This is a genomic window from Marinimicrobium locisalis (assembly GCF_039822625.1).
Classification (GTDB): domain Bacteria; phylum Pseudomonadota; class Gammaproteobacteria; order Pseudomonadales; family Cellvibrionaceae; genus Marinimicrobium; species Marinimicrobium locisalis.
Map to the genome: position 1 here is coordinate 114,714 of NZ_JBDLLG010000003.1, position 57,418 is coordinate 172,131.

The 57,418-nt window shown below is 58.7% G+C and carries 52 protein-coding genes and 1 tRNA gene (1 of these 53 running past the window's edge); 17 read left to right on the top strand and 36 right to left on the bottom strand.

Going from position 1 to position 57,418, the window contains the following annotated elements; all coding sequences use genetic code 11:
- Window positions 1–7 precede the first annotated feature (7 nt).
- On the top strand, window positions 8–1,147 hold the full coding sequence (locus tag AAE514_RS03485) for a glycosyltransferase family 2 protein (RefSeq protein WP_347330116.1): 1,140 nt from the start codon (window positions 8–10) through the stop codon (window positions 1,145–1,147).
- Complete coding sequence (locus tag AAE514_RS03490; protein WP_347330117.1) at window positions 1,126–2,271, top strand: DegT/DnrJ/EryC1/StrS family aminotransferase; 1,146 nt, start codon at window positions 1,126–1,128, stop codon at window positions 2,269–2,271. The genes AAE514_RS03485 and AAE514_RS03490 overlap by 22 nt, the downstream gene beginning before the upstream one ends.
- Window position 2,272: 1 nt before the next feature.
- On the opposite strand, the gene AAE514_RS03495 is transcribed toward AAE514_RS03490, so the two are convergent.
- The 10 genes from AAE514_RS03495 to AAE514_RS03540 form a co-directional block, all read right to left on the bottom strand.
- A complete protein-coding gene (locus AAE514_RS03495; protein ID WP_347330118.1) occupies window positions 2,273–3,019 on the bottom strand; it encodes a sulfotransferase family protein in 747 nt (248 codons plus the stop codon).
- 9 nt (window positions 3,020–3,028) lie between these two features.
- Window positions 3,029–4,483 (bottom strand): exosortase/archaeosortase family protein, encoded by a 1,455-nt coding sequence (locus tag AAE514_RS03500; protein ID WP_347330119.1) that lies wholly within the window; start codon window positions 4,481–4,483, stop codon window positions 3,029–3,031.
- A gap of 147 nt (window positions 4,484–4,630) precedes the next feature.
- Window positions 4,631–5,422 (bottom strand): PEP-CTERM sorting domain-containing protein, encoded by a 792-nt coding sequence (locus AAE514_RS03505; protein ID WP_347330120.1) that lies wholly within the window; start codon window positions 5,420–5,422, stop codon window positions 4,631–4,633.
- A 328-nt stretch (window positions 5,423–5,750) separates the two neighbouring features.
- Window positions 5,751–8,369 carry a tetratricopeptide repeat protein gene (locus tag AAE514_RS03510; protein WP_347330121.1) on the bottom strand — a complete coding sequence of 873 codons (2,619 nt, stop codon included), beginning with the start codon at window positions 8,367–8,369 and terminating at the stop codon, window positions 5,751–5,753.
- A gap of 140 nt (window positions 8,370–8,509) precedes the next feature.
- On the bottom strand, window positions 8,510–9,208 hold the full coding sequence (locus AAE514_RS03515; protein ID WP_347330122.1) for a fibronectin type III domain-containing protein: 699 nt from the start codon (window positions 9,206–9,208) through the stop codon (window positions 8,510–8,512).
- Between the two features lie 354 nt (window positions 9,209–9,562).
- On the bottom strand, window positions 9,563–10,885 hold the full coding sequence (locus tag AAE514_RS03520) for a hypothetical protein (RefSeq protein ID WP_347330123.1): 1,323 nt from the start codon (window positions 10,883–10,885) through the stop codon (window positions 9,563–9,565).
- Window positions 10,886–10,943: 58 nt separating this feature from the next.
- Window positions 10,944–11,681, bottom strand: coding sequence for a CpsD/CapB family tyrosine-protein kinase (locus AAE514_RS03525; protein WP_347330124.1), 738 nt, complete (start codon window positions 11,679–11,681; stop codon window positions 10,944–10,946).
- An 86-nt stretch (window positions 11,682–11,767) separates the two neighbouring features.
- Window positions 11,768–13,282 (bottom strand): XrtA system polysaccharide chain length determinant, encoded by a 1,515-nt coding sequence (locus AAE514_RS03530; RefSeq protein WP_347330125.1) that lies wholly within the window; start codon window positions 13,280–13,282, stop codon window positions 11,768–11,770.
- Window positions 13,283–13,296: 14 nt separating this feature from the next.
- The gene (locus AAE514_RS03535; protein WP_347330126.1) at window positions 13,297–13,917 is read right to left on the bottom strand and encodes an XrtA/PEP-CTERM system exopolysaccharide export protein; all 621 of its coding nucleotides are present in this window, start codon (window positions 13,915–13,917) and stop codon (window positions 13,297–13,299) included.
- Window positions 13,918–13,984: 67 nt separating this feature from the next.
- Window positions 13,985–15,403 (bottom strand): TIGR03013 family XrtA/PEP-CTERM system glycosyltransferase, encoded by a 1,419-nt coding sequence (locus AAE514_RS03540; protein ID WP_347330127.1) that lies wholly within the window; start codon window positions 15,401–15,403, stop codon window positions 13,985–13,987.
- Window positions 15,404–15,640: 237 nt separating this feature from the next.
- Here AAE514_RS03540 and tviB point away from each other — a divergent pair, with 237 nt between their 5' ends.
- The 4 genes from tviB (at window position 15,641) to AAE514_RS03560 (ending at window position 19,146) form a co-directional block, all read left to right on the top strand.
- Window positions 15,641–16,915: a Vi polysaccharide biosynthesis UDP-N-acetylglucosamine C-6 dehydrogenase TviB gene (gene tviB / locus AAE514_RS03545; RefSeq protein ID WP_347330128.1), complete on the top strand. Its 1,275-nt coding sequence runs from the start codon at window positions 15,641–15,643 to the stop codon at window positions 16,913–16,915.
- A 32-nt stretch (window positions 16,916–16,947) separates the two neighbouring features.
- Window positions 16,948–17,955: an NAD-dependent epimerase gene (locus tag AAE514_RS03550; protein ID WP_347330129.1), complete on the top strand. Its 1,008-nt coding sequence runs from the start codon at window positions 16,948–16,950 to the stop codon at window positions 17,953–17,955.
- Window positions 17,956–18,084: 129 nt separating this feature from the next.
- Window positions 18,085–18,987, top strand: coding sequence for an XrtA system polysaccharide deacetylase (locus tag AAE514_RS03555; protein WP_347330130.1), 903 nt, complete (start codon window positions 18,085–18,087; stop codon window positions 18,985–18,987).
- Window positions 18,988–19,069: 82 nt separating this feature from the next.
- Window positions 19,070–19,146, top strand: a tRNA-Arg gene (locus tag AAE514_RS03560).
- Window positions 19,147–19,327: 181 nt separating this feature from the next.
- Here the strand turns inward: AAE514_RS03560 and AAE514_RS03565 are convergent.
- From AAE514_RS03565 to AAE514_RS03575, 3 genes are all read right to left on the bottom strand, one after another.
- Window positions 19,328–21,742, bottom strand: a complete 2,415-nt coding sequence (locus AAE514_RS03565) for an acyl-CoA dehydrogenase (protein WP_347330131.1) — start codon at window positions 21,740–21,742, stop codon at window positions 19,328–19,330.
- Window positions 21,743–21,891: 149 nt separating this feature from the next.
- The gene (locus AAE514_RS03570; protein WP_347330132.1) at window positions 21,892–23,247 is read right to left on the bottom strand and encodes an ABC transporter permease; all 1,356 of its coding nucleotides are present in this window, start codon (window positions 23,245–23,247) and stop codon (window positions 21,892–21,894) included.
- A gap of 2 nt (window positions 23,248–23,249) precedes the next feature.
- Window positions 23,250–23,963, bottom strand: coding sequence for an ABC transporter ATP-binding protein (locus AAE514_RS03575; protein WP_347330133.1), 714 nt, complete (start codon window positions 23,961–23,963; stop codon window positions 23,250–23,252).
- 32 nt (window positions 23,964–23,995) lie between these two features.
- Between AAE514_RS03575 and AAE514_RS03580 the strand changes: the two genes are divergently transcribed.
- A complete protein-coding gene (locus tag AAE514_RS03580; RefSeq protein WP_347330134.1) occupies window positions 23,996–24,607 on the top strand; it encodes a DUF3299 domain-containing protein in 612 nt (203 codons plus the stop codon).
- Between the two features lie 7 nt (window positions 24,608–24,614).
- Here the strand turns inward: AAE514_RS03580 and AAE514_RS03585 are convergent, their stop codons facing one another.
- From AAE514_RS03585 to AAE514_RS03600, 4 genes are all read right to left on the bottom strand, one after another.
- Window positions 24,615–25,610 carry a CobW family GTP-binding protein gene (locus AAE514_RS03585; protein WP_347330135.1) on the bottom strand — a complete coding sequence of 332 codons (996 nt, stop codon included), beginning with the start codon at window positions 25,608–25,610 and terminating at the stop codon, window positions 24,615–24,617.
- 133 nt (window positions 25,611–25,743) lie between these two features.
- On the bottom strand, window positions 25,744–27,324 hold the full coding sequence (locus AAE514_RS03590; RefSeq protein WP_347330136.1) for a diguanylate cyclase: 1,581 nt from the start codon (window positions 27,322–27,324) through the stop codon (window positions 25,744–25,746).
- A gap of 130 nt (window positions 27,325–27,454) precedes the next feature.
- Complete coding sequence (locus AAE514_RS03595) at window positions 27,455–28,093, bottom strand: thiol:disulfide interchange protein DsbA/DsbL (protein WP_347330137.1); 639 nt, start codon at window positions 28,091–28,093, stop codon at window positions 27,455–27,457.
- Window positions 28,094–28,189: 96 nt separating this feature from the next.
- On the bottom strand, window positions 28,190–28,879 hold the full coding sequence (locus AAE514_RS03600) for a c-type cytochrome (RefSeq protein ID WP_347330138.1): 690 nt from the start codon (window positions 28,877–28,879) through the stop codon (window positions 28,190–28,192).
- Between the two features lie 179 nt (window positions 28,880–29,058).
- Between AAE514_RS03600 and yihA the strand changes: the two genes are divergently transcribed.
- Window positions 29,059–29,670: a ribosome biogenesis GTP-binding protein YihA/YsxC gene (yihA, locus tag AAE514_RS03605; RefSeq protein WP_347330189.1), complete on the top strand. Its 612-nt coding sequence runs from the start codon at window positions 29,059–29,061 to the stop codon at window positions 29,668–29,670.
- Between the two features lie 423 nt (window positions 29,671–30,093).
- On the opposite strand, the gene polA is transcribed toward yihA, so the two are convergent.
- Window positions 30,094–32,820, bottom strand: coding sequence for a DNA polymerase I (gene polA / locus AAE514_RS03610; protein WP_347330139.1), 2,727 nt, complete (start codon window positions 32,818–32,820; stop codon window positions 30,094–30,096).
- Window positions 32,821–33,169: 349 nt separating this feature from the next.
- Between polA and AAE514_RS03615 the strand changes: the two genes are divergently transcribed.
- Complete coding sequence (locus AAE514_RS03615) at window positions 33,170–33,448, top strand: hypothetical protein (RefSeq protein ID WP_347330140.1); 279 nt, start codon at window positions 33,170–33,172, stop codon at window positions 33,446–33,448.
- Window positions 33,449–33,587: 139 nt separating this feature from the next.
- Here AAE514_RS03615 and AAE514_RS03620 read toward each other — a convergent pair whose 3' ends face one another.
- Window positions 33,588–34,451: a zinc ABC transporter substrate-binding protein gene (locus tag AAE514_RS03620; protein WP_347330141.1), complete on the bottom strand. Its 864-nt coding sequence runs from the start codon at window positions 34,449–34,451 to the stop codon at window positions 33,588–33,590.
- Window positions 34,452–34,585: 134 nt separating this feature from the next.
- Between AAE514_RS03620 and AAE514_RS03625 the strand changes: the two genes are divergently transcribed.
- From AAE514_RS03625 to AAE514_RS03640, 4 genes are all read left to right on the top strand, one after another.
- Window positions 34,586–35,077, top strand: a complete 492-nt coding sequence (locus AAE514_RS03625) for a Fur family transcriptional regulator (protein WP_347330142.1) — start codon at window positions 34,586–34,588, stop codon at window positions 35,075–35,077.
- A complete protein-coding gene (gene znuC, locus AAE514_RS03630; RefSeq protein ID WP_347330143.1) occupies window positions 35,070–35,834 on the top strand; it encodes a zinc ABC transporter ATP-binding protein ZnuC in 765 nt (254 codons plus the stop codon). Before AAE514_RS03625 ends, znuC begins: the two co-directional genes overlap by 8 nt.
- Complete coding sequence (znuB, locus tag AAE514_RS03635) at window positions 35,827–36,612, top strand: zinc ABC transporter permease subunit ZnuB (protein WP_347330144.1); 786 nt, start codon at window positions 35,827–35,829, stop codon at window positions 36,610–36,612. Before znuC ends, znuB begins: the two co-directional genes overlap by 8 nt.
- Window positions 36,613–36,781: 169 nt before the next feature.
- Window positions 36,782–37,000 carry a hypothetical protein gene (locus AAE514_RS03640; RefSeq protein ID WP_347330145.1) on the top strand — a complete coding sequence of 73 codons (219 nt, stop codon included), beginning with the start codon at window positions 36,782–36,784 and terminating at the stop codon, window positions 36,998–37,000.
- 96 nt (window positions 37,001–37,096) lie between these two features.
- Here AAE514_RS03640 and AAE514_RS03645 read toward each other — a convergent pair whose 3' ends face one another.
- From AAE514_RS03645 to AAE514_RS03690, 10 genes are all read right to left on the bottom strand, one after another.
- The gene (locus AAE514_RS03645) at window positions 37,097–38,332 is read right to left on the bottom strand and encodes a UxaA family hydrolase (protein ID WP_347330146.1); all 1,236 of its coding nucleotides are present in this window, start codon (window positions 38,330–38,332) and stop codon (window positions 37,097–37,099) included.
- A complete protein-coding gene (locus tag AAE514_RS03650) occupies window positions 38,329–38,670 on the bottom strand; it encodes a UxaA family hydrolase (RefSeq protein ID WP_347330147.1) in 342 nt (113 codons plus the stop codon). Before AAE514_RS03650 ends, AAE514_RS03645 begins: the two co-directional genes overlap by 4 nt.
- 14 nt (window positions 38,671–38,684) lie before the next feature.
- On the bottom strand, window positions 38,685–39,710 hold the full coding sequence (locus AAE514_RS03655; protein WP_347330148.1) for an aldo/keto reductase: 1,026 nt from the start codon (window positions 39,708–39,710) through the stop codon (window positions 38,685–38,687).
- A gap of 200 nt (window positions 39,711–39,910) precedes the next feature.
- Window positions 39,911–40,753 (bottom strand): amidohydrolase family protein, encoded by an 843-nt coding sequence (locus AAE514_RS03660; protein ID WP_347330149.1) that lies wholly within the window; start codon window positions 40,751–40,753, stop codon window positions 39,911–39,913.
- 10 nt (window positions 40,754–40,763) lie between these two features.
- Entirely contained in the window at window positions 40,764–42,083 is a 1,320-nt protein-coding gene (gene fucP, locus AAE514_RS03665; protein WP_347330150.1) for an L-fucose:H+ symporter permease, read from the bottom strand.
- Between the two features lie 345 nt (window positions 42,084–42,428).
- Window positions 42,429–43,094 carry an SCO family protein gene (locus tag AAE514_RS03670; RefSeq protein WP_347330151.1) on the bottom strand — a complete coding sequence of 222 codons (666 nt, stop codon included), beginning with the start codon at window positions 43,092–43,094 and terminating at the stop codon, window positions 42,429–42,431.
- A gap of 6 nt (window positions 43,095–43,100) precedes the next feature.
- A complete protein-coding gene (gene cyoE / locus AAE514_RS03675) occupies window positions 43,101–44,036 on the bottom strand; it encodes a heme o synthase (protein ID WP_347330152.1) in 936 nt (311 codons plus the stop codon).
- Window positions 44,037–44,080: 44 nt separating this feature from the next.
- A complete protein-coding gene (locus AAE514_RS03680; protein WP_347330153.1) occupies window positions 44,081–45,118 on the bottom strand; it encodes a COX15/CtaA family protein in 1,038 nt (345 codons plus the stop codon).
- Between the two features lie 21 nt (window positions 45,119–45,139).
- Complete coding sequence (locus AAE514_RS03685; RefSeq protein ID WP_347330154.1) at window positions 45,140–45,775, bottom strand: hypothetical protein; 636 nt, start codon at window positions 45,773–45,775, stop codon at window positions 45,140–45,142.
- A gap of 43 nt (window positions 45,776–45,818) precedes the next feature.
- Window positions 45,819–46,577 (bottom strand): SURF1 family protein, encoded by a 759-nt coding sequence (locus tag AAE514_RS03690; protein ID WP_347330155.1) that lies wholly within the window; start codon window positions 46,575–46,577, stop codon window positions 45,819–45,821.
- Window positions 46,578–46,610: 33 nt separating this feature from the next.
- Between AAE514_RS03690 and AAE514_RS03695 the strand changes: the two genes are divergently transcribed.
- Window positions 46,611–46,835, top strand: coding sequence for a DUF2909 domain-containing protein (locus AAE514_RS03695; RefSeq protein ID WP_347330156.1), 225 nt, complete (start codon window positions 46,611–46,613; stop codon window positions 46,833–46,835).
- A 19-nt stretch (window positions 46,836–46,854) separates the two neighbouring features.
- Here the strand turns inward: AAE514_RS03695 and AAE514_RS03700 are convergent, their stop codons facing one another.
- From AAE514_RS03700 to coxB, 4 genes are read right to left on the bottom strand one after another with little or no spacing between them, the layout of a single operon-like run.
- Window positions 46,855–47,775: a cytochrome c oxidase subunit 3 gene (locus AAE514_RS03700; protein ID WP_347330157.1), complete on the bottom strand. Its 921-nt coding sequence runs from the start codon at window positions 47,773–47,775 to the stop codon at window positions 46,855–46,857.
- 22 nt (window positions 47,776–47,797) lie between these two features.
- Complete coding sequence (locus AAE514_RS03705) at window positions 47,798–48,373, bottom strand: cytochrome c oxidase assembly protein (RefSeq protein WP_347330158.1); 576 nt, start codon at window positions 48,371–48,373, stop codon at window positions 47,798–47,800.
- A gap of 21 nt (window positions 48,374–48,394) precedes the next feature.
- Window positions 48,395–49,945 carry a cytochrome c oxidase subunit I gene (ctaD, locus tag AAE514_RS03710; protein WP_347330159.1) on the bottom strand — a complete coding sequence of 517 codons (1,551 nt, stop codon included), beginning with the start codon at window positions 49,943–49,945 and terminating at the stop codon, window positions 48,395–48,397.
- 11 nt (window positions 49,946–49,956) lie between these two features.
- Window positions 49,957–51,099 carry a cytochrome c oxidase subunit II gene (gene coxB, locus AAE514_RS03715; RefSeq protein WP_347330160.1) on the bottom strand — a complete coding sequence of 381 codons (1,143 nt, stop codon included), beginning with the start codon at window positions 51,097–51,099 and terminating at the stop codon, window positions 49,957–49,959.
- 432 nt (window positions 51,100–51,531) lie between these two features.
- Between coxB and AAE514_RS03720 the strand changes: the two genes are divergently transcribed.
- Both AAE514_RS03720 and AAE514_RS03725 read left to right on the top strand, forming a co-directional pair.
- Window positions 51,532–52,872, top strand: coding sequence for an MATE family efflux transporter (locus AAE514_RS03720; protein ID WP_347330161.1), 1,341 nt, complete (start codon window positions 51,532–51,534; stop codon window positions 52,870–52,872).
- Window positions 52,873–53,057: 185 nt separating this feature from the next.
- The gene (locus tag AAE514_RS03725; RefSeq protein ID WP_347330162.1) at window positions 53,058–53,747 is read left to right on the top strand and encodes a hypothetical protein; all 690 of its coding nucleotides are present in this window, start codon (window positions 53,058–53,060) and stop codon (window positions 53,745–53,747) included.
- On the opposite strand, the gene AAE514_RS03730 is transcribed toward AAE514_RS03725, so the two are convergent.
- From AAE514_RS03730 to modB, 3 genes are all read right to left on the bottom strand, one after another.
- Complete coding sequence (locus AAE514_RS03730; RefSeq protein WP_347330163.1) at window positions 53,737–54,291, bottom strand: peroxiredoxin; 555 nt, start codon at window positions 54,289–54,291, stop codon at window positions 53,737–53,739. The two genes, AAE514_RS03725 and AAE514_RS03730, sit on opposite strands and share 11 nt — an antisense overlap.
- A gap of 382 nt (window positions 54,292–54,673) precedes the next feature.
- Window positions 54,674–55,765 (bottom strand): molybdenum ABC transporter ATP-binding protein, encoded by a 1,092-nt coding sequence (modC, locus tag AAE514_RS03735; protein WP_347330164.1) that lies wholly within the window; start codon window positions 55,763–55,765, stop codon window positions 54,674–54,676.
- Window positions 55,762–56,442, bottom strand: a complete 681-nt coding sequence (gene modB / locus AAE514_RS03740) for a molybdate ABC transporter permease subunit (RefSeq protein ID WP_347330165.1) — start codon at window positions 56,440–56,442, stop codon at window positions 55,762–55,764. The genes modC and modB overlap by 4 nt, the downstream gene beginning before the upstream one ends.
- 173 nt (window positions 56,443–56,615) lie before the next feature.
- On the opposite strand from modB, the gene AAE514_RS03745 reads away from it, so the two are divergent.
- A protein-coding gene (locus AAE514_RS03745) for a GGDEF domain-containing protein (protein ID WP_347330166.1) crosses the window boundary here: on the top strand, window positions 56,616–57,418 show its 5' portion. The gene runs 241 nt beyond the window's last position; 803 of the gene's 1,044 nt are visible here — the first part of the coding sequence; its start codon is at window positions 56,616–56,618; the stop codon falls past the right edge of the window.

The window sequence follows — 57,418 nt, forward strand, 5'->3', positions numbered from 1 at the left end:
CGCGATCATGCTGGAGTTCTGGTTCTGGCTATCGGCTTTTGGAGCCGTTTTTAGTTACTTTATCTATCCCCTGCTGCTCAGTGTGGGCAATGCGTTTTTTGGCAAAGATCTCGACATTGCCGATAACGAGCCAAGTCATATGCTCACGGTCATCGTGACGGCTTATAATGAAGAAGGCCGAATTCGCGATAAAATCCTCAACACCCTCGCACTCAAGTATCCGAAAGACAAGCTCGAGCTAGTGGTGGCCTCGGATTGCTCCGAGGACGGCACTGACGCCATCGTGCAGGAGTATGCCGATCAGGGCGTTAAGCTGGTACGAGCCGGCGAACGTCTGGGTAAGGAAAATGCCCAGCGCGAGGCCATTGCGTCTGCCAGCGGCGATGTGTTGGTCTTCTCCGATGTAGCCACAGAAATTCCCGATGACGCCCTGATAAAACTCGAACGTTACTTTCAGGACGAGAGCGTGGGGGCGGTTTCCAGCGAGGATCGCTTTGTGAGCCAGGACGGCAAAGTCGCCGGCGAAGGTGCCTATGTTAAGTACGAAATGTGGCTGCGCGGACTTGAGTCCCGGCTTTACGGCCTGGTGGGGCTAAGCGGTTCTTTTTTTTCCGCCCGTAAGAGTATTTGTGCGGACTGGGATATCCACTCTCCCAGTGACTTCAACACTGCATTGAATGCCGCGAAAGCCGGAAAGCGCGCCGTAACCGCCTCTGACGTGCTGGGCTACTACAAAGACCTCAAGGACGCTCAGAAGGAGTATCAACGCAAGGTCCGCACGGTACTGCGGGGGATGGTAGGCCTGTCCCGGCATACGGAAGTGTTGAACCCGTTCACGCTGGGTGGGTTTGCCTTTCAGACGTTTTCCCACAAAATTATGCGCTGGTTGGTGCCCTGGTTCCTCCTGGGGACGTTTTTGACCAGTGCGGCGCTTTCCACCGAGGGGGCCATCTATGCCCTTGCGCTTTGGGCCCAGCTGGTGTTCTATGGCATCGCCATCGTTGCTCACTTCCTGCCCAACCTGAGGGATGCCTCGCTGGTTAAGATTATCTATTTCTTTGTGCAGGTGAATGTGGCTATTTTTGAGGCGTCCATCAAGTTTATCTCCGGCCAGAGGATGACAAAGTGGACACCCTCCGCGCGCTGAGCGAAGGAGTTCTGCCGCCGGCGGGCAACCGCATTGCGCTCAGTACCGCCGAAAGCAATGCGGTCCAAAGCCTCTTCCCCGACCGGGTTTTAAGCTGGACGAACTCGGGGACCTCCGCCCTGGCCCTGGCGCTTTTGGCTATCAGAAGGGACGCGCCCGAGGTGGACCAGCCCGAGGTCATTATTCCCGCCTACTGCTGCCCGGACCTGGTCTCGGCCGCGTTGTATGCGGGGTATACCCCTGTGTTCTCGGACCTGGCGAAAGACCGGTGCCACTACGACCAGGAGGCACTAAAGCGCGCCCTCTCCGAGCGCACGCTCGCCGTCATTGCCATTAACTTCCTGGGGGTCGCCGAGCCTATCAAAAGCCTGAGGGTCGCTTTGAACCGTCCCAGCGTGGCCATTATCGAAGACAACGCCCAGTGGTTTCCCAGTAAACCGCAGGTTCAGACCACCGCGGCCGACTACCAAACCTTTTCCTTCGGGCGAGGCAAGCCGGTGAATCTGCTCGGTGGCGGATTGTTGGTATCCTCTAACGATCCACCACGACAGCCCGGTACAGCTAAGGGATCAGCCCTACAACGTGGCCTCTATTACGGCAAGTGCATGGCTTATAACACCCTGCTCCACCCGACGATGTACCAAGCCCTTGCCCGAAACCCGTGGCTTCGGCTTGGGGAGACCCGCTACCATGAACATACAAGCATAGAGGCGTTTCCAGCCGGTCAGGCGCACCTGGTTCGAGCCAATATCCAGACCTATTGGTCTCACGAGCGCCGGGCGGAAAAAAGTTACCGAAAGCATTTAGCAGCCATCAACCTTCTAGCCCCTCAGATTGAGGCAAGCGAAGAAAGGCTGCTTCGCTACCCTTTGCTGCTAGAGAGCCGGGAAACCCGGAACGCGCTGCTCCACAAACTGAACGAGCGAGGTTTGGGGGCCACGACCCTCTACAGTGATACGATCGACCGGGTCAACGACGTTCCGCAGCAGCGTTTGCGCCAAGCTGGGGATAATGCGAACGCGGCCTCCTTTGCTCAGCGTTTCCTAACGCTTCCGGTCCACGAAGGGGTGAAGGCCCATCATATCGAACGAACCTTGACAGTTATTGATTGCGTGGTGGGTTAACTCAATAATGGCTCGCGTTATCATATAGGGTCGCGAGGGTTTCTCGATACACTTCACGGCATGACGGGTCCACTTCCACCGACGGCTCATTCACCGGTTTCTCTTTAACTATTTTCCCTGTTGTAATGTTACTGGAGCTATCACCAAAACCCCGCCGCCCTGTTTTCGCAAAGGTTTTATAGTGTTCACTGAGCGGCGTTTCCAGGGCGAGGAATTCTGAAAGAGACCGAAGCGTTTGGTCGGTGTCGCTAATGAGGTCTTCCGATTTCAATACAAAGTAGCGCCCTCGAAACTCCGCTGATAAACGCGCCAGCTCCCGCAGCCGATCGACGTAGTAGCGCTCCGCGCTTTCTTGGTCAGCCCACTGGCTATTGGGCTTATCCGAAAAAATTTTTACGATGCTCTTAATGGTCGGTTCGGGCTCACGGATCATCATGACCAGCTTATCCCCCGCTCCCATGACGTCTCTGGCCAGCTGATGGTGATTGTGTAGCAGTTTGTCGAAAAGGTAGTTGGCGGCTTTTTTTGGGCAATGGGAGTGATAGTATTTTCTTTGCGTTTTCTTTAGATCCGCCGGTCTCAAATAGCTTTCATGCAGCTCGTAGTAGCCTTCAACATCGGGATTACTGCCCAGGATGTGCCCAAACAAACTGGTGTTCGCCCGCATGTGACTGAGCAGGAATATCCGCTTTCGGTTCCTGAAACGCCCGCTCCAACGGCAGATTTTTCGCGTCATTTTTCCCAGCATGGCTAATCTTTATTCCTGCGGCGTTAATTCATGCTCCGCTTTTTGACTCAGTAAACGATAGGCGTTGTCGCATTCCTTTTCCCGGCAGAGCGTTTGTAGGGTGACAATGGAGAAAATGTTCTCCCCTCGCAGTGTCGCGGGAACTTGGAGTAGCTTGGCCTCCACGCGACTGGCAGTCACCTTCCCGCCCACGTTAAACCATTGTAGCTGCGCGACTCGCTTTTTTCCCGCTTTCTCGGAGAAGGTTTGATAGCGGACGGAATAGCGGCCCAGGTTTCGGGTTTCGTCCTTCACATTCAGCCATACTTGGTGATTGTAGAGACGCGGCAGGTAAGGGACCAGCTTTTCATTAAAATAGTTCCGCTCATAGACATCCCGACGAAGGAAAACGTTGTTCTGTAGCCTTTTTATGGTGGTATTCGCTTCTTGCGGCGCTGCCACTTCAAGTGGCGTGGCCAGCTGCTCCGCCTCCCTGCTTTCTACGCTGTCAGAGGCGCTCGCATCAAAAGACCAATAGAGCATGACGCCCAGGAGAGGCCCTACTGTCATAGCGCCGAGGGACAGCGCTATCAGGGGCCGGGTTACCGCGCGGGTGCGGCTCGACGTTTCGGACTGAGCACTGTCGTGACGATGCACCGGAGCAAAATAGATGGCGGGCAGACAAATTAAACCGAACAGAACCCAGCCAAAAAGCTCATGATCCTCCATCAAACCGCTTTCCATTCGAGTGTGGTAACCAATGACAATGAGAACGAATATGCGGATCCAATTGGTAATCAGACCCAGAGCTGCAGCCACCATTAGAGTCAACAGCAACTTCGGCTCGCGATAACCGTTCAGGTAGCCAATCAAGTAGGCGAGCGTCAGCGCAATCACAAAGTAACGCAGCCCCGAACAGCCATCGGCGATCAGAATGTGGCCGTAGGGAATATAAATACTGTTGCCTTGGATCAAGGCCGGCATTTCGATCAGACGAACCAACTCTCCCACCACCGAGCTGGCGGCCTCAAGCAACAGCCCGTTGAGACTTCCCCAGATGGGAATGGCAAAAATTGGAAACAGCAGCAGAATGCGGTGATGAAACACCGTCTTCCAGCCAAATAGCGTGGCGTAGACAAAGATTAGAGCCGGCAATAGCAGCAGCTGTTCAATAATTTGAATATTGACGGCGTAGGCCAGAAACCACAGTAGCGAGGTACCCAGCAGGGCCGTAAGGCCAAACGCTAACTCCAACCGGGAGCTAAACCAGTGCTGTCTGCGCCACTGTCCACTTTTCCAAAGAAGGCTAAGAAAAATGACCACTACTGGGATACCGTGCGCCAACGCACTATCCCATTGAATCCAGCGCTGCCAAAGATCGGCAAAGGTGACACCGAACAGAGCGATCCACAGGCCGGCAATGAGCGTTGGCAAATACCGAGGCGCGGCGGTCACACGGGTGTTGGAAGATGACTCGATATCCATTCGGGGACAGGCCATAAATGCGTTAATGAATTATTGTTTTTGATGATACTTTAAGCGTCCACGGCTGACTACCGCAGGAGCGTGAATTGACAACAATAAAAAAGGCCGGCAAATGCCGGCCTTTTTTTGAACGTTGAAGATCAACGTTTACTTGGCGGTTCTGCGACGCGCGGCGCCCAAGCCCAACAGGCCCAGCCCCATCAGTAACAGAGTGCCCGGTTCTGGAAGCTTACCGACGGTAACATCGTCAATGCCCCAGCCGTCATTGCTGGCACTGTTGTCAAAGGTCAGCGTGCCACCGATGATGGACATGTCGCTCTTCACCGTTACGTAACCCACCGAGCCGTTAACCTGCTCGAAGGGAATAGTCAGCGCATCGGAACTGGTGCCGTCGGTGAAATGTAAGGTCAGTTGTGCGGCCACATCCGCCGGGTCAGCCAGGTAAAAACCGAAGGCATCGTAGTTGGTGCCGACTACATCACCGGAGTCGAAGTCCCAGGTAACTTCCTTGGCATCATTGCTATCCAACCAAAAGTCGTCCGGGCCATCGGAGCTCAGCGGCTCCCGAGAAAACTCACCCGTGGCGGCGCTTTCAATTTTCAGGTTGTCACCGTCGTCGGCCGCCAAATCGGCGTGGGTGTAAACCTGTCCCGCCTGCACCAGAGTGAAAGTGCCGACATTCGTATCGAAAGTGGGTTTGGAGTCCACCCAGGAGAGCTGTTGCCCAGCCTGACCGCCACCGCCGTAGCTGGCGGCCCCGGTGCCTTGCACACCCAAGTTGTCAAAATCTTCCGTCACGTAAGGAGATTTCAACAGGGCCTGAAAGTTGGACTCCGCACTCGGGTCGTAACTGATGCCGATATTAATGTTGGCGGCGTTGGCCGCGCCGGCGGCCAGCATGATGCCACCCGCAAGCAATGATTTTGTAAAAGTCTTCATAATGTCCATCCTTTGAGGAAACGATGATTCAGGATTTTCGCATTGAGGCCATACTTAACTGTCTTAGCCTTGGCTGCATCCATGCAAGAGCCGAACCAACAAGATTTTTATTAATATTTTCAATGGCTTAGAGGGATTGCACTACCTATTCAAACGGGGGCATGTAAGCTTTTCCGACGAGAAAACGGAGAGCTTCGGCGGAGGAGTCAGCACAGGAAGGAGGAGGACTTAAGGGGCGTAGGAAACAAACTCAGCGGCATGAGAATACATGCCTCGGGGGGCGCAAAACGAGGGAGGAGAGGCGACGGGACACCCGTCGCCCATACCATCACTTGGCGTTTTTAACCGTTTCCAGGTTCTCTTGAATGGCCGAGACGTTGGGGGCTAGCTCTGCCGCCCGCTCCAGGTGGCGCAGTGCGGCCGCTCGGTCGCCTTTCAGGTGCAAGAGCCAGCCATAGGTATCCAGAATAGGTGCCGAACGAGGCTGCAATTCAGCCGCTTTCTTGGCCAAGGTGAGCGCCCGGTCAAGGTCCCGCTCTTTCAGCAACCAGGCCAGGTTATTTAGCGCGACGGCATCGTCTGGGTTATTGGCCAGAACTTGCTCATAGGCGGTAATCGCCCCCGCCTCATCGCCCTGGCGTTGGTACTCTTCGGCCATAAAGAGAAGCCGGCCTCGATTCTCCGGAGCGGCCTGTTCCCATTGTTGTAAAATTTCGGGAACCGCGTCCGCGTCATGCTCTCGCGCCAGGGACAGCAGCATGGCCGCCACTTCGTTGTTCGGTTGCTCATCCCAGGCGGTGCGCAGCTCGTGGTAAGCGGCCTCAGGCCCTTCGGCGGCCTGGGTCACCCGGGCGCTCATGAGGGTCACCTCCGCACTTTCCGGGTGCCGCTGCTCCAGGTCATCCAAGAGCACTCTAGCCTGTTCCAGCCGGCCCTGAGCCAGGTCCAGCCGTACCAGGTCCAAGCTCAGGGCTTGGCTGGTGGGAAAGTCATCAAGCGCTTGGCTCAACAGCTCCCGCGCCCGGGTAAAATCGCCGGCACTGGCTAGCTGGCGAGCCCGGTCGCGGTATATCACTGAGGTAACTTGGCGCGTATAGCCGGTTTCCTCGCCTTGGTAGCGGTCCATCATTTCGGCGGCCGCCTCCAAGTTGCCCGCCTCCCGGTGGAGCATGGCCCCCAGGGCCGTGGCGTTTGGCTGCGCCGCTGGAAACTCATTCGCCAGCTCCGCGAGCCAGTCCTGAGGTGACCGGGCCAAGTCTGCGCTGGAAATAATTTCGACGCCCGCTCTCATGGCTTGAAGATTTTGGGGTTCCAGCTTGAGCACTTGCTCCACCGAGGCCAACGCCTTATCGGACCGACCATTTTCGTGGTACATCTGGGCCAGTACGCCATGACCTCGGGCAAAGTCGGGTTCGGACTTGAGAAGGTTCTCCATTTGCCCGATAGCCTTTTGCGGGCTGCCATCGCGGTAGCGATACTGCGCCTCAAACAAAGCTGTCTCTGGTTCTTTGGGGGCCGCTTCTTTCAGCTTAGTCACCGCCTTGGCCACCTCGTCCAGCTCGCCTCTAGCGAGCAGCTGGTTCATATAGACATTGGTGACGGGCCAGTTTGCCGGCTCGTAGTTGAAGGCGGTTCTGAGCTGGGCCATGGCCTGTTCGGCTTCTCCGCGCTGGAAGTGATGGCGCGCCAGTGCCACGCGCAGCCCTCCGCGATGTGGGTCCTGAGCCAGTGCTTTTTGAATGCTGAGGTAACCGTCTTGCTCCGATTCGGGATTGTTCAACGCCAACACCCCATATAAAGAGAGCAAGACCGCATTATCGGGCCGCGCTTCAAGAGAGCGCTCAAGCGTTTGAATAGCACGCTCCGCGTTACCGGTTTCCGCCTGAGCCAGCACCGTGGCACGAATGGCGTCCGTATTCGCCGTTTCCACATCGACGCTGCGACTGAGTAAGGGCTCGGCCGACTCATAGTCGCCACGACTTAAGTTCACCATACCCAGCATGAGTGCCGCAGACTGACTGTCGGGGTTTTCGTCCAGCAATTCCTTCAGGATGGACTCAGCCTCATCGTAGTTGCCGGCCTCCGCCGCCGCCACGGCCTCCTGGAGGCGCTGCTGAGCGGCGACCGAGTCTGGAGACTCTTCGGCCAACGCTTTTTGATACACCAGCGCCTCGGCGGTGCGGCCCTGAGCGGTTAACGTCTCCGCCAACAACTGGAGCACCGCCGCCCGATCCGGCAGCATGATATCGGCGTCCGGCATGTCGATCAGCGCATCGGTGAGGAGGCTTTCGGCACGATCCAAGTCATTGGTCTGCAACGCAACAATAGCGCTCAAATGCCGGGGTTCCGGCTCTTTGGGGTGCTGTTCACGCAAACGCTTGAGAATCCGGTTCGCCGCCTCGCTCTGGCCACGAAAAATATGATTCTCCGCCAACCTCAGCTCAATTTCCAAGTCGCCCGGGTAGTCTTCCAGTAAGGCTTGATAAGCCTGCTCACTGGCTTCAAGGTTTCCTTGAACCCGCTGGATATCGGCTTTGTATAACGCAAGCGCCCGGGCGTCCTCTTCTGTCTCGGGGGTATAACCCTGCAGAGCCTCTTGAGCCGAAAGAAATTTGCCTTGCAGCAAATAGGCTTCCGCCAGGGCCAGGGCCACCGCTTGAGGGTGGTCATCGGCGTATTCTTCCAGCAACGAGGACGCACGACGTCCGGCGCCCAGGGTGATGTACACCTCCGCCAGCGCGATGGGGTAGCGCACCTCGTTGGGGGCGCTATTCATGGCATTGGTGATTTCGATCATGGCCGCACGGTACTGACCTTGATCTCGGTAGGCTTCGGCTCGTTCGAGGTAATCCTGCGCCTGCTCTGTATTCTCTTCGCGACTGCAGCCAACCAGAACGCTGGCGGCGACGAGGAGGGCGACAATGAAACGGGGAAGCTGAGTCTGCATGGCGGTCCCTTCAGCTGATTAACCTTATTGGGAGGATCTGGCCGAAGTATACGCCGCCGAGGCTGGGGTTAAAACATGCCGGTTAATTTGACAGCTGCCGGTGGGCGGCATTTATCCGCCTTCCGGCACAAAAGCACGCCTTAGAGCGAGCCGAGCAGGCCCGTAGCCGGAGAAAGGCTCACAAATTCGCTATACAGCCCTTCATTATCGAAAGCGGCGATACTGAATTGGTAGCTACCCGCAAGCTCACCGATTTCAAAGGATTCGTCCCAGCCGTCATTGATAATCACGGTTTTAAAGCGTTCTTCGCCCAGACGACGGTAGCGCAACTCGTAACCACCGATGTCATCGCCATCCAGGTACTGACCGTTTTCGCGGAACTCGGGGCGCTCCCACTCCAAACGAACCAGACCGCTCACGTCAGAGAGGGCCTCTTCGACCAGCCCGGAGTTATCGCTGGAGATGGCCTCGTCGATTATTCCGGAACTTCCATCGGGCTGGGCCGCTTCTTCGTCGCCGCCATTATCTGGCTGTGCCGCCTCAGAGTCCGACGTTTGCCCGCCGTCACCGCCGTTCACGTTGCCACCATTGCCAGTTGGCTTGGCTGTAGGGCTAGTCGCGACGTTGGCCCCAATCAGATCATCGGTCGCCAGCCCGGTATTGCTTCCGCCTGAGAGCTGTTCGGTGTAGGGGACTTTGGTGTCCAGGCGCGAGCTGTTAGCGTCCAACTCCGCCTCGCCGCCACAGGCGGCAAGTGATAGGGTCAGCGCGGCGAAACCACAGACACAAAGGCGTTGCGCGCCCACCCGCAGTGAAGCATGAGTTATGAAAAAAGACATGAGTTCAGTTCCCGGCCCCAAGGCTAAAATAAAAGTGGTTCACCACTCCTTATCGTCGAAAATCCTTACGCACTTTTACCACTGGAAATATACGAAATCACTACTAAGAGGCTATTTTTTTATATAATTTGCGCTATAACTCACTATGCATGACGAGTACTTTTGCGTCGTTGTAGCAGCGCTATACTTTTGGGTTATAAAGCCATTCCCGTGGTTGCTGAGACAGTTAGGGAGGGTACAGGAAAGTTAGGGAAAGGGGGGAAATGGGAGACAACAAAAGTTGAAAAACGTGCGCTTAGTCGCACTTTTCAGCGAACGTTCGCCCACTAAGCGTACACTTTTTAAACAAATTGATCAAAATTTGTAACTTAGCCCCAAGCCACCGGTATTCTCAGCGTACTCCCGGCGATTATCATCGGACTGGCGCTCATTTCGTGCCAGAAACAAGCTTACCGTCATGTCCTGAACAAAGTGGTATTCGTACCGGGCACGTAACCGGTTCTGTACAAAGTCAGAACGCTCCGCCCCGGCCTCAAACTGGCGGTCGCGCCGTTGCCAGGAAAGGTCTAGCGAGGACTGTTGGCTGACCGCGTAGCGGCCCGACAACCGGAAGCCGAGCTCGTCCTGGTCTTGGGCCTCAAGGCGATAGTCATCGCTCTGCCAGTAGGTGGTGAGCGTGAGGTTACAGCGCGCGCACAATGTCTGGTTCATCCAACGCAGCTCCGCTCGGGTGCGCTCAAGCTGATCCAGCTCGCCGGAAGAAGAGTCACCGGGGGAAAAGTCGCCCAAATCCCCCTGATTGCCGCTGCCACTGGAATTGTCGGTAATAAATTGACTGGCGCTAAAACCCCACCGACTAGCCGCGTCTCCCAGGTTCACATCCACCAAATAACTCGGGCTGGACAGTCCTTCGCCCACTGCCGGGCGGCTTTTGTTATACCCCACCTGCACTCGATACTGAAGCCGACGCAGGTTGACCCGGTACGACAAACTTGCCGCGCGGTATTCGTAATCCGCCTGGGGAGCAGCATCGAAGGAGACCTCCGTTTCCTGGCCGGTCAGTGTGAGGGAGTCCACCTCGGACACATCCCTTTGCCAGATCAGACTGGCCCCTTGGCGCTCAGAGTTGCGCTCTGGTCGAAAGCGATAGTCGACATCGGAAAACTGGCCTCTGGCCATTAACAGGTCCGCCCCCGTTGGCTGCCAGCGAGCGCTGGGCAGGGCCGAAAGAATGGTTCGCTCATCATTATTGCGCAGTAAATCCACGTCATCCGGCGCGTTGAGAACGGTTCGCCGGCTGTGGGTAACCACCAAGTCAACGGGGTCCGTGGGCTGGCCCAGGGTCAACTCACTGTCGCCTCGAAGCAGACTTCGGTTTTCCTGGGAGCCTTCATTGAAACGACGCTCACTCGCCTCGTATCCCGCCTCGAAGGACACCCAGCGGTTCGCGTAGTTGCCTCCCAGATTCAACTCCACCTCATCCTGGCGCTCGGAAAGAGGGTTGTCTTCGGATTTGTTGGCGTTGTCTGTGTGTTCAGTGTGGAGACCGACGCTCGCCCGCCAGTCCCCTTCCGCAAGGGCCACCTCGGGCAGCAGCACAGGGGCCAGAACCAGTAATACTGGGGCCGGCCATTTCGAGGCAAGACGCTTAATGTGAAAGCCGATTATTGCAGTCATGGCGTCGTCCTTATCGGTGTGATACCTCTTTACAAATGAGGCCTTGGGAACAAAAAAGTCAGTGGTTAAAAATAAGGCCAGAGAACTTGTCTCGGCCCACCGACTCGATGCCAGCGAGAATATCGGACTGAGTGCTTTTACCGAAAGGCACCACCAGCAGGGCATGATCACAGTACTGCGAGAGAATGCGCGCTTCGGTGGTGGCCTGTACCGAAGGGGCATCGAGCACAATGAAGCGGTCGGGATAGCGGGTTTTAATCTCGGAGATCAGCACTTCCATTCGCTTGGAGTTGAAGAATTCGGCGGCGGAGTCGCTGCCCGCCCCTGAGGGAATCACCCGTAGGCGCTCCACCCCGGAAGGGTAAATGATATGCTTCAAAGGAACAGTGTAATCTTGCAGGTACTGGGTCAAGCCCGCCTCGATCGGCGTGACGGTGTACTGCTCAGCCGATGAGTTATAAGGGTTACAATCAACATACAACGCCGTCTTGTGGCGATCAAGCGCAAAAGTCGCCGCCAAGTTGAAAGCGGTGAAGGTGCCCCCACCGCCTTCCGCCAGGGAGGAAACCAGGGCTACCACATTGTCGGTTTTGCTTTTTTGGAGAATCCGGATGCGCACCTCCCGGAAGGCGTTGAGCAGCTCTCGCTCACGCATGCCGGTGAAGATCACTTTTTTCTCGTATAACTCTTCCTGAGTCCAAATGACCGGCGTGGCCATCGCTTTAATTTGCTCGCGCTTACGGTGCTCGGAAACGGCACTCTTGATCAGCGGATCCTGTGGGCGCTCTTCTTTCACGGTTTCAAGCCTCTCGATAAATGTTCGAAGGTTGAGCTCCGACTTCATGTCTTTGGGGCGGGCGATTAACGTTCGTTCGCCCCCAATCAGTTCTTTATGTCGTACCAGAAAATCGACAACGCCACGTAGGCGCCCATCGCCAGCAAACTTAACCCGACCAAAATGACCATATCTTTGCGCAAGAGTCGGGAAGTCAGCGGAGTGTGATAATGAGGAATGACGCCAATAAGCTCCACCCCTTCCGGCAACTGTTGCTGCATAGCCCGAGCTGAACGAAAGTGCGGGTCGAGAAAGACATAGACGAACAGCAGCCCCAATGGTGCCAAAAACCCCAGAAACGGGCCAGCGATGGCAAAGTGCACATACCGCAAGCCAGACGGCTCCAAGGGAAACGTCGGGGGGTCTTGAATACGGTAGTTAACGCCTTGGCCCTCAACATCCAGGGTCATGGACAGCCGCGCAGACTCCTTTCGCTGCAGCATTTCGTTATAAACGTTTCGAGTTACTTCAAGGTCCCGGGTCAGCTCAGACAATTGTGCCTGATTGGCCGCCACTCTTTCGGCGCGCTCGTATTCCTGCTCTAGTAGCTTTTGCAGTGAATCCATGCGCCGCTTCTGGGCTTTCAGGTTGACCTCAGCCTCCGAGAGCTGTTTACGCAAATCTTCATAGAGGGGGTTTTCTGTGGTTTGGTCACCGCTATAGGACTCGCCCGAAAACTCGATCTGGGCGATTTCTTCGTCAACATCCTGTATTTGCTGGCGCAGCGACACAACGTCGGGGTAGCTATCTTGATAACGGCGCAACATCCGATCCAGCTCCTGGCGCAACTCCCGGCGGCGCTCACGCAGGCGCTCTACCTCACCCTTTGCAACTTGATATTTACTTTCCTGCCCCAGTTGCTCGTTGAGGGAGGCTATTCTGGATTCGGACTCCTGAATTTCCAGCTTGAGCATTTCGATATCGTTTCTTAGCTTACTGATCCGGCTGCTCACCTGGGCTTCCGTCCCGTCTGTGTTTTGCGCGCGAAACTCTTTGAGCTTCTCCTCCGCCCGCTCCAGCTGGTTGCGGTAGGATTCAACCTGGGCATCAATAAAGTTAAAGGCGCCTACACTCTCTTCCCGCTTGCGTCGCGCAGTATCCTGAATAAACACATTGATGACGCTATTTAAAACGGTGAAGGCTTTATCAGGGCTGTTCGCGCTGTACAGCACACGAAAGTTATTGGCCCCTTCGGTTTGTACCGTCACCCCATTGCGCAACCGTCGCACCGCCGCGGCCTTCTGGTCTTCGGGCGAGCGCGCATCGATCATCCCGGCCTCTTCGGCTGCCTTTTCCAGTACCCGGCGGGTATATAGGGCCTCTTGCGCCTGTTTGGCTCGATCAACACCCGTTACGGAAGCCCTGCCCTTGAGCAACGGTTCAATAATGTTGGTCTCATCGGCGTATAGCACCGCATCGGTGGTGTAGGTATTGGGCCAGAAATACCCCACCACCAATGGGACAAAGGCAGCCGCGATAAAGATGAGCACGACCCACACCCGAAAACGGATAGCCTCAAACTTCAGAGATTTGAGCAGGTCGATAATAAACGATTTATCCATAAAGGGTTTTGGCCTTAAAACGCACGCTCAGGGACAGTCACAATATCCGAGGGTTGCAGAGAGTAGTTGGTCTCGACTTTGCCTTTATCAATCAGATCCCGCAAGTGGATCGGGTAAACTTTGACCTCTCCCTCTACCCGGCGATACAACTTAGCATTGTTGGCCGAGGCGAACTCATTGGGGCCACCGGCCATCAATACAAGGTCCAGCACCGTCATGCCGTCCCGGTATGGCAGCGATTGCGGGTTCTGAACCGCCCCCGTAATACGAACCCGGCGCTGATAGTCCGAGCTGGCGGGGTTTGTAACGATAACCGTCACCTGGGGGTTTCGAATATAGTCGGTCAACTCCGAAGTCAGTGCCGAGGCCAGTTCCTCCGTGGTCCGGCCGGCCGCCTCGATGTCTCCCACCAGAGGCAACGAAATCATACCATCGGGGCGCACCGGCACATCGCTGGAAAGCTCAGCGTTACGCCACACATTGATCCGCAGAGAGTCTCCAACGCCGATGTGGTACTCCGCCAGCGCCGGCTGGGTATCGGGCGGCTGGGTAACGGGAGGAGTGGAGCACGCGGACAGTAACACTGCCAGTAACGCCCAAAAGCCGAAGCTCGTCCGAAATATGTTCATTTTCATTGCGCCTAATCTCCTTCAGTCATTCATTCGCCGTTGGGTCTTGGGTCAGGCTACTGAAAACGCCCTGCTAGTGCACACCCTTGCCCAACAGCACAATTTCGACGGTTTGGATCATAATCAGCATATCCATCAGGAAGCTGTGATTCTTGGTATAGTACAAATCGTACTGCAACTTGTTGCGGGCGTCTTCAACCGAAGCGCCATAGGGATATTTCAACTGCGCCCAGCCCATCAGGCCAGGCTTGACCTTGTGGCGTGTGTGATAGAAAGGGATCTGGTCAGCCAGCTCCCTGACAAATTCGGGCCGCTCGGGACGCGGCCCGACGAAGCTCATATCCCCTTTGAGGACGTTATAGAGCTGAGGCAGCTCATCCAACCGAGTGTTGCGGATAAATGCGCCCACCCGTGTAACTCGACTGTCGTTTTTCTGGGCCCATACGGCTTTGCCTCCTTTTTCCGCATCCTGGCGCATGCTGCGAAACTTGTAAATGCGGAAGGTCTTGCCATTTAGACCGACCCGCTCCTGAAAGTAAAGGACCGGCCTCCCGCTTTCCAGCAGCACGGCCAGAGCCGTCAGGATCATAAAGGGCCAGAATATCAATACAAAAACAGACGCCAGACCAACGTCGAACAACCGCTTGGCGATGGAACGACGCTTGGAGTACTTAAAGCCGTCGGAGAACAACATCCAGCTCGGTTTCAGGATGCTGATGTCGATTTTCCCCAGCTCCCGCTCGTAAAACGCCAGGCCCTCACTGGTCGGGACCCCCGCCAACTTACAATCAATCAGCTCATTGAGCGGGAAGACCCCTCCGTCCCTTTGGCGGCGCTCATCTGGAGAGACAACAATCTCGGAAATTTGTTGCGCTTTGACAAACGCCACCCAATCAGTGGGAAAAGGCAACAACAGTGCCTTATCCACTTCCACGGTTTCGTTGCCGCTGGGGATGCAACCGACCACCTGCACCCCAATGACATCCCGCTCCGGCTCCAAGTTCTTAAGGAGCTTCTGAGCGAGCTGCCCGGCCCCAAATATCACCACCCGCCGCTTGAGCTCGGCGGTGTCCACCAGCTTTAGGAAGATAGCCCGGGCCATCAGCACCAGGGCGGTGGCGAAGAGCACCCCCCAGAAAATGACCCCCTGCGGCATCAGCACCCCAGCGAAGAGAAGGTTCAGTATAAACAAGGCCGAGCTGCCCAAAAGGAAAAAGCTAACCAGTGTGCGCAACACCATGCTGGAGTATCCTTCGCGCACCAGAGCGATATAGGCCCCCATTGAGAGGGTGCAGCAACTGAGCACCACCGCAAAGACCACACTGGGCCACCAGGCCTCGGGGGCACCGAGAAAGGGGGTCATAGGCTCCACGATGGATTGGTGCCAGCGCTCTGCGGCCCAGGCGGCGAGAATCAACAGGACAAGCTCGATGATTCCAAGGAATAAGTAGGGTAAATGAATATAATGTTTGTTAAGCCGTATATATGACAAAACCCGGATCCTTTTGAGGGTGCGGTTTGTTCAAAAGCCCCGCATTATAGCTTTTTTGCGGCGCACATCTCGACCACTGAGCCGTTCTTTTCGACCGCAAATGTGACAAGATTTTCGACACATTGGGACTGCTTCGGCCATCTTAGCCACCTGTCATCAAAATGTGGTAACTTACAAGCTTAAATCGCGTAAACCCCGCGCCCAGGATTTACCGGGCACCCAAGGATAAACAGTGCTATGTTCTCCAGCGACCCCTCTGTCTGCGTTATCGGTTTGGGTTATGTCGGCCTGCCCTTGGCGGCGGAGTTCGGCAAGCAGATTCAAACCATTGGCTTTGATATTAACCCCAAGCGGGTAAGCGAGCTTCGCGCCGGCCATGATCATACCCGGGAAGTGAGCACTGAAGAGCTCCAAACTTCCGAGAGGCTGCGCTTTTCCTCCGAAGAGAACGACATCCGCCAAATGGATGTTTATATCGTCACTGTCCCCACGCCCATTAACGATGGCAAACAACCCGACCTAACACCTTTGGAAAAAGCCTCGGAGATGCTCGGCCGAGTGATCGGGAAAAACAGTATTGTCGTGTTCGAGTCCACCGTCTACCCCGGCTGCACAGAAGAGGTGTGCGTTCCACTGATTGAACAGGGTTCGGGCCTGACGTTCAACCGGGACTTTTTTGCCGGCTACAGCCCGGAGCGGATTAACCCCGGCGACAAGGAACACCGAGTTCACAACATCGTCAAAGTCACGTCGGGATCCACGCCGGAGGCGGCGGACTACGTAGACGCCCTGTACCGGCGGATCGTGACGGTCGGAACCCACAAGGCCAGCAGCATCAAGGTGGCCGAAGCGGCCAAGGTGATCGAGAACACCCAGCGGGACATCAACATCGCCCTGGTCAACGAGTTGTCACTGATTTTCAGCCGTCTGGGCATTGATACCTTGGAAGTGTTGGAGGCGGCCGGCACCAAATGGAACTTCTTGCCCTTCCGCCCCGGCCTGGTGGGCGGGCACTGCATTAGCGTGGATCCCTATTACTTGACTCACAAGGCGCAACAGGTCGGTTACAACCCGGAAGTGATCCTATCCGGCCGGCGTATCAACGATGGGATGGGGCACTTTATCGCCGCCTCCGTTGTCAAGTTGATGACCAAACGTAAACTTCACTTGGTCGATGCCAATGTGCTGATTATGGGCCTGGCCTTTAAAGAGAACTGCCCGGACCTGCGCAACACCCGCGTGGTCGATATCATCAGCGAGTTTCAGGAGTACCATTCCAACGTCGATGTGTACGACCCCTGGGTGGACCCCGAGGAGGCGGAAGAGGAGTATGGCCTGAGCCTCGTCTCCGAACCCCAACCCGGTCACTACGACGCCATTTTACTGTGTGTCGGCCACCGGGAGTTTAAGGAAATGGGCGTCGAAGCCATACGCACACTGGGGCGTGACCGGCACGTCCTCTACGATGTGAAACACATTCTGCCCAAAGACAAGGTCGATGCCCGCCTCTAACGGCATGGCCCGAACGCAATACGGGAATACTCATGAAAGTACTGGTCACCGGCACCGCCGGCTTTATTGGCAACCACTTGGCGTTACGCCTGCTCGAGCGCGGCGATGAAGTCATAGGGATCGACAACCTCAATGACTACTACGACGTTCAGATCAAGAAAGACCGCCTTGCCCGCGCCACGGCCCATGCCGGTTTTATCGACATTCGGGCGGACCTGGAAGACAAGGCGGCCATCGACAAGGTGTTCAAGGAGCACAAGCCCGATCGCGTTGTGAACCTGGCGGCCCAGGCGGGAGTGCGCTACTCGCTGATCAACCCGCAGGCCTATATCGACAGCAACATCACCGGCTTTATCAATATCCTTGAGGCCTGCCGTCATTTCGGGTGTGAGCACTTGGTCTATGCCTCGAGCAGTTCCGTCTATGGCGCCAACACCGCCATGCCCTTTTCCGTCCACAACAACGTGGACCATCCGGTCAGCCTGTATGCGGCAAGCAAGAAGTCCAACGAGCTAATGGCGCACACCTATAGCCATTTGTTCGGGCTGCCCACCACCGGCCTGCGCTTCTTTACGGTATACGGCCCCTGGGGCCGGCCGGACATGGCCCTGTTTATCTTCACCCGCAAGATTCTCGCGGGCGAGCCGATCGATGTATTCAACTACGGGCACCACCGCCGGGATTTCACCTACATTGACGACATTGTCGAGGGTGTCATTCACACCCTCGACCACGTCGCCCCAAGCAACCCGGACTGGAATAGCGATACGCCCGACCCGGCCACCTCCAAGGCCCCCTACCGGCTGTACAACATCGGCAGCAACAACCCCGTGGAGCTGATGCGCTACATCGAAGTGCTGGAAAACTGCCTGGGTAAAAAGGCGGAAAAAAATCTGCTGCCCCTGCAGCCGGGGGACGTGCCCGATACCTTCGCCGACGTGGACGCCCTTATTAAGGACGTGGATTACAAGCCCACCACGACGGTCGAGACCGGTATCGAGAATTTCGTGCGCTGGTATCGCGAATACTACAAAGTTTGATGATTTAGCAATGGCGGATGCGCCTGCGGCTTATCCGCCCTACGCGCACCGACAGTTTTTGTAGGGCGGATAAGCCGCAGGCGCATCCGCCATTATTGCCCACGTTCACCGTTTTCCTAAAGGTGCTCAATGGAACAGCCTGCAGTCACTCATGCCATGACCGTCGATGTCGAAGACTATTACCAGGTCGCGGCCTTTTTTGACGTGGTCAAACCCGAGGACTGGGAGCAGTGGCCCTCTCGCGTGGAAACCAACACCGACCGGCTGCTGATGTTGTTCGACGAGGCGGGCATTAAGATTACCTTTTTCATTCTCGGCTGGGTGGCCGAGCGTCATCCGGAGCTGGTCAAGCGAATACAGGCCGAGGGCCATGAAATCGCCTCTCACGGCTACAGCCATCAGCTGATCTATACCCAAACGCCCGAGGTGTTTCGGGAGGAGACCGCCCGCTCCAAACAGATTCTCGAAGATATTACCGGCACCGCCGTCACCGGCTACCGAGCCGCCAGCTACTCCATAACCCGACAGTCGCTCTGGGCACTGGATATTCTGGCGGAGCTGGGGTTCACCTGGGATTCCAGTATTTTCCCCACCCGGCATGACAATTACGGCATTCCGGGGAGCCCGGAAGAACCCTACCGGATCATTACCCGCAGCGGCGCCGAACTGACCGAATTCCCTTTGACGACCGCGAAGGTGATGGGACAGGCCGTGCCCGCCGCCGGCGGGGGTTACTTCCGCCAGTACCCCTACGTACTGTCGCGCTGGCTGTTTCAGAAGGCGAGCGACGGCGGCCGCAAGCCGCAGATTTTCTATCTGCACCCCTGGGAGATCGACCCGGAACAACCCCGCATCCCCAATGCCAGCTGGTTTTCACGCTTTCGGCACTACACCAACCTCCATCGCTGCCTACCGCGACTGGAACGGATGATCGAGGACTTCCCCTTCGGCACCATGAGCGAAAGCCTGGGTACGGTTACCCTCAATAAAACCTTGGATTTACGGGAATTCGACACAAAGAAAGCCGCCTAGGTCGGCTGACGGATAGACGAACGCGGTCAGACTCTGTAAAATCGCGCCCTCTTGACGACAGGACGTCATACAAGTCGTTTTTGCACCCGTAGCTCAGTTGGATAGAGTAGCGGTTTCCGAAGCCGTTGGTCGCAGGTTCAAATCCTGCCGGGTGCGCCATATTGATGAGGCCCGTGCTTTGCGCGGGCTTTTTTATGCGCATCCCGTTGGATTGCCGGCCACCGGTCAGAGACCGGCGTCGTTCGGCTCGGACGCGAAGCGGTGCTTCGCAAACGTCCGGCCTCACCCTGCCGGGTGCGCCATATTGATGAGGCCCGCGCTTTGCGCGGGCTTTTTTGGTTTACAGCTTGTCGAACGCGTCGGTAAGCAGGCAGTCGTAGCGACGGGCGTCGTACTCCTGCAGTTTGGGAACATCCTCCTCGCGAATTAGCCCCTTGGCCGCCGCATCCTTCAAGCGCTCTTCCAACGTTTCCCCGGTAACCTCTCCCTTCGCTTGGGCGCGCACGAAGTTGCTCCAGGTGGGCTCCACAGAGAGCAGCATCTGATAGGTGGTTTCCACTCGGCCCACCGGGTCCTCCGGATTGTCGTTTTCATACACGTACGGCCGGAAAGCCTTGCGTACAGGGTTATCTTCCATAATCAGCCCACCCAGCTTGCGGATGGCGTGGTCGTCCGGTTTGGAGAGAATCCGGCCCAGCGGGAAGGCGATCCACTTCACCACACAGGCCAGTGCCCGGACAGGGAAGTTGCGGTAGAAGTCGTACAACGCTTCCTGCGCCGTATAGAGCGCATAGCGCAGGGCGTAGTCGGCGTGCGCATCCTCTTCGTCGGTACGCCCATGCGTTGAGTGGTACTTCAAAATCGAGCAGGCAATGAACAGCTGGCTGTGAACGTCGCCCAGCCGGGCCGAAAGCATCTCGCGGCGTTTAAGGTCACCGCCGAGAATGCCCAGCGCCAAGTCCGAAGTCACCGCCAGAGTCGAGCTCAGCAAGTTAATGCGCTGATACCAACGACGGCTGAAGTCATCCGCATTTTCCGGCACGCCGCTGAATCGCGCTCGGGTGATCCCCATAACCTTGATTCGCGCCACGTTGCTGAACAGGTGGCCCAGGTGGCGAATAAAGAGCTTGTCAAAATCTTTCAAGCCCTGCTCCTGGTCTTCGGCCTGGATGGCCTGCAGCTCTTCAAACAGGTAGGGGTGGCAACGCATGGCGCCCTGGCCGAAGATCATCAGCGAACGGGTGAGAATATTAGCCCCTTCCACGGTAATCGCCACCGGTACGCTCTGGTAGGGCAGCGCCAGGAAGTTACGCGGGCCGTGCTGAATGGCCCGGCCACCCACCACATCCATACTGTGGTTTACCACTCGGCGCATCATTTCCGTGGCGTGGTACTTGGCCATGGCGGTCATGACCGAGGGAGCGCCCGTTTCCAGCCCTTTGGTGACCATCTGCCGAAAGGCTTCCATGGTATAGGCGCAGCAGGCGATATCTGCCGTTGCTTCCTGAACGCCCTCGAACTTGCCGACTTCGGTGTTGAACTGGCGGCGAATGCGAGCGTAGGCGCCGACGGTACGATAGAGCATTTCGCCACTGGCCGTGGACAGGGCCGGAAGGGAAATACCCCGACCGGCGCCCAGGCATTCAATCAGCATGCGCCAGCCCTTACCGGCCATGGGCGCCCCGCCGATGATCCAGTCCACAGGAATAAAGACGTCTTCCCCTTTAATGGGTCCGTTCATAAAGGGCGAACCGGGATGGTGCCGCTTCCCGATCTCTATTCCGGGGTGGCTCGCCGGCAGCAAGGCGCAGGTGATGCCGTAGTCACTCTTGTTCTGGTCGCCCAGCAAGCCATCCGGATCGTGCAGCTTAAACGCCAGCCCCACCACGGTGGCTATCGGTGCGAGGGTGATCCAACGCTTGCTGAAGGTCAGTTTCAAGCCGACCACTTCTTTGCCTTCAAACTCGCCTTTGCAGACAATGCCCACATCGGGAATAGAGCCCGCGTCAGACCCGGCTTCGGGACCGGTCAAGCCAAAACAGGGGATTTCACTGCCGTCGGCCAAGCCGGGCAGCCAGCGCTGTTTCTGCTCATCGGTGCCGTATTTCATCAACAGCTCACCCGGGCCGAGTGAGTTAGGCACCATGGCGCTCACCGCGGCGGTGCCGGAACGGCTGGCGATTTTGCTCATGATCCGGCTCTGGGCGTAGGGGCTGAAATCCCGCCCACCGAACTCTTTGGGAATGATTAGCCCCAGAAAACCTTTGTCTTTCAAAAACTGCCAGGCTTCCGCGGGCAGATCTTTGAGGTGGTGGTGAATCTCATACTCATTGAGCATATCGCAAAGCTCGGTCACCTCGTTATCGAGGAAGCCCTGTTCTTCATCGCTCAGTTGGGGCAAGCTGATCTGGGCAAACTCGTGCCAGTCGGGGCGGCCACTGAATAGGTCTTTTTCCCACCAAGTGGTCCCGGCTTCCATCGCCTCGCGCTCGGTCACACTCATACTGGGCATGGCATTGCCCAGCACCTGATACACCGGCTTGGACAAAATCGGCCGTCGCAGCGCCGGAACGTTAAGAATCAGGAGAACCGCGGCCAGAGGTATCACCAGCCATAGGGACCACATCGCCGGCGAGATAAAGCCCAGCAGAAACCACGCCAGGGCCACAATGGCCGAGCCCAGTGGCAGAGGAATTCGCCGGTAAATCACCACGGAGATGACGACCAACAGCAGAATAATCGACAGCAAAAACATACAGGTTCTCCCTTTCTTATCCGACGAGAGGGCTCAGTCTCCGGCCCTCGCAATTGCCTCTGCCCCATTCGACAGGAATGGATCAGAGGTCCCGTAACAATAGCGTACTTTGAAGCGTCCTTGGGAGTATTCTACCCACTTTTTGAGCGTTAAACCCCCGAATTCAATCCCTCCGAGAGGGTACGCCGGTACGCGGCCAGCGCCGGCACCAGTCCCATCAGTAGCGCCAGGCCCAGTATGCCTGTCATCAGATACGCCGTCTGTGGGCTGATTGGATTAATGGCGATAAATAATCCGAACTCGGCGGCGAGCCAGGGTTGCGCCAACGCCAGCGCCAACGCGACCAGCCCTACGCCCACCACCAGGCTGATTAGAGCAATCAAAGCCACTTCCAGCTCGATCAGGCAGAACAGGGTTCCGCCGCCAGCGCCCACCGCCCGCAGGATGGCCAACTCGCGCCGGCGCTCACCCATGGACGCCAGCAGCATAGTCATCATACCCGCGAGGGTGGCCAGCAACACCAAGAAGCTGATCAAATACAACAGGTTCTCCGCCACCCCCAGCGTTTGCCACAGCTGAGTCAGCACCACGCCGGGGATAATCGCCGTTAGCGGGGCCTCGACATCGGTGTTGAGCTCTCGCTGCAAGGCAAAGACCATGGGCCGCGCCTTCAGCCCCAGCAATACCGCATTGACCGCTCCAGGCACGGGCTCAGCCTGAGTGTGAGCTCCATGCTCATGATGATCATGACGGTGGTCGTGGTCGTGGTCGTGGTCGTGGTCGTGGTCGTGGTCGTGGTCGTGGTCGTGGTCGTGGTCGTCAGCATGGTGGGCATGACCCGCGTGGTCACCGCCACCGGCGCTCTCTTCGCTGTGAAGCGCCTCCATGGCCAACAGGGTGGTGTGTACCCGCCGATCCACGGGGGTCCCCGTCGGCGCAAGAATACCCACCACGGTCATGGGGTGGCTTTCGTGATGCGTAAAACTGACCTCGCCACTGCCGTGGGCAATCACCAGGGAGTCCCCCAGGGCGTGACCTAGCTCCTTGGCCGCCGTCGCGCCCAGCACCACTTCGTGATCACTCATGGCGGCAAAGGGTCGCCCCTGCTCCAGGGTCAGCGGTGTGCCATCGCCGTAGCGGTAATGTTCAAAATAGGACCAGTGAGTGCCAATCACGGGAAACCCTCGCACCGAGTCTCCCAGGGCGATGGGCAGGGCCCACTCCACCATCGGGTGGCTGGCGAGTCGTTGATACTCGTTGGCAGGCAAGGTGCTACTGGGCTGGCCCATTTGGAAAAGAGAATACAGCAGCAGGTTCATTTGCCCGCCCCTGGGCCCCACAATCAAATCCGTCCCCGAAAGCGTCTGTTGGAAGCTGCTTCGGGCCTGCTCTCGAAGGTGGTGAATGCCCACCAGCAGCGCGACCCCGATACTAAAAGCAACGATCGTTAGCAGCGCCGTGGTCCGTCGGCTCCAGAGGCTGCGACGAGCGAGTTTGAGCAGCATCGTTATACCTCTCCCATCAAGTCCACAGGGCGGGCAAGTTCGCGCAAGTCCCGTCGGGTGTCAAAGGCCGAAGCCAACGCCCGGTCGTGGCTGACAAACACCAAGGTGCTCCCGGTCTCCGCCACCTGTTCCAGCAACAGCGTCATAAAGGCATCCCGGTGGTCACTGTCCAGCGCCGAGGTGGGCTCATCCGCCAGCAGGATTTCCGGCCGTGATATCAGCGCCCGGGCCACCGCCACCCGCTGTTGTTGCCCCACACTCAATTGACTGGCGGGTTGGTGATCCTGGGTCTCGGGCAAACCCAGCCGGCGCAACAAATCGTGGGAGCGCTCCCGGACCCGGTCCGTCTCCCGGGCGAAATGGGCGGCCAGGCCGACATTCTCCAGCACGCTCAGGTAAGGAATCAGGTTGAATTGCTGAAACACCACGCCAATGTGACGCGCCCGAAAGCGATCCCGGGCCCGGCCGGAAAGCTCGCTCATGGATTGTTCCAGCAGCTCCACCCGCCCATTCTGTGGCAGAATAATGCCCGCCAACAGGTTCAGGAGGCTGGTCTTACCCGACCCGGAGGGGCCATACAAGAACAGCCGTTCCCCGCGGTTGAGCACCCAGTTGGGAATGTCGAGCAGGGGCGGTTGGTCCGGCGACCAGGAAAACTGAACGTCTTTCAGTACAATCGCGGGAGACGAAGCGCCTTGAGTGTGGTCTCTAGTCATAATCCTTAATTTCAGTCATGGAGTCAGAACCTATGCGCTGGTATCAGCCGTTGCTTGTTGTCTTGGGGGCCTTATGGACCGCATTGGTCGCGGCAGATTCCCCAAAAACCATCGAATGGACCGACCTCATGCCCGAAGAGGACTTGCAGTTGCTGGAGGCCATGCCGAGCGTGGACCACGGGGACGCCGAAGAGGAGGATGCCATAGAAGCCCCCGCGAGCAACAGCCTGCGCCCGGAAAACCGACAGTTGAGCCGCGACGTGGAAAATGCCATCGCTCAGGCCATGGCACCGAAAGGTAAAGGCAAACGGACCTGGGAAGACGCTCTGGTCTCCACCCGCACCCGCCCGGAGTTCGACAACACTGAGATACGCCTGCCCGGCTTTATCGTGCCCCTGGAGTTCGACGACGCCATGAACATCAGCGAATTTTTCCTGGTGCCCTACTATGGCGCATGCATCCATGTACCACCCCCGCCTCCGAACCAGATTATTTTCGTGCGCTATCCAGAGGGCCTTCAGCTTGAAAACCTGTACACCCCCTTCTGGGTGTCCGGCACTTTACACATCGAGACGGTGGAAAACGACACGGCCCTGTCATCTTACTCCATGGCGGCCGATAAGATTGTCGAGTACCGGGAGTAGGGGCCGATCAGGCCGCCACCCGTAGGGCTTCGAGCTCCCGCTGCACGGCGTCGGCATCAAATGGGGCCACATCAATCAGCTCAATCCGGCTGTCGGAGGTTTCATCCAGTTCGGTGACGCTGATCACCCCATCCTGGCCGTTAAAGCTAAAGACACCTTCGTCGGTAATCATCACTGCCTTGACCCGGGCCGCCTCCAGCCCATTTAACCAACTGAACAGGTCATGAAAGCCAAAAGCCCAGTCCGGGGTCATGACCCAACCACAGCTGTAGTGGCCCTGGCCCCGGTTCTCCCGCCGCAGTAACGGTTCGCCTTCCGGCAGGGACAGGACCTCTTCGACCGGCCCCTGCGGAGCGCGCAGCCGATCCTCCCGGTGAGCGTGGGGATGTTGCAGAGGCCGCTCCCGGTGGGGCTCATCCAGCCAGTGCGGCTCGATTGCTCCCTGACTGACCGTTTCCACCCGCACTTTGGGCGGGTCGAACGCCCCGGCCGTTTCCTCCCAGCGCACCCAGTCCTCGGGGGCACAGAGGTCGGCTTTGTTGGCCACCAGCACATCGGCCACGGCCAGTTGGTCAACGAAGTTGGCATTGTCGGTATAGCGGGGGTCGGCAAGTTTGCGCGGGTCTACCAGAGTCACGGCGGCTCTGAGTTCAAGGACCTGCTGGTAGAAAGGTCCCTTCAAAGTACCGAGAATCTGGGCCGGGTGGCCGAGCCCGGTAGGCTCGATCAGCAGGCGATCGGGTCGCTCCTTGCCGAGCAGTTGATTCAGCGCCACGGTCATGGGCAGGCCCGCCACGCAGCAAATGCAGCCACCGGGCACCTCCTTCACCCGAGCGCCACCATCGCGCAGCAGGGCGCCGTCAATCCCCACCTCACCAAACTCGTTAACCAGAACCGCCCAGGTTTCCCCGGCTGGCTTGTTCGCCAACAAATGGCGAATAGCGGTGGTTTTCCCCACGCCGAGGAAGCCAGTAATCAGATTGGTCGGAACGGCTTGTGCCATGCAGTCACTCTCCATTGTTAATTTATCTATGTTACGTTATAACATATATAAACTCACTGGCCACGCACCGCTGGATGATGGCTCGTCATCGCGTTGAGGCCACCGGCAAGCCAGCCAAGTGCGGCCTTGCATTCTAGCCGATCTGACACCGGTTCCGGCCCCCGGCCTTAGCCGCGTAAAGGGCTTGGTCCGCTCGACCAAACACGCTGCTGGGGTCTTCCCCCTCCTGAAACTGGGCAATGCCGAAGCAAACGGTAATGGTGAGCGGCTCTTTCTTGTAGTGAAAGGCCATGTCCGCCAGGGCCGCCCGAAGGTCGTCCAGTACGGATAACGCCTCCTCATCCCGGGTCTCCGGCAGTAAAAGAACAAACTCCTCGCCCCCGTAGCGGCCAAAGAAGTCCACTTCGCGCAGGCGCCGGCCAATGGCCTTGGCGATCACCTTCAGAACCCGATCACCCGCCTGGTGGCCAAACTGGTCGTTAATTCGCTTGAAGTGGTCCACGTCGCAAACGGCGAGGGTCAATGGGCGACCGTAGCGTTTCCAGCGCTGGACTTCATGACTCAGACGCTCCTCATAGGCTTCCCGGTTGGGCAATTGAGTTAGGGGGTCGTGGGTGGCCTTGTGTTGATGGCGACGCAAGTTCTCCCGGTTTTCTTCCGCCTCGCGCTCCATTTCATTGACTCGGGTGGCCAGTTGTTCGAGCTGGTTGGTCAAAGGGGCGCTTTCGCTCTCTTTTTGCTGGAACTGGCTGAGACTTTCGCGAATTTGCCCCAACTGACTCGCCACCTGGGTTTTCAACTGCGATAGATCCCGGGCGGACTCGACGCTGGCGGCCAGCGAATCACAGCGGTTAGCCATGGCCTGACGCAAGCTATCGCCGGCCTCCCGGCGTACCGCTTCATGGGAGGCGGCCCCGCCGATAATCTGGGCGATGTCCTGTAGCTCGTGATTGACGGAGTTGAGGTAGCCGGCAAACACCCGGTTGGCCGCCAGCCAAGAGTGCACGACCAGATCCCGCACCTCTTCCAGAAAACCGGGCAGCTCCGCCAAGCTCACCCCTTGCTGGAGGCGGGCCATCAAGCCATCCAACGCTTCAGTTCCGGAGTATTCGGTATTGACCGCATTAATCAGCCCTTCCAGTACCCCGTGAATTTCAGCCTGAAACCCCTCTGGCACGGCGCCACCCGAGGCCCGCCCGCCCCGCAGGCGCCCTATCAGTCCCGGTTTGGGGTCGCGGTTCTGCTCTATCACCTGTTGCTGAAGCTCGGCGAGCTGCTGAAGCAGGGCGGGGAACAGCGCGAACTTCTGGCTGCGCATGGGCAAGCGGTTAAGGTAATGGTTGAGCTCACGCTTTAGCTCCCTCGGCGGGCCCAGGGACTGGAGCTGCTTCACCAAGGCGGACAGGGCGCTCAAAATCTCGCCATCTATCTGTTCGCGGCGCAGCTCAAACCCGCTCACACACTGGCTCAACTGCTCCGTGAGCTCCGGCAATCGCTCGGACGAGGGGTCCGAGCGAAGGGCCCGACGCAGCTCGTCAAGCACCTCATCGAGCTCGCGGTCCTGACCGTCCGCCACAATACTGAGCTCCACCAAAGCCCGGCGAAGCCGCTGGTAGCGTTCGCTCGACTCTCGCTCCAGGGCTTCGTGCGCATCCAGCGCCGTCAGGTATTTTTCCCGCCACACAGCACTATCGTCCGAGGCTCGAAGAGTCATAGTAAAGTTTCCGTCAATCAGAAAGCGGCTTAATGCAGTATAGCTGCTCCCGACCTTTAGTGTCGGCAGAAACAACAGCGCCCGCTAAAAAGCGGGCGCTTGAGTGTAGCGGTGTTCAGTGGCGGTGGGATTAGAGCTCGTCGGCTCGAATTTGCTCCACCAAGTAGTCCACCACCCGCAGCATTTCGCTGTGGCTGCCGGTCATCCGGGAACTGACCCGGTATTTGCCGTCCACGACCATCTCCGGGGTGCCGGTGATCTTGTAACCGCGCACGCGGGAATCCGCCTGGCGAACCTGACTGGTAATGCCAAAGGAGTTAAAGGTCTTGAGCACGGTCTCCTTGTCGGCGCCGTAGGTCGCCAGGAAGTCGGCCCATTGCTCGGCGTTGTTAAAGCGCTTGCCTTCCTGGTGTACCGCGGTGAACACCGCCATATGCACTTCATCGAGCAAGTCCAGCGCTTTGGCGGTGTAGAAGCCCCGGGCGTAGGCCTCCATGGTCGCATTCCACATGGCCGGCGTCTGCACTACGACGACGTCGTCCTTCTGTTCTTTTTTCCAGCTGCGAACCAAGGGCTCAAAGTTGTAACAGTGCCCACAGGTGTAGGCAAATACCTCCACCACTTCAATCTTGTCGGAGGTACTGGTGGGGACCGGCTCGGCCAGGGCGACAAAGTCTTCGCCTTCCTGGTAGTTGGCCTCGCCTTCCGAATCCTGGGCGACCGCGGACAGCGACACCATCATCGCCAGCATACCTAACACAATGCGCATAATTGACTCCACTCTTTGCTCGTTCTGCTCGTTATCGGTTATTTTCCGCCGGCACATCGGCGGCCCGCTCGGACTTTAGGGCCGCCCAAGCGGCAATTAGTTCCCGGCGTTGAGGCCGCCGATGTAATTGGCCACCGCCTTAATTTCGGCATCGCTCAGATTCTTGGCACTCAAGCGCATCATCATCTGCTCGCCGTCATTGGTCCGTTCGCCGGCGCGGAAAGCGCGCAACTGGGCTTCAATGTATTCCGGGTACTGACCTCCGAGGCGCGGGAAGGCCGCCGGCTCATTGCCCTCACCAGCCGGGGCGTGGCAGCCGGAACAGGCCGGCACGTCGTTTTCCGGGTTACCGGCGCGGTAGATGCGCTCGCCCAATTCCAGAGCGTTAACTTTTTCACCGGTATAGATCTGGACCATCATCTCTTCGGCGCCACTGAGCTGGAGGCTCTGGTCAGCGTAGAACGCGGCCATATCCTGTAAATCCTGGTCGCTTAACCCCACGAGTTGACCCGTCATTTGGGGAACAGCGCGGCCGGTGGTGGCCTTGGCCTCGCCCTGGGCGTTGTCCCAGGCCTGAATGTCCTTCAATTGCTTATAAAGGTAGGGCTCTCCCAGACCGGCCAGTTTGGGGAAGGTCGGCGCCGGGCTGTTGCCGTCCTGACCGTGACAGGCGGCACAGACGGCCACTTTTTCGGCCCCGGCATCGGGGTCACCCTCGGCGTTCACGCCCGGTATTACAATCAGAGCACCCAGTGCGAGGAGCAAATGCTTCACTGAATATTTCATTGGCTAACCTGTCAATTCGTTTATTGTCGCGCCCGCTCCGCAGTCATCGGGCGACATTTGAGCGCCCACGGGCTACAATCGGCAGCCCCACTCGGCCCATGGGCCGCTTGCTGGCCTCGGGCCCCGCTCGGGGCACCGCGCATTATATGGGATAACACAGGCTTTTGCAGGGTTTTATGATCACAGAAATCAACTTCCACGGGGCGACTTTCGAACAAAGCGCTCCCAGCATCCGCGAGTGTCCGCCCGAATCCGGCGCGGAAGTGGCCTTTGCCGGCCGCTCGAACGCGGGCAAATCCAGCGCCATTAACGCCCTAACACAGAACTCCAAGCTGGCCCGCACCAGCAAGACGCCGGGCCGAACCCAGTTAATCAACTTCTTCCGCGTGGGAGAGGCGCAGAAGCTGGTGGACCTACCCGGTTACGGCTACGCCAAGGTGGCGCGGAGCATGAAGGAGCAGTGGCAGGAGAATCTGTCCGAGTATTTGCAAAAGCGCGAATGCCTGCGAGGGTTGATCCTGCTCATGGACATCCGCCATCCCATGCAGGAGTTCGACACCATGATGATTAACTGGGCGGTGGAAATCGAGATGCCGGTGCACATCCTGTTGACCAAGGCGGACAAACTCAAGCGCGGCCCGGCGCAGAACACCTTGTTCGCCGTGCGCAAACAGATGAAGGAGGCGGGCGTGGAAGATCTGGTCAGCGCCCAGTGCTTTTCCTCCCTCAAGCGAGATGGCGTGGAAGAGCTCAAAACTCAGCTCACCGAGTGGCTGACTTTACAAAACTAAACCGAAAACCTCGGGAAAACGCCGAAGGGGCTGGAACTAACCTCCGGGGGCAACGTCAGAGCAAGCAAGACGCGATCAATCAGTCTTTCCTCCGCTTAACTGACACTACCCCAAGGGTGTCAGTCATTGCCCCCGGTGGTCACCCCCTGACCACCGGTTTTTTTTGCCTGCGCTAAAGTCACCACCAACCCTTCCCTTGCCGACTTTCAACCGGACAAAAAAAACCCGGCCAATGTGGCCGGGGTAGCTGAGTCATTCAATACGCTGAATGGCGTTAAGCCAAGTTAGGGGAGTTGCACATGAAAAACACTGTTCATGCTTACTACGACCCGCGCCGTTGGCAAAAGTTCACACCGCCGTCACAAATTGGTAAAAATATCGGCGCTGGCGGCAGGCCAAGCTCGTAAGTGCCTTCGGGGGGCGCTAATGGGCCTGGTCCCAGTTCTCGCCCACGCCGGCATCCACCTTTAAGGGCACCCGGAGCTTCGCCGCAGCGGACATACGCTCGACAATGCCTTCACGCACTTCATCCAATTGCTTCTCCGCCACCTCCAACACCAGCTCGTCGTGCACCTGCATCATGATGCGGGCGTCGAATTTCTTCTTTAACAACCACTGGTCCACATCGATCATGGCGGTTTTGATAATGTCCGCCGCGGTACCCTGCATGGGGGCGTTAATGGCCGTGCGCTCGGCGCCCTGACGCAGACTGCCGTTGCGGGCGTTAATTTCCGGCAGGTACAACCGGCGGCCCATGATGGTTTCGACAAAACCCTGCTCTCGGGCCCGAAGGCGGATGTTGTCCATGTAGCGCTGGACGCCGGGGTAGCGCTCAAAGTAGAGGTCAATGTACTGTTTCGCCTCCTGCCGGCCGATATGCAGCTGTTTGGCCAGGCCGAAGGCCGACATGCCGTAGATCAACCCGAAGTTGATGGCTTTGGCGCGACGGCGCATTTCCGAGGTGACCTTCTCCAGCTCCGTGCCGAACACTTCGGCAGCGGTGGCCTTATGCACATCCAACTCTTTCTCGAAGGCGTTCAGCAAGCCTTTGTCTTCAGACAAGTGCGCCATGATGCGCAGCTCAATCTGAGAGTAGTCCGCCGCCAGCACTTTGTAGCCTTCGGGGGCCACAAAGGCCTGCCGAATGCGTCGTCCCTCCTCGGTACGGATGGGGATGTTCTGCAAGTTGGGATCCGAGGAAGACAGTCGGCCGGTGGCCGTCACCGCCTGATGGTAGGACGTATGAATCCGACCCGTCGCCTTATTGATCATCAGGGGCAGCTTGTCGGTGTAGGTGCTCTTGAGCTTGCTCAGACCCCGGTATTCCATCAAAAGCTTGGGCAGCGGGTAGTCCAGCGCCAGCTCCTGCAGCACCTCCTCCGCTGTGGAGGGTTTGCCTTTGGGGGTTTTTTTGAGCACCGGCAGCTTCTGCTCTTCGAACAAGATCTCCCCCAACTGCTTGGTGGAACCCAGGTTAAAGGCGCGGCCCGCGATCTCGTGGGCCTGCTGCTCCAACTCCGCCAGCCGCTTGCCCAGCTCTCGACTGTGCTCGCCCAGGCGCTTGGCATCGACCAGGGCACCGTTGCGTTCGATGTTGGCCAGCACGGGAACCAGAGGTATTTCCAGGTCCGTGAAGACTCGCCTTAAGGGCTCGATCTCAGACAGCTGGGGCCAGAGTTTGCGGTGCAAGCGCAGGGTAATATCGGCATCCTCCGCGGCGTAAGGCGCGGCGTCTTCAATTTTGATCTGATTAAAGGTCAGTTGTTTGGCGCCCTTGCCGGCAATGGCTTCAAACGAGACGCAGTGATGGTCCAGGTGCTTCTGGGCCAGACTGTCCATATCGTGCCTACTGGCGGTGGAGTTCAGCACGTAGGACTCAAGCATGGTGTCAAAGGCGATGCCCCGCAGGTCAATCTCGTGGTTGCGCAGCACATTGCGGTCGTATTTGAGGTTTTGACCCACCTTGGCTTTTTTGGGGTCTTCCAGCAGAGGCTTGAGGGCTTTTAACACCGCCTCGCGATCCAACTGCTCGGGGGCGCCCATGTAATCGTGCGCCAGGGGCACATAGGCGGCCTTTCCCGGCTCCACCGCGAAGGAGACCCCGACAATGCGAGCCTCCATGGCGTGAAGGCTCGTGGTTTCGGTATCGAAGGCGAACAGCTCCGCTTCCTTTAAGGTTTTGAGCCACTGGTCAAAAGCCCCCTGCTCGGTGACCACCTCATAGTCCACCTCCATTTTAGGCTCGGCGCGCGGCGCGGGTGCCGCCTCTGCATCCACGTCTTCGAGTTCCGCGACCCAGGTTTTGAACTCCAATTCTGCAAACAGACGCTTCAGACGAGCGTTGTCCGGCTCGCCACGGTGAATATCGCCGGGCTTTAGGTCCAGCTCCACATCCGTCTTGATGGTGGCCAGCTCCCGGGACAGGTAAGCTTGCTCTTTGTGCTCTTCGAGCTTCTCGGGCATTTTCTTGGCGCCCCGAAAGCCCAGCTCCCGGACCGCTTCGAGGTTGCCATAAATAGAATCAAGATTCCCCAAACCCTCAATGAGCGCCCGCGCGGTTTTCTCTCCCACGCCGGGTACGCCGGGAATATTGTCGGACTTGTCCCCCATCAACGCCAGATAGTCGATCATTAACGGCGGTTCAAAACCGTATTTCTCCCGCACGCCCGCTTCGTCCAAGTGGGTGCCATTCATGGTGTTGACCAGCGAGATGTGAGCATTCACCAACTGCGCCATGTCCTTATCGCCGGTGGAGACGATCAGGTCCCGTCTCTGTTCCGTGGCTTGGTGTGCCAAAGTTCCGATCACATCATCAGCTTCCACCCCTTCCACCACCAACAGCGGTAGCCCCATGGCCTCCACAATGTCTTTGATGGGCTGGACCTGGGGCCGGAGATCGTCGGGCATGGGAGGCCGTTGGGATTTGTATTCGGCGTAGAGGTCGTCCCGGAAGGTCCGGCCCTTAGCATCAAAAACCACCGCCATCGGGCTTTGGGGAAAGTCCTTAAGCAGCCGCCGAAGCATACTGATAACCCCCTTCACGGCGCCCGTGGGTTCGCCTTTGGCGGTATTGAGGGGCGGCAGGGCGTGGTAAGCGCGGTAGAGGTAGGAGGAACCGTCCACCAACACCAGGGGAGCTGTCTGGGTCATAGGGTTAAAGCCTGTTCACACGGTTGCGGTCGAATCCGAATGGATTGGAGGGCAAGCATAACCCAAAACCGGGAGGCGGTTCAGCCACCGGTTATAACCAAAAGTTTGTTACTGGCGTGTTACCCAGCCTATTTTTAGGCTTTACTTCCACTGTTTCGCCTAAGTATGCGAATTACTTAACAAAAACCTCACTTTTCTATCATCGACATGAAATACCACTGGACTATAGTAACGACTGTGTTACTATAGGTAACACATAGAGAGCACCGCACTCTACATCACACTCACGGGGCTGTTCGACACCAAGGCGAGCAGCCTCCCACTGGGGAAACCCATGGAGGGCGAAACCATGAAGACACTTGGCTTGATCATCGCATCTGTATTATTCGCCGCCAACGTGGCGGCTGACGGTGTTGCCACCAGCGCCCAACCGAGCATGGCCATCGCGACCGCCGAAGCGGGCGTGGCGCTGCAGTGGGAGCTTCCGGAAAAAGCGCAAGAACAGCGCGATATCGTAACGAATGACGACCTGGAGCAACGCTCTCAGGCGTTGAATGAAGAACTGGAAGCGAAACTGAACGAACGGTTGAACGAGAAGCTCAGCCGCCAGTTGCAGGCAAACAATTAACCCCTCGCTTGGCCCGCAGCGGCGGGCCTTTTGTATACCGGTGAGCCGGGCGTTCGCCCGACTGACCATTGATTGACTAACTCTCCTCGCTTATCTCCCCGCCCGGCTAACGCTCGGCGGGGATTTTTTTGTTCTACTCTCAGGCCTGCTCGCTCTCCAGGCAGAGCGCTATATCTTCTCCCAAGCGTTCCAGCAACTGTGGATAGCTCGTGATGGCCTCGCGCGCGCCCAGCAAGTCCAACTCCCCCAGGCGTAGCTTCAGCTCATCCGCCAGACGGCGCGCCGAGCCCATGTCGTAATAAGGTTCCGTAAACAAGCAAGCGGCGTTACGCAGGCGCTCGCGCAGTTCATATAGGTGGCGCGCGCCCGGACGGCGTTCGGGAGAAAGCGTCACGGCCGCACGCTGATTAAGCCGGTAACGGTCAACAAAATGCTGATAACCGGCGTGATACACCGCGAATGGCACATCTCGTACCGGTGCCAAACGGGTCTCCAGGGCTCGATCCAACTCCGAGAGCGTCTGTTCCAAGGCACCCGCCCGATCGCGGTAGCCCTGCGCTCCGGCCGGGTCCAGAGCCGCCAGGCGTTCGGCCAGTGCCCGCGCCACAACGGCCCCGTTGTTCGGGTTTAGCCACAGGTGTGGGTCCCGAGGGCCGTGGTGATGGTCCCCATGGTCGTGGTCGTGCTCGTCCTGCTCCGGCCAGTGAATTCCCTCCAGCGTGGAGAGCGTCAGGCGCTTCTCGGCCTTGAGCGGATTTAAGGGGCGGCGCAGAAAGGTTTCCAGGTTCTCCCCAACCCAAACCACAAGGTCGGCGTCGGTCAAACGCTGCATGTCGGAAACCTTAAGGGGATAATCGTGGGGTGAGGCGTTGGGGGGCAGCAGATGGCTGACCCGGCCGCTTTCACCCACCACGGCGCGGGCGATTAACGCCAGCGGCTTGATGCTGGTGACCACGTCAACCTCAGCCCGAGCCACGCTGGCAAACACACTCAGCCCACTCATTAATAACCACAAACCAATCCGCACCAAGGGAGGTCGGCAAACAACGCTAGGACGCATAGGGGAACTCGCACCTGAAGATAGAAAGGGTTATAGTGTAACATCGTTGAGAGAAAAGCCCGAGCCGAGGCCATGCTATGACTCACACCCCCCTGGCGTTCCGACACCATAACCACCGCCTGTGTGTACGCGGTGCACTGGACTCGGCCCGCACGCTATGTAATGAACGCGGTGCCCGGTTGACGCCGCTGCGCGAACAGGTGCTGGAGCTGGTATGGCAGAGCCACAAGCCGTTGGGAGCCTACCAATTGATGGACCAACTGGCCAAGGCCTCCACTCGCCGCGTCGCACCCCCCACGGTGTACCGGGCGCTGGACTTTTTGCTGGAGCAGGGTCTGATTCACCGCATTAACGGTCTGAACGCCTACGTCGGCTGCCACAGCCCCGAACACCGGCACCCGAGCCACTTTTTGCTCTGCCGGGCTTGCGGCGTGGCGGTGGAAATCGAGAGCACGCAGTTGAACGAGACCATTATGGACAACGCCCGGGAGGCCGGATTTAGGCTTGAGAGCCACTCTCTGGAAGTCACCGGACTGTGTCCCGACTGCCGGAGCCAGGCCGATGCCTGAAGCTCTACTTAGCGCCCGAGATATTGCCGTGCGCCGAGGCGGGCGCACGATTCTCCACGGTGCCGACCTGACCCTGGAGCAGGGCAAGATCGTTACCTTGATTGGCCCCAACGGCGCTGGCAAGACCACGTTGGTGCGCTGCGTGCTCGGGCTCATTCGCCCGGACGAAGGGGGGCTCGAGCGCCGCCCGGGGCTGCGTATTGGCTACATGCCCCAGAAACTCCATATCGATCCCAGCCTGCCGCTGACGGTCAAACGCTTCCTCACACTGGGAGGCCGTCCCCGCCTGCCCCTGGGGGAAGTGGTGGCCCTGGCGGGTATCGAAGACCTTCTGAGCGCCACCATGAGCCACTTGTCCGGGGGCGAAACCCAGCGGGTACTGCTCGCCCGGGCCCTACTGCGGGATCCTAACCTATTGGTGCTGGACGAACCGGTCCAGGGGGTCGATGTCACCGGCCAGGAGGCCCTGTACCAACTCATCAATGATATTCGGCGCCAACGGGAATGCGGGGTGCTGCTGGTCTCCCATGACTTACACTTGGTGATGGCTACCACCGATACGGTAATCTGTTTAAACCAGCACGTCTGCTGTCACGGCCACCCCGACCAGGTCACCTCCGACCCAGCCTACCACGCGCTTTTCGGAGAACGGGCCAAACCCCTTGTCGCGCCGTACACTCATCACCACGACCACAAACACGACGACCACGGCAACATTGTCGAACTGGACACGGACAACGCGCACAACCATGCCTGATTTTTTACTCTACGCCCTACTCTCCGGCCTGGGAGTGGCCCTGGTGGCCGGCCCCCTGGGCGCTCTGGTGGTCTGGCGCCGGATGGCCTATTTCGGTGACACCCTGGCCCACTCCGCCCTGATGGGTGTGACCTTCGGACTATTGCTGAACGTCAACCTCAACCTGGCCGTGGCCGTGGGGTGTCTGCTGCTAGCCCTGGTTTTGGTGGCCCTGCAGCACAACCGGTTGCTGGCCACCGACACCCTGCTGGGCATTCTGTCCCACTCCACCCTGGCCTTGGGGCTGGTGATGGTAAGCCTATTTACGAACAGCCGGATCGACCTGCTGGGGTATCTGTTTGGCGACATCCTCTCCGCCAGTGCCACGGATGTGGTAACCGTCTGGGTAATCTCGGTGGTCGTCTCAGCCCTTTTACTGCTGCTCTGGCGCCCCCTGCTCGCCATAACCGTGCACGAGGATCTGGCCCACGTGGAGGGCGTGCCGGTCACGGCTGTGCGCACCGCCTTAATGCTATTGATGGCCCTGGTGATTGCCATCGCCATGAAGGTGGTGGGGGTCTTGCTGATTACCGCCCTTCTGATTATTCCGGCGGCCACCAGCCGGCGTCTTACCCACACTCCCGAGACCATGGCGCTGGGAGCGAGTCTGCTCGGGGCGCTCTCGGTAGCCGGCGGTTTGGGAGCCTCTTTTATTTGGGACAGCCCCGCCGGACCTTCGATCGTACTGTGTGCCACCGTGGCATTTGTGCTCTCCCTACTAAAGCGTGCCGACGGCTGAAGTGCTCACCCTCCGGCGCGCCTTTACACCTTCCAACCAGCTCCTACCCCTTCCCCGGTGGTTTCCGCGTCATCCATGACAACATTATTTTGGTAAAACGGCTCCATTTGACCGATTTTTGTGCAATAATGGCAGAGTTGTTATACAAGCACGCAAAAGGACTCTGCTTATGGTCAGCCCAAATGTTGTAATCGGCAACGAATCCGTCAGAGGCGATGCCATCGCCACCAAGGTACACCAGGATATTGCCTTCCTTACCGACCGCCTCGGCCGCCTGGAAACCCAAGCCAGCCCCAACCCCCAAGTCATGAAGGTCTACCGAGACATGCTTGAGAGCCGCTATGCCGTGCTCGAATGGCTGACGCAGGATCACATGGCGAATGGTTGACGGGCACGGCTCCCCTTTTGTACCAGTGCTGGCCATCCATAGCCTGTGAACCGGTTGTCGTCTCGTTAGCCGCTCTCCCTTGTCCTGGGCCCTCGCTTACACCCGCCTAACCGGCAAACAGCCGGGCCCGATGGGCTCGAAGGATTTGTAGGTCAGAATGAACTCCTGGTGCCCGAGCTGTTCGGACAAGCTTCGCTCGCCCAAAGCGACGGCCCGCACCTGGCGGTAAATCTCCTCACCCACCTCGTCGAGACTGGCATCGCCGTTAAGAATCCGCCCGGCGTTTACATCCATATCCCCGTAGAGTTTTTCGTAGGTTTCCGGGTTGGCGCAGATTTTAATCACCGGCGAGATTGCCGAACCCACCACCGAGCCGCGTCCAGTGGTGAACAAAGTCAGATGACAGCCACTGGCGATCATCTCAACGATCTCGGCATTGTCGGCAATGTTGGGGAACCCGAACCTGGGCTCGCCGTCGGGAACCACATCTAACAGGTAGAGACCGCCCGCGGGAGGGCAATCGCCGGGCTTGAGCAAGCCGCTGATGGGCGAGGCGCCGGATTTGGAATAAGCCCCCATGGACTTCTCCTCCAGGGTGGTCAGGCCGCCATCGGCATTGCCGGGAGCAAAGCTCCCAAACCCCATGGTGCGGTAATAGCGCTCGGCCTTGGCGACGCTGTCCTGAATCTGTTGCCCGAGCTCGGGAGTCGCGGCCCGCTCCGCCATGATGTTCTCACAGCCAATCAGCTCGCCGGTCTCTTCAAACATACAGGCGGCGCCCTCCGCCACCAGGCGATCAAAGCACCGGCCCACCGCCGGGTTGGCGGTAATCCCGCTGGTGCCGTCACTGCCGCCGCAAATGGTGCCCACCACCAGCTCATTCATGGCCATGGGTACGGGGACCTGTTGTGCCATCTGCTCACGCAGGGCGCCCACACTCTGAATGCCTCTGGCCACGGTGGAGGCAGTGCCACCATTTTCCTGAATCACCAGCAAGTCGACCGGGCGGCCGCTGGCGGCAATCTGTTCACGCAACTCGTCCCGGTCCATACTTTCACAGCCGAGCGAGACCAACAGTACCCCACCCACGTTCGGGTGGGTACACAGCGCGTTCATCATGTCGCTGGCGTAATCGTTGGGAAAGCAGCCGGGGAAGCCGATCAGGTGAACGTCCAGGTCGTCAAAATGCTGGACGATCTTCCGGCTGACATGGTGGGCGCACTCCACCAGATAGGCGACCAATACCACGTTGCGAATGCCCTTTCGTCCGTCCTCACGAAGGTAACCCCTGAGGGAGGGGGGCTGAGCGGTGGCCTGCGGGATAGCACTCACGGTTTCGGCTCCTGTAACGAGGGGGGCGGGCGGTCTTCACGGCGCCGCGTATGGCTGGCCAGGTAATCGCTGGTCATGTTGTGCATGTGTACCCAGGCACCGGCGGCGACCGGCGCCAAGAGAGAGCCGATGGGCGCCCCGTACTTAAAGACCTTCTCTCCCTGGGCCATGTCCCAGCGGGCCATCTTGTGCCCCACCCCCAAGGGCTGGGGCAGCTCCAGGGGGCGCTCACCGACAACCACCCTTGTGCCCGCCCTCAGAGTCCGGGTGGCGACTAGGACATTGTCGCTCGGATGGAGCAGAATCAGCGCCTCTTTCGCGGCGGCTTTGTCATTCATGACGTGCGATCTCCCTAAGCCGGTACGGGCGCGTCGCCCGCTAACAGTTGTTGTTCTTTCAGAGCATCCCAGAAGGCCGGTGGTATGGGGGCGTCCATCCAGACCTTCGCTTGGTGGACTTCCTCTGGATGCGCGCAGCCGGCAATCACCGACACCACCGCTGGGTGGGCCGTGGGAAACTGCAACGCCGCCGCCGGTAGGGGGACGCCAAAGTCCGCGCACACCACCTCCAAGGCGGCCACCCGCTCAATGATGCTCACGGGCGCGGACTCGTAGTTATAGCGAAACGGCCCCGAGCCCCCTACCCCGCTGGCGAGAATCCCCGAATTGAAGGCGCCCCCAATCACCACTGGCACCCCTTTGGCCAGGCAGGCCGGCAAGAGCCGCTCGAGGGCGGCCTGCTCCAGAAGGGTGTAGCGCCCGGCAAGCAACAGCACATCGATATCCAGTTCATTCAGGGCGCGCTCACACACGGCGGTTTCATTAACCCCCAGGCCAATGGCGTGAATGAGCCCCCGCTGTTTACACTCCCGAAGAGCGCGATAGCCACCCTGGCAAAACTGGTCCCAGTAAAAGCGGTCCCGTTCACCATGGGTTAGGGGCCCCAGATCGTGGGCGTAGACAATCGCGGGGCGGCGCCCGAGCCGTAGGCGGCTCTCTTCAAGCTGGGCCATTACGCCCTCGTAGCTGTAGTCAAACACCGGGGTCAGATCCGGAGCCCGAACGAAGCCAAACCGGGTCTCGGCCCGCCCATCGGAGGCGATCGGCTCAAGCCGCCGCCCCACCTTGGAGGAAAGCGTGCAAGACTCCCGTGCCAAGACGGCTCCCAAGCGCTGCTCGCTCAGCCCAAAACCGTAGTGGGGCGCGGTGTCGAAGTAGCTGATACCGTCGGCGCGGGCCTGGATTAACGTGGCCCGGGCCTGATCCTCGGAGAGAGGCCGATAGAGGTTGCCCAACGGGGCCGACCCAAAGCCGAGCAGAGGAAGCTCTAGGGGGGTGTCACCCAAGGGGCGGCGTTGCTGGGAGCGGGGCAATGTCACGAGCGGCCTTCTATTGAGTGTGGGAATTGTTCGGTCTTTCGATTAACAAGCGACTTGCGAGCGGTGAACGAGGGCCTGAACAGCGGGTGCCGAGGCGCTCGACGTTTTTATAATTAAAAAACCACTTACAAGTAAAATTAAAAACACACCGTTTGTCAACCGCTTTCTCGGCAATGCCGCACTGGCACCAGCTCGAACCTCTAACTTTTAGGGGCTAACCCATAGACCACCCGGGCATTGCCCCCAAACACCGCTGCTTCCTGTTCCGGACACCGCAAGCGCACCCGCTCGCGGGCCCGCGCCAACCAATCGGCGTAATGGCTGTTCAAGGTCAGCACGGGCCAATCACTCCCCCATAGCACCCGTTTGGGTCCGAACAGAGTCAAAATACGGTCAATGTAATCGTTCATTGCCTCCGCCGGTTGCGCGGGCATCATTTCAGTGGCCAGGCCGGACAATTTACATGCCACATTCGGCTTCGAGGCCAGGGCCGCAAGGTGTTGCGTCCACTGCTCCATTTCCCCTTGGGCAATATTGGGCTTGCCCCCGTGATCAAGCACAATTGAAAGGGTGGGATGGTGCCGTGCCAGAGCGTGGATCACCGGTAACTGACGGGGGGTCACCAGGGCATCGAATACCAGCTTCCGCTCGGCCAGAGCCGCCAGCGCGTCGGGACGCGCACGGCGCAAAATCCAATCATCCTCACCCAGGTCCTGAAGCATGGGCCGAATACCGCAGAGACGGGGGTGGTCCGCCAGCTCGTGCACGGTCTGCACGGCATTGGATGCACTGAGGTCCACCCATCCGACTACGCCCAGAATACGCGGATCCCGCTCCGCCAGCGTCAACAGGTATTGGGTATCGTCAAGGTGAGGCTGGGACTGGACCAAAATGGAACCACTGACGCCACAGGACGAGGCCTCCGCCCAGAAGTCCGCCGGGCCCAAATCCCGGTAGAGTGGTTCTAGCGCCGGGGTGGGCCAACGACATTCGGGCCGGCTCAGCTGCCAGCAGTGATGGTGGGCATCAATGATTTCGTTCATACCCTTCCCTCTATACCGAACCCTTCCCCGACTTCGCCATGCCCTCCCTGAGGGTACGCCGGGCGAAAGCCGCGACCACGAAAAAACACACCAGGGGCACACCCACGGCCCAATGAATCGCCGTCAGATCTGACACCAACCCCATCAACGCGGTGATAACCGCCCCGCCAATAATGGCCATCACCAACAGAGCGGAACCGGCTTTGGTCAGGGCACCGAGGCCCCGGAGGCTGAGTGCGAAGATAGTGGGAAACATTAAGGACATAAAAAAGCTGGTACCGGCCAGGGCCACCAGACCAACCCGGCTGGGGGCGAGCATGGCCACGGCGCAAAGCACGATGTTGGCCAGGGCGTAGATCAGCATCAAACGGGCGGGAGCCACCCGCCCCATTAAGGCAGTGGCGACGAAGCGGCCGATCATAAACGCCACGAGGGAGGCGGCAAGGTAATCCGCCAGGGTCTTTTCCCCCGCGCCGGGCAGGGCTGCCTGCCCATAACGAATCATATAGCTCCAGATACACACCTGCGCTCCCACGTAAAAGAACTGGGCCGCCACGCCGAAAAGGTAGTAACGCCGCCGAAACAGCGCTTTGAAATCCCGTAAGCGAAAACGGTGGTCGGTGTCCTCCTGCCCGCCAACAACGGTGGGGAAACGCACCCACCACACCGCCAACGCCCAGAGCAGCACAACGGCGGCAATCGCCACGTAGGGGGCCGCGACTGCCTGGACTTCGGCCGTGTAAAACGCCGTGCGCTCGGCCTGCGTCATGGCCGCCAGAGCTGCTGGGCTGGGCTCCACACCGGAGAGAATGAACTCACGCCCAATCAATACCCCTGAGATAGTCCCCAGGGAGTTGAAGGATTGAGCGAAGTTGAGCCGCCGCTCGGCCGTCTCCGGGTGCCCCATGGCGACGATCAGCGGGTTCGCGGAGGTTTCCAAAAACGCCAAGCCACTGGCAATCACAAACAGTGCCAATAAAAAGTACCCATACTCCTGCGCCTGGGCGGCGGGATAGAACAGCCCGGCCCCCAAGCCGTAGAGCAGCAACCCGGTAATAACCGCCGCCTTATAGCCAAAACACTTCATTGCCAGCGAGGCCGGAATGGCCAGGGCGAAGTAGCCGAAGTAGAACGCCGACTGCACCCACCCGGAAGCAAAATCACTGAGCACAAACGCTTTTTTGAACTGAGTGATTAAAATATCGTTCAGGTTGTTGGCCACGCCCCACATAAAAAAGAGGCTGACAATCAGAAACAGGGGCAGCCAGAGCGCCAAGCCGGTCATGGCTTGCGCCCGAGCTGGAGTTTGGACCTGCGCACTATCATTCATGGGGTTTTCGAACTCTCCTTTGAACTCGCTCTTGAGAGCGATCAACGGCGCACGGCGGGCTGAAAACACGCTGAGCAACGGATTATTATGGCTCTCTGTATACCACAGGTTCAATTGACACGGAAAACGTTCTTTATTTTTGGGATATTTCCTCGTGGGGCACGGCTCCCCGCCAACCTGTAGGGTGTCTACATTAGAGGGTTCACATAGAGAAGGGGTTGCCGGGTGGCGCTGCGCTTACCCAGCCTACGCCTTGGGGAGAGGGGTAGAGGTCCCGGTGCCGATGGGCCCTCAGTGCCGATAGCGCCGGGAACGTGCACGAGAGGGCCACCGAAACGGGATCCGTTAGTGAGGAAACGCCTCGGTAATCGCCCGATAGTGCTCCGCCATTTTCGCTGGATCAAAAGGCGGCTTGAAGAAGGCGTGATAGTCGCCCCGGGGGTTGAACAGGACGACTTGGCCGCCGTGGTCTATGGTGTAATCTTCACCCTCCAGAGTGACCTTGGCAAAGGCGACGTTGGCTTCATTCGCGAAGCGTTTCAAGGTCAAAAACTCGCCGGTCACTCCCACAAAATCCTCATGGAAGTGGGGAACGTATTCCGCCAACACCTCCGGGGTATCGCGGGCGGGATCCAGCGTTACCAGCAGAACCTGAGTATTGGCGAGCCGCTCGGCACTGAGCTCTCCCATCATGCGGGACAGTTCCGCCATGGTGACCGGGCAGATATCCGGGCAGTGGGTAAAACCGAAAAAGGCCAGGGTCCAGACGCCCTCCAGGTCCTCATCGGTGAAAGGCTCACCACGGTGATTGACCAGTTCGAAGTCTGTCAGTCGGCGGGGCTGTTCAAAGACCACCGTGCCCTGCTCCCTGAGGGCCTCCCGGTCCAGAGGTGGCTCGCGCGTGACTTTGTAGACCTGCAAGCCAATAACCAGGGCCACAATGGTTACCAGGATGGCTACCGTGCGGCGGATGCCGCGTCTTTGGGCAGCGCGATTAACGTCCGGGGCCATCGGCGCTTACACCCCAGCCGCTAAGTAGTGAGTGGGTACCGGCAATAAGTAGTGGTCAAGCAGCATAATCACGAACAGCGCCATCAGGTAGACAATCGAATACTTGAAGGTATCCATTCCCACGTTGGGCTTGTTCTTGCTCAGCAGTAGCGCCAGGGACCAGTACAGAAACCCCGCGCCCAATACCAACGCTCCCAGTAGGTAGAGCCAGTTCAACATGCCGGTAATGTAGGGCAGCATGGTCACCAATACCAGGATGACGGTGTACAACAATATATGCAGCTTGGTGTATTGCTCCCCGTGGGTTACCGGCAGCATGGGGATGTCCGCCTTGGCGTACTCCTCCTTTCTATGCACCGCCAGGGCCCAGAAGTGCGGTGGCGTCCAGGCGAAGATGATCAGTACCAGCAACAGGGCGTGGCCGTGGATTTCCCCGGTAACCGCTGTCCAGCCCAGTAGCGGTGGCGCGGCGCCGGCGATACCGCCAATCACAATATTTTGGGGAGTGGCTCGCTTAAGGAAAAGGGTGTACACCACCGCGTAACCCAGCAGGGACACCAGCGTCAGTACCGCCGTCAGGGTATTGATAAACACCACAAGCAGCGCCATACCCAGGGCGCCGATCACCGAGGCAAAAATCGCTGCCTGCATCGGCTCGACCCGCCCCTTGGCGATGGGCCGATTGAAGGTACGCGCCATTTTCTGATCGACGTGGCGGTCCACCAGGTGATTGACCGTGGCGGCCGAGCCCGCGCAAAGTGCGATCCCCAGGTTACCGATCAACAGGACATCCAAGGGCACCATACCGGGCACCGCGAGCAACATGCCGATGACCGAGGTGAGGATCATGAGCATCACTACATTGGGCTTGCACAGCTCGTAATAATCCCGCCAGCTAATATGGCCGGTCGACGCTCGGGTATTGTCTATAGTCTTCGCCATGGAAGGGGCACCTCGGATTTATTATCGCCCTAGTGGGCCGGCCACTAGATTCGGATCGCGGAATAACTGCGATGAGCCAGAGTCACTAAGGATAGCAACAGTAACGCACCGACTGCATTGTGGGCAACCGCCACCGACAGCGGCAGTGAGGCCAATACATTGCTGATACCCAGCGTGACCTGGACGACCAACAGCAGGCCAATCAAGCCGGCTAACCGCCGTGCGGCCCGAACGCCTACACGCCACAGCCGCGTTATCAGCAACAACAACACCAACGTAGTCACAACCGCGCCAATGCGGTGAGCCATATGAATGGCGGTGCGCGCATCCCCTTCGAGCAAGCCCCCCAAGTAATTGGGGCCCACGCTCTGTGCAAAATTAAAGGCGCGTGCAAAATCCATTGCCGGCCACCACCGGCCGTGGCAGGTGGGAAAGTCCGTACACGCCAGTGCCGCATAGTTTGAACTGGTCCAACCGCCGAGCGCAATCTGCCCCACCACGACCGCCACCGCCAACCACACCAACGGCCGCATTCCAATCAAGCGGCGATGACTGTTCCCCGACAGAGTCCAGGGGCGGTTGTACAGGCGCAGCGTCAGTAGCCAAAGCAGGCTCAGCGTGGCAAAGCCGCCCAGTAGATGGGCGGTCACGACTTGGGGCCAAAGCTTCAGCGTCACCGTCCACATACCAAAGGCGGCCTGGAGCACCACCAGTGCCAATAACCCACTGGCGTGCCAACGGGGGTACTGCATCGCGGGCGCACGTTGGGCGAACCGCCACATGGCCACGGTGAGCCCGAGAATCACCAGCCCCAGGGCACCCGCAAAGTATCGGTGTACCATCTCGGGCCAGGTTTTGTCGTGCTCCACCGGCGCTTCGGGAAAAAGCGCTTCGGCGCGCGCCACCGATTCGGCCGACTTGGGCCAGGTCAGATGGCCATAACACCCGGGCCAGTCCGGACAACCTAAGCCCGCGTCGGCCAGCCGGGTAAACGCACCCAACACCACCACACCCATACACAATAGTGTCGCGAACAGGGCCCAGCGGTAACCGTTTTTCTTCTGTGATCGAATGGGGGACAAGGGCGTCTCTCCTGGCACCGGTCAGTCGTCGTAAGAATAGCGCAGCAGGCGCTTCAGATCTTTTAGCAACTCACTGCCCGAATGCTCGGGCGTATAACTCATCATTACAAACCCTTCCTGATCCATCAGGTAGTACCGCCCGCTATCCAGGGGGGGCTCGGGCTGATTGGTTTGCTTGAGCGAGGCCATCATCGAGGCCCGGTCGGGTCGAACCCATTCAGTACCCGGATGCTCCTCCTGAAGGAAGCGTCGCACCGACTCTTCCATCGCCCCGCCCATCGGCATGATCAGGCGTTTGACCCGATAGGCCTTGTCCGCCAGGCGCACGTGAACCTGGCGAGTAAGATAGAGGTTTTCCTCACAGTGGCCGGAGCAATCGCTCGGAATCGGCACAATCAGGCGCCAGCGCTTCTGCTCCGGTTCCGCCTGCCAGGGCTCCCCATTGAGGGTGCGCGGTTCCCACTGGGAGAAACGCTGGGGCGGGTCGATCAGGTCACCTTTGTTGATCTGGCCGTCGGGAATGCCGACGCCGGTGTGATAAAACACGTACGCGATCAACATGGGCAGCGCCACCACCGCCATCAGGGCGGTGGCAATAATCCGGCCACGGCGTTGGAGCTGTTGTTCGCGTTCATCGGTGCGGGGGGCGTCACTCATAGTCATACTCTTGTCGCTTTGCCTGTTGGTCCCTAGTGGTGCCTTAGGCTGCTTCGTTGTCTTTGTGGCGCCACCGGCGCCCGAGGCTCGTCGCCGTGAATACGAACCACAGCAGCACCGCCAGCGCCATGGCGAACCATTGTACGGCGTAGCCCAAATGTTTGGCCGCGCTAATCTCGTATTGCTGCCACTGCGTGATTAGCGCTCCGGGGCTGCCGTCATCCAGCTTGACGTAATGCCCGCCCAAGGGCTCACCGAGCGTTTCCGCCATGAGCTCGGGCTCAATGGATAGAATCACCTTGGGCCAGCCGGCGCTGGCACCTTCACCCTCGAGGAGGGGGTGGTCACTCGGGGACCACCATTCGCCGAAAAGCGTGACTTCCCCCTCGGGCACCGCTGGGTCAGGCAGTGTGCTGCGATCCCGTTCGCCGCGTATCCAACCACGATTGACCAACAGCACCGTGCCATCGCTCAGCTCAAAAGGGGTCACCACTTCAAACCCGACTTTGCCTTGGCGCTGGCGGTTGTCCAGCAGCCAGTTGCGCCCGGGCCAATAGTATCCGGTAAGGATCAGGCGGCGGTGCTCGGAGAGCTGCCCCAAGTCAGCCCCGGGGAGTATCTCGGGCGGCTGGCTCTGCACCGCTTCAAGCTCCCCCTGACGCTCGCGCTTTTCCTCGGCCCGCTGAAGCTGCCAGATACCCAGGGACAGCAGAAGAGGAAAGGTCAGCAGGCAAAGCACCGTGACTTTTCGACGGAAGGCGGTGGTAAACTGTTTCGGAGCGGACGTTTTATGAGCGTTCACCGTTACATCCAACGCGTCAAAACTGGAGCCGTTATGTGGCTGAAAATCACTATACTGATTCTTTTCCTGGGCGTTCTGGCCAGCCTAACCAGCGGCCTGCGCTTTCTGCTGAAAGATTCCGGCGTTCCGGAGTCCAAGCGCACTCTCTACGCCCTGGGCATTCGAATCACGCTGGCAACATTGATGATGCTTTGCGTTTTTTACGGCTTTTACAGCGGGATTCTTTCCAGCTCCGCCCCGTGGGACGCGCGCCTGTGAGCGCGCGCCCACCGGCGCGTCACCCGAAAATATAAACGGAGAAGAACAGGCCGACCCACACAACATCCACAAAGTGCCAGTACCAACTGGCGGCTTCAAACCCGAAGTTGTCGTCCGGCTTGAAATGCCCTTTCAGTACCGAGCGCAACCACATGACCGTGAGCATGAAAGTACCCAGAAATACGTGCATACCGTGGAAGCCGGTAAGCATAAAGAACGTCGTACCGTAAACACCGGACTGCAAGGTCAGCCCCATTTCCTGGTAGGCGTGAACATACTCTTCCACCTGCAGAAACAGGAAGATAATGGCCAGTACAATGGTAGCCCCCAGCCAGGAGTTGAACGCGCGCCGGGCGTTGTTTTTGATCGCGCTGTGGGCAAAGTGGACAGTGACACTGGAAAGAAGCAGGATCACCGTGTTCCAGAAGGGCAGCCAAGTCCAAATTGAGCTGACTTGGGAATAGCTCATGCTTTGGTCCGGCCCTTTTACCGTCGCCGCATTGCCGTCAACGGCCTCGGCCGGGGTATTCATCAATGGCCAGCTGGCATCGAAACCCTTCCAAAGAAACTCGTTGGTGGCGGTATCGTCGGTGGCGCCGCCGAGCTCGGGCAACGCAATATGCCGGATATAGTAAAGGGCGCCGAAAAAAGCCGCAAAGAACATCACCTCGCTGAAAATAAACCAGCTCATGCCCCACACGTAGGAACGCTTCAGCTGAGCGCTGTTCAGGCCCGCCATGTTTTCATTGATGACGGCACCGAACCAGTTCCACAGGACCACGGCAAACACCAGCCCACCGGCCAAAAACAGGTAGGGGCCCGAGCTGTTGCCATTCATCCAGTTGGCCGCGCCGAAGACCGTTAGAAACAGCCCGAAGCTGGCCCAGAGCGGTAGCTTGCTCTGCTCTGGTACGTAATAAGTTCCTTCACTTGTCGCCATAGTGTTTACTCCGCACTCGTTGTTATTGTGTCACGCTCGCCACGTTGTCTTCACCATCCTCGAACCGGTCCGTAACATCAAACAGAGTGTAGGACAGGGTGATGGTATGGATTTGTTGGGGCAGATCGCGATCCACGATAAAAAACATCGGAAGTTCCGCGCCTTCCCCCGCCTCCAAGTGTTGCTGATCGAAGCAGAAGCACTCGGTTTTATGAAAATAACTACTCGCCTTGTAGGGCACCAAACTCGGAATCGCCTGACCGACCATCTTTTGCTCGGTGGGGTTAAACGCTTCGAAGTTCACCCGCGTCTGCTCTCCGGGGTGTACTTCCACCGTCCGAACCTCGGGGGCGAATTCCCACGGCATGCCCTGGTTGTTGGTTGCCACGAACTGAACTTTAATGGTTCGGCTGGTATCGACCTCCGCGCTGGTGACCTCGTAACGATCCCCAGTTTTGCCGTTGAGCCCGGTGATTTCGCAAAACGCATCGTACATCGGCGGCATGATCCACAGCGCGAAGACAAACATGCCCACCGCCCACACACCCAGCTTGATGCTGAGTGCGGCGACGGGGTTTTCAGGCAGTAGCCGATTCATCGCGACAACCTCGCAACTGACCTACTTCACTTCCGGCGGGGTGCTGAAGGTGTGGTAGGGCGCCGGTGACGGTACCGTCCACTCCAACCCTTCCGGGTTCTCCCACACTTCCGCCGTCGCTTTCTTACCTTTCAAAATGGTGGACACCACGATATACAGGAATAGCACCTGCGCGCCGCCAAAGAGGAAGGCGCCCATGGAAGAGAGCATGTTCCAGTCGGCGAACATCATATGGTAATCCGGAATCCGCCGCGGCATACCCGCCAGCCCGGCGAAGTGCATGGGGAAGAAGGTCAGGTTCAAGCCGATAAAGGCCAGCCAGAAATGTGCCTTGCCCATGGTTTCGTTGTACATGTGGCCACACCACTTGGGCAGCCAGTAATAGACCGCCGCGGTGATGGAGAAGATGGCGCCGGGCACCAACACATAATGGAAGTGCGCCACCACAAAATAGGTGTCGTGGTACTGGAAGTCCGCCGGGGCAATAGCCAGCATCAGGCCGGAGAAACCGCCGATGGTAAACAGTATGACAAAGGCCACCGCGAACAACATGGGCGTTTCGAAGGTCATGGCGCCGCGGAACATGGTTGCGACCCAATTGAATACCTTCACGCCGGTGGGCACCGCGATCAGCATGGTGGCGTACATGAAGAACAGCTCACCGGCGATGGGCATGCCCACGGTAAACATGTGGTGCGCCCAGACGATAAAGCTCAGAAACGCAATGGAGGCGGTGGCGTACACCATGGAGGAGTAACCGAACAGCGGCTTGCGCGCGAAGGTGGGAATAATCGCACTGACAATACCGAAGGCCGGCAGAATCATGATGTACACCTCGGGGTGCCCGAAGAACCAGAACACGTGCTGGAACAGTACCGGGTCACCACCACCGGCGGCGTCAAAGAAACTGGTGCCGAAGTGGATATCCATGAGCATCATGGTGACCACACCCGCCAGCACTGGCATAACCGCGATCAACAAGTAGGCGGTAATCAACCAGGTCCAGACGAACAGGGGCATTTTCATCAGGGTCATGCCCGGCGCGCGCATGTTCAGGATGGTGGCGATGATGTTGATCGCCCCCATGATCGAGCTGGCACCCATGATATGCACGGCGAAGATGAAGAACGTGACCGAGGGCGGCGCGTAAGTGGTGGACAGCGGCGCGTAGAAAGTCCAGCCGAAGTTCGGAGCGCCGCCTTCCATGAACAAGGTAGAGACCAGCATCATGAAGGCGAACGGCAGGATCCAGAAGCTCCAGTTGTTCATGCGTGGCAGGGCCATATCGGGCGCGCCCACCATCATCGGGATCATCCAGTTGGCCAAGCCGACGAAGGCCGGCATAACCGCACCGAACACCATAATCAAGCCGTGCATGGTGGTCATCTGGTTAAAAAAGTTGGGTTCCACTATCTGCAGGCCGGGCTGGAACAGCTCGGCGCGAATGACCAGGGCGAAAATGCCACCCAGGAAGAACATGGCGAAGCTGAACCAGAGGTACATGCTGCCAATGTCTTTGTGGTTGGTGGTATACAACCAGCGAGTAATACCTTTAGCGGGGCCGTGAGCCATTGCGATACCTCCTAGTTGCCCTGTTTGTGGTTATAAATATCAATGGGCTGGGCTTCGTCGCCCATGTTGTTGCCCCAGGCGTTGCGCTCGTAGGTCACAACGGCGGCAATATCAACTTCACTGAGCTGCTCGCCAAACGCCTGCATCGCCGTTCCGGGCACACCATTGACGACAACGTCGATGTGCTCGTCGATCGGACCGACGGCAATGCCCTCTTTCAGACTGGGAAAGGTTCCCGCCACACCTTCGCCGTTGGCTTGGTGACAGGCGGCACACCACTGGCCGTAGACTTTCTCGCCGCGCTCGTAGAGCTCATCGAAACTGAAGGTCTTCTCGGTCAGCTTGGCCAACTCTTGCGCCTGCGCCCGCTTTTCTTCCAGCCAGGCGTTGTATTCCGCTTCGGGCTTGGCTTCAACCACAATGGGCATAAAGCCGTGGTCCTTGCCGCACAGCTCGGCACACTGGCCGCGATAGATGCCGGGTTCTTCAATCACCGCCCAGGAGTCATTAATAAAGCCGGGGATCGCGTCGCGCTTGACGCCCAGATCCGGCACCCACCAGGAGTGGATGACGTCCGCCGCGGTCACCAGGAAGCGGATTTTCTGGCCCACCGGAACCACCAGGGGCTCGTCCACTTCCAACAGGTAATTGGGGTTTTTGGGAGCGTACCCGTCGATTTCATCGCGCGGGGTACTGAGGTTGCTGAAGAAGCTGACATCGCTGTCCACGTAATCGTACTTCCAGCGCCACTGGTAGCCGGTGATCAGTACACTCATGTCGGCTTCTTCAGAATCGTAGAGTGTGATCAGGCTGCTGGTGGCGGGAATGGCCATAACGACCAAAATCACCAGCGGGATCGCCGTCCAGAGAATTTCCAGACCGGTGCTCTCGTGAAAGTTGGCGGGTTTCACACCACGGGATTTGCGGTGCATGATCATGCTGTAGAACATGATGCTGAACACCACCACGCCAATCGCCACGCACCACCAGAACATCTCCATATGGAGGCCCTGGATTTCGCGACTGACCGGCGTCACCCCTTCGGTCATATTAAACTTCAGTGACTCCGCCTTCTCTGCCAGGGTCTGATAACTGGTCATCAGCACGGCAGGGGCAAGCAGCCAGGCGAACAGCCTATGCGCTCGTTTAAACATCGCCCAATTTCTCCGTGTAGCTAGCTTATGTTTATAGTTCAGTACTACTTAATGTTCGATACTCGTTAGTGCGCGGTACTGGGTAATATCGATACCGCGTTTTTGGTACTGACTTTTTTGGTGCCCAGCCTCCGGCTGCCCCCACTCGCCACCCACAAGACGTAGCAGCTTCCCATCCCACGGACGGTCGGCAACAGGGTCGTCTGTCATTGTCGGCTGGAAACCAACGGGTTCGGAATGGCGGGGTACGGCCAGGGCACTGCGGCGAAATGTCGCAACCACCGGCGACAAGGAGGCCATAGCGAGGCAAAAAAGTCAATGGTTTTATGGTGTTAGGGCCCGTTTATTCTCCTGGGGGAAGGGGGTACACTGCCGCCCAATTGTGGCCTCTGACGCCCCCGAACGCCTCCACCAAATTGGACTGCCGACGCCATGAATCGCCGCGCGCCCGCCCACAGAGATATCTGGCAGCTTGCCTGGCCTATGATGCTCAGCAACCTGTCGATCCCCCTGTTGGGAGCAGTGGATACCGCCATTCTCGGGCACTTGCCCAGTCCAGTGTATTTGGGTGCCGTGACGGTGGGCGGGAGCCTGCTCAGCCTGCTGTTCTGGTCGTTCGGGTTTCTGCGCATGGGCACCACCAGCGTCGCCGCCCGCGCCGAGGGCGCGAATGATCGAGCGGGACTTCACCAGGTGCTGGTGCAGAGCCTCTCGCTCGCCCTGGCTCTGGCGCTGGCGCTGATGGTAATCGGGCCCTGGTTGTTGGCGCCGGCCCTGGCGTGGATGGGCCCCAGCCCCGAGGTCCAGGGCCTGGCGCTGGAATACGCCCGAATCCGTCTTTGGGGAGCGCCCGCCAGCCTAATGAATTTCGCTCTGGTCGGCTGGTTTATCGGCCGCCAGGACACCCGCCGCCCCCTGGCGATTCTCTTTACCACCAACGGCCTGAATATTGTGCTGGACGCACTGCTGATTCTCGGCTTCGGGCTCAACAGCGAGGGCGCCGCCTGGGCTAGCGTGTTGGCGGAATATGGCGGCCTGACGCTCGGGCTCTGGCTAGTGGCCCGCACCCTGCACCGGCTGAACCTAGGGCGGGGACAACCTTCCTTGCTGGGCGAAGTGACCCGCTGGCGAGCCTACGGGCGGCTGATGCGGGTCAATCGCCACCTGTTTGTGCGCACCCTATGCCTGCTGTCGGTGTTTGTTTTCTTTGCCGCCCAGGGCGCCCGCATGGGCAATCACATTCTTGCCGCCAACGCCATTCTGCTGCAGTTTCTCCTTCTGACCTCCTATGCTCTGGACGGCTTTGCCCATGCGGCGGAGGCGCTGACCGGTCGAGCCATTGGCGCCGGCCGGATCGGCGACTTTCACTTGGCGACTCGCCGCAGTACCCTTTGGGCGTTGGGATGCAGCGTGCTCATTAGCGCTGTATTCGTCTTGGGCGCGCCCTGGTGGCCCACGGTTTTTACCAGCCAACCAGAAGTGCTCGACATCGTGCGGGCTCATTACGTCTGGGTTTGCCTCATCCCCCTCGTCGGCGTTTGGGGTTACCAACTGGACGGTATATTCCTCGGTAGTGGTCAGACCGCGGCCATGCAGTATACGGTGCTAATCGCTACCGGGGCGGTGTTCGCGCCCTTGTGGTGGTGGCTGCAGCCATTGGGAAATCAGGGCCTTTGGCTGGCGTTTGTGGTCTTCAACGGTGCCCGGGGGGCACTGCTGGGTGGCGCCTACTACCACCTAACCCGCAAGGGGGGTTGGCTGGCATTCAAGTAATGTAAAATGCGCTTTTTCTTCGCGGTTAGAATAAATCACTCTTAAAAACGCCTTGTAATTGGTTACTTTTGAAGTAAGTTTAAATGTGGTATTACCTGCAACATTACCGCATGGACCATGAGTCGCCGCCCAAACCACAGTGCGGCCGACCTGTAACCGGTTGACACCCATGACAAGAAATCTCTATGAACCACACCCAGCCCGGGGAGGGCCATCCCAGCACCATGTGTCTCAGACCGCTCGATCGCATCGAAGCGCTGATTCAAAAAGCGAAAAAACGGGATCTAGAGACAGGACAGCTCAATCGCATACTGGAGCAGCGCGCCCGGCATCTGCACAGCGCTATCAAACTGCCTCGGGAGCAGGCCGCCGCCGCTCTGCGGGATTTTGTGGTGCGCTACATTGAGCATGTACCGGATTTCATCCAAGCCATTGACGACATCACCCGGGAAGCGGGTATTGATGACCGGGTTGAACCCCTACTGAACATCGCCTGTGATTACTTTCTATCGCCGCCGGAGCTGGTCAGCAGCCACAGTCAACTGGTCGCCATGCTCGATGAAAGCTACCTCGCCCACCGGCTGTTGGAGGAAGTTAATGACCGATTTATCGCCTACTGCGGAATACCTCTCGCGCCAATGGACCTGACCCGGGCCAATGTCATCGCCCACGAACTGATCGGCGAGCCCTTCGCCAACGAACTCGACCAGGCCGTGCTGTTTTCGGCGGAGTTGTTGCTCAACGAGTATTCTTTTAACAGTAAGAACTTCCAGCGCTATGTGGCGCAACACCGCGACCGGGGGTGGTCGGAGGAGTTGCGCCGCTGGCCCTGCCTGGCCGCCGACTTGGCCATCGACCTGCGCTTCAGCTCCTAAGCTGCGATAGGATATCCGTTGGGTTCAAATGCGGCGGGAAAATCGGATAGTACACCTGACGAACCACCCCGCCTTCAACCAACAGCGTCACCCGCTTAATGTAACGAGCACCGTCGTAATCGAACGTGGGCAGTTCCAGCTCCGTCGCCAAAACCAAGCCGGAGTCATTTAGTAGCGGAAAGGGCAAGTGTAATCGCTCGACCGCTTCCTTCTGGTCTTCCAGCGGCTGAGCGCTGACCCCGTAGATTTCCACCCCCAGGCGTTGGAACTCGGGGTAGCGGTCGCGGAAAGCGCAGCATTGGGTGGTGCAGCCCCGCGCCCCGGGAATTTTATTCCAGCCGCGCATCGGTGGCTGGTCGGGTTTGCCGGTCATCGGGTAGAAAAAAACCACGGCGGTACCGTTGATAGCGCTCAGGTCCACCGGTTCGCCGGAAGTGCTGGGAAGCGGCCGCTCGGGCAACGCCAAGCCCTGAAGGTGATCGCAAGCCCCGTCGGCCTGGGGCGCCGGCAAGTCCTCCGGCAACATATACAGATTTTTAGCCATAATTGCGGTTGTCCTTTCGATCCCGGAGCCCCGCCGCATGCGGGACGCCGGATTGTGAATCGGAACGAGCTGACATTCCGATCCTCGTCATTGTGGTGGGTGTCTTGTAACTGGGTGGTATGCGCGCCTACCGACCGCTCTGGGAGTTTCTCTTTCGGCACGGCCCCGCCTAGGAGCATTGCAAGGACTACGCCAGGCGCAAGCGCCGTGTCAGCTGAAACGGTCCCAGCCCCTCCCAGCTTTTTGAGTGTAGCTTGTCATTCCAGCGCCGTGCCACCGAACGGCGACCAAACCAAGGAGGGACCCATCGCCGGGGGCCAACCCCGGCCCCTTCGGACCACAATGCACGCTATTGGTGCGATCGGGCACGAGTGCCGAGCTCTTACAGCAAGGCGGCCGTTTTTATCTGGGCGTAGCAATCCACCCCGGGGGCCAGCCGCAGCTCTTCCACCGACTTTCGGGTCACTCTTGCCAACAGAGGCTGCTCGCCGCAGCGCAGCTCAACGGTGACGCGCGAGGCATCATGGGGGGTTAGTCCGGTCACCTTCACCGGTAAGCAGTTAAGAATGCTGGTATCGCCCGAGGGGCTGAGGGTCAAGCTCACATCCCGGGCCGCCACCCGCAGGCGCACGGGCTGCCCGGGCTCACGGGGCTGACGGGTAAGGGTCAACGCACCGCCGGCCAGCGCCACGCGGGTCAGGGCGTAGTGGTCGTCGTGTCCCTCCACAGTGCCGGTCAATACCGCAGCGGCATCGTCGGCCTGGGCCAGAGGCAGGTCCGGGCGGGTTAAAATCTGCGCCAGCGGCCCGGAGGCAAGTACCCGCCCCGAGGCCATCACCACAAGATGGTCCGCCAACCGGGCCACCTCTTCTGGCGCGTGGCTCACGTACAGTACCGGGATCGACAGGCTATCGTGCAGCGTTTCCAGATAGGGAAGAATGGACTGCTTACTGGCCGGGTCGAGAGCGGCCAAGGGCTCATCCATCAGCAACAGATCGGGACTGGTGGCCAGGGCTCGGCCGATGGCCACCCGCTGGCGCTCGCCGCCCGAGAGGGCCGAAACCGGGCGGGAAAACAGCGGCCCCAGGTTGAGCCATTGGGTCAGGGTATCGGGGGAAAGGCGGCGCTCACGCGCGGGCGTTCGGCGCCAACCGTATTCAAGATTGGCGCGCACCGACAGGTGCTCGAACAGGCTCGCTTCCTGAAATACATAGCCCAGACGGCGCTTGTGGGTCGGGCGGAAATGGGTGGGCGATTGCCACACGTCCTCTCCCAACGCCAATCGTCCTCCTTCGATCCGGTCCAACCCGGCCACCGCGCGCAGTAGCGAGGTTTTGCCGCAACCGGAGGGCCCCACCACCCCGGTTACCCCCTGCCCCGGCAGCTCGAGATCCACCGACAGGTGGAAATCCCCCCGTCGGCTATCGAATTGCAGGGTCAGCGCCCCGCTGTTGGCATGAAACGCAGCGGTCATGATTTTACCAACGTTACCCGACGGTTAAGGCCATAGACCGCTAGTAATAGCACAAAGGACAATACCAGCAATCCCCCCGAGAGCCAGTGGGCTCGCGGGTAATCCAGACTCTCTACATGGTCGTAGATGGCAATCGAGAGCACTTGGGTCTCGCCGGGAATGTTGCCGCCAATCATCAGCACCACACCGAACTCCCCCAGCGTGTGGGCGAACCCCAGGACCGCCGCGGTCAGAAACCCCGGGCGCGCCAGAGGCAATACCACCGAGACAAACCGATCCCAGGTGCCGGCACGCAGGGTGGCTGCCGCCTCCAGCGGGCGTGACCCGAGGCTGTTAAACGCGCCGGTCAATGGTTGCACCACGAAGGGAAGGGAGTACACCACCGAGCCGATGACCAGCCCGGTAAAACTAAAGGCGAGCGGCTCGCCCCAAAGCCATTGGGAGGTCGCCCCCAAGGGCCCGCGAGGCCCCAGTGCCAGCAAGAGGTAAAACCCGAGCACCGTCGGTGGCAGCACCAGAGGCAGCGCGACCATCGCCTCCACCAGAAACCGGTACCGCCAGCGGCTGCGCGCCAGCCACCACGCCAGGGGGGTGCCCACCGCCAACAAAATCAGTGTTGTTAGGGCTGCCAGTTTGAGGGTAATTCCGAGCGCGACCCAGTCAGCCGTTTGAATCATGAATTCAGCTAATCTCGCCAGATAATGGCGGTACTGTAGCACGAGCGCCAAAAGAACTGGGAGCATCGTACCGGTGGCACAAAAACTGACCTGAACTAGGCTTAAGGAACAGGCATAAAAGGATCTTCCACTCACGGGAGCACAGCGCTGCTCCCAACGCTCGGATTGGCGCCATGACTATCGCTGACAGCCACAACCAGGCTCACAAGATCGACAATGACCGGCGTCGATACATCATGTCGTTTGTCAGTTACATCGCAGGCGCCGCGATTTTGTTCTATGGGGTGCGCCACTGGGCGGCGGGGAGCACCGCCCTGGCCGTTCTTTTGCTCAGCACAGCTCTCGCGTTTTTACTCACGGTGGGCTACTACCGGTGGTCCCGGAACATTGAGCGTGCCTGCCTGGTAGAGGCGGTGCTGGTGGCTATGTTCGTGCTTGCCCTGGTGTACCATGGGGGCTACGCCAATACCGCGCTTTATTGGGTATTCCCCTTCCCCGCCGTTCTGTTCGGCCTGCTGGGCGTGCGCAGGGCGCTGTTCGGCAATATTGTCATTCTGCTGGTGCTTGCCGTTTTATTGTTTACCCCGGATTTAACGCGGGCAGACTACCGCCCCGAGGAAACCAGCCGGTTTTTCGTCTCGGCGGTGCTGGTGGTGATTGTGTCTTGGATCAATGATTACTTCCGGGCACGCAGTCACCAGAAAATGGATGTACTGCAAGCCACCCGGGAGAAGCAGGCCAACACCGATCCGCTAACGCTGCTGCCCAATCGCCGCTTCATCGACGCTCACTTGGGGCGGGATCTGGCACACAGGCCCGAAGAGTTTTTACCGATGGGCGTAGTGATGTGCGATATCGATCATTTCAAACGGCTGAATGACCAGTTCGGCCACCACACGGGAGATTTGGTTCTCAAACAAGTGGCGGAGCACTTCCGCACGGCGCTGCGCCGACAGGACTTTGCCTGCCGGACCGG

Bases quoted from the DNA above. Each gene is read 5' to 3' on its own strand.
- AAE514_RS03640 (WP_347330145.1), top strand. From the start codon at position 36,782: ATGGTCAGCCCAAATGTTGTAATCGGCAACGAATCCGTCAGAGGCGAT.
- fucP (WP_347330150.1), bottom strand. From the start codon at position 42,083: ATGAATGATAGTGCGCAGGTCCAAACTCCAGCTCGGGCGCAAGCCATG.
- ctaD (WP_347330159.1), bottom strand. From the start codon at position 49,945: ATGGCTCACGGCCCCGCTAAAGGTATTACTCGCTGGTTGTATACCACC.
- znuC (WP_347330143.1), top strand. From the start codon at position 35,070: ATGCCTGAAGCTCTACTTAGCGCCCGAGATATTGCCGTGCGCCGAGGC.
- AAE514_RS03730 (WP_347330163.1), bottom strand. From the start codon at position 54,291: ATGGCTAAAAATCTGTATATGTTGCCGGAGGACTTGCCGGCGCCCCAG.
- AAE514_RS03505 (WP_347330120.1), bottom strand. From the start codon at position 5,422: ATGAAGACTTTTACAAAATCATTGCTTGCGGGTGGCATCATGCTGGCC.
- coxB (WP_347330160.1), bottom strand. From the start codon at position 51,099: ATGTTTAAACGAGCGCATAGGCTGTTCGCCTGGCTGCTTGCCCCTGCC.
- AAE514_RS03660 (WP_347330149.1), bottom strand. From the start codon at position 40,753: ATGAACGAAATCATTGATGCCCACCATCACTGCTGGCAGCTGAGCCGG.
- modB (WP_347330165.1), bottom strand. From the start codon at position 56,442: ATGATTCAAACGGCTGACTGGGTCGCGCTCGGAATTACCCTCAAACTG.
- AAE514_RS03495 (WP_347330118.1), bottom strand. From the start codon at position 3,019: ATGCTGGGAAAAATGACGCGAAAAATCTGCCGTTGGAGCGGGCGTTTC.
- AAE514_RS03670 (WP_347330151.1), bottom strand. From the start codon at position 43,094: ATGGCCCCGGACGTTAATCGCGCTGCCCAAAGACGCGGCATCCGCCGC.
- AAE514_RS03590 (WP_347330136.1), bottom strand. From the start codon at position 27,324: ATGACTCTTCGAGCCTCGGACGATAGTGCTGTGTGGCGGGAAAAATAC.
- AAE514_RS03520 (WP_347330123.1), bottom strand. From the start codon at position 10,885: ATGACTGCAATAATCGGCTTTCACATTAAGCGTCTTGCCTCGAAATGG.
- AAE514_RS03530 (WP_347330125.1), bottom strand. From the start codon at position 13,282: ATGGATAAATCGTTTATTATCGACCTGCTCAAATCTCTGAAGTTTGAG.
- AAE514_RS03500 (WP_347330119.1), bottom strand. From the start codon at position 4,483: ATGGATATCGAGTCATCTTCCAACACCCGTGTGACCGCCGCGCCTCGG.
- AAE514_RS03535 (WP_347330126.1), bottom strand. From the start codon at position 13,917: ATGAAAATGAACATATTTCGGACGAGCTTCGGCTTTTGGGCGTTACTG.
- AAE514_RS03695 (WP_347330156.1), top strand. From the start codon at position 46,611: ATGTGGCTGAAAATCACTATACTGATTCTTTTCCTGGGCGTTCTGGCC.
- AAE514_RS03625 (WP_347330142.1), top strand. From the start codon at position 34,586: ATGACTCACACCCCCCTGGCGTTCCGACACCATAACCACCGCCTGTGT.
- AAE514_RS03510 (WP_347330121.1), bottom strand. From the start codon at position 8,369: ATGCAGACTCAGCTTCCCCGTTTCATTGTCGCCCTCCTCGTCGCCGCC.
- AAE514_RS03705 (WP_347330158.1), bottom strand. From the start codon at position 48,373: ATGAATCGGCTACTGCCTGAAAACCCCGTCGCCGCACTCAGCATCAAG.
- AAE514_RS03595 (WP_347330137.1), bottom strand. From the start codon at position 28,093: ATGCGCATTGTGTTAGGTATGCTGGCGATGATGGTGTCGCTGTCCGCG.
- znuB (WP_347330144.1), top strand. From the start codon at position 35,827: ATGCCTGATTTTTTACTCTACGCCCTACTCTCCGGCCTGGGAGTGGCC.
- AAE514_RS03550 (WP_347330129.1), top strand. From the start codon at position 16,948: ATGAAAGTACTGGTCACCGGCACCGCCGGCTTTATTGGCAACCACTTG.
- AAE514_RS03650 (WP_347330147.1), bottom strand. From the start codon at position 38,670: ATGAATGACAAAGCCGCCGCGAAAGAGGCGCTGATTCTGCTCCATCCG.
- AAE514_RS03485 (WP_347330116.1), top strand. From the start codon at position 8: ATGCTGGAGTTCTGGTTCTGGCTATCGGCTTTTGGAGCCGTTTTTAGT.
- tviB (WP_347330128.1), top strand. From the start codon at position 15,641: ATGTTCTCCAGCGACCCCTCTGTCTGCGTTATCGGTTTGGGTTATGTC.
- AAE514_RS03725 (WP_347330162.1), top strand. From the start codon at position 53,058: ATGAACCACACCCAGCCCGGGGAGGGCCATCCCAGCACCATGTGTCTC.
- modC (WP_347330164.1), bottom strand. From the start codon at position 55,765: ATGACCGCTGCGTTTCATGCCAACAGCGGGGCGCTGACCCTGCAATTC.
- AAE514_RS03600 (WP_347330138.1), bottom strand. From the start codon at position 28,879: ATGAAATATTCAGTGAAGCATTTGCTCCTCGCACTGGGTGCTCTGATT.
- AAE514_RS03565 (WP_347330131.1), bottom strand. From the start codon at position 21,742: ATGTTTTTGCTGTCGATTATTCTGCTGTTGGTCGTCATCTCCGTGGTG.
- AAE514_RS03620 (WP_347330141.1), bottom strand. From the start codon at position 34,451: ATGAGTGGGCTGAGTGTGTTTGCCAGCGTGGCTCGGGCTGAGGTTGAC.
- polA (WP_347330139.1), bottom strand. From the start codon at position 32,820: ATGACCCAGACAGCTCCCCTGGTGTTGGTGGACGGTTCCTCCTACCTC.
- AAE514_RS03555 (WP_347330130.1), top strand. From the start codon at position 18,085: ATGGAACAGCCTGCAGTCACTCATGCCATGACCGTCGATGTCGAAGAC.
- AAE514_RS03575 (WP_347330133.1), bottom strand. From the start codon at position 23,963: ATGACTAGAGACCACACTCAAGGCGCTTCGTCTCCCGCGATTGTACTG.
- AAE514_RS03570 (WP_347330132.1), bottom strand. From the start codon at position 23,247: ATGCTGCTCAAACTCGCTCGTCGCAGCCTCTGGAGCCGACGGACCACG.
- cyoE (WP_347330152.1), bottom strand. From the start codon at position 44,036: ATGGCGAAGACTATAGACAATACCCGAGCGTCGACCGGCCATATTAGC.
- AAE514_RS03720 (WP_347330161.1), top strand. From the start codon at position 51,532: ATGAATCGCCGCGCGCCCGCCCACAGAGATATCTGGCAGCTTGCCTGG.
- AAE514_RS03615 (WP_347330140.1), top strand. From the start codon at position 33,170: ATGAAGACACTTGGCTTGATCATCGCATCTGTATTATTCGCCGCCAAC.
- AAE514_RS03700 (WP_347330157.1), bottom strand. From the start codon at position 47,775: ATGGCGACAAGTGAAGGAACTTATTACGTACCAGAGCAGAGCAAGCTA.
- AAE514_RS03685 (WP_347330154.1), bottom strand. From the start codon at position 45,775: ATGAGTGACGCCCCCCGCACCGATGAACGCGAACAACAGCTCCAACGC.
- AAE514_RS03515 (WP_347330122.1), bottom strand. From the start codon at position 9,208: ATGTCTTTTTTCATAACTCATGCTTCACTGCGGGTGGGCGCGCAACGC.
- AAE514_RS03580 (WP_347330134.1), top strand. From the start codon at position 23,996: ATGCGCTGGTATCAGCCGTTGCTTGTTGTCTTGGGGGCCTTATGGACC.
- AAE514_RS03585 (WP_347330135.1), bottom strand. From the start codon at position 25,610: ATGGCACAAGCCGTTCCGACCAATCTGATTACTGGCTTCCTCGGCGTG.